Annotated in this window: 52 protein-coding genes; 27 read left to right on the top strand and 25 right to left on the bottom strand. The window is 68.9% G+C overall.

Annotation, left to right across the window (positions count from 1 at the left end; genetic code table 11):
- Positions 1–128 precede the first annotated feature (128 nt).
- Positions 129–2,423, bottom strand: a complete 2,295-nt coding sequence (locus tag ACWF0M_RS34475) for a CDP-alcohol phosphatidyltransferase family protein (RefSeq protein ID WP_452239938.1) — start codon at positions 2,421–2,423, stop codon at positions 129–131.
- 134 nt (positions 2,424–2,557) lie between these two features.
- Between ACWF0M_RS34475 and ACWF0M_RS34470 the strand changes: the two genes are divergently transcribed.
- Complete coding sequence (locus ACWF0M_RS34470) at positions 2,558–3,592, top strand: glycosyltransferase family 4 protein (protein WP_452239937.1); 1,035 nt, start codon at positions 2,558–2,560, stop codon at positions 3,590–3,592.
- Positions 3,593–3,596: 4 nt separating this feature from the next.
- Positions 3,597–4,559, top strand: coding sequence for a lysylphosphatidylglycerol synthase transmembrane domain-containing protein (locus ACWF0M_RS34465; RefSeq protein ID WP_452239936.1), 963 nt, complete (start codon positions 3,597–3,599; stop codon positions 4,557–4,559).
- 23 nt (positions 4,560–4,582) lie between these two features.
- On the opposite strand, the gene msrA is transcribed toward ACWF0M_RS34465, so the two are convergent.
- Positions 4,583–5,227, bottom strand: coding sequence for a peptide-methionine (S)-S-oxide reductase MsrA (gene msrA, locus ACWF0M_RS34460; RefSeq protein ID WP_452239935.1), 645 nt, complete (start codon positions 5,225–5,227; stop codon positions 4,583–4,585).
- Positions 5,228–5,537: 310 nt separating this feature from the next.
- Positions 5,538–6,980: a MocR-like transcription factor YczR gene (gene yczR, locus ACWF0M_RS34455; protein ID WP_452239934.1), complete on the bottom strand. Its 1,443-nt coding sequence runs from the start codon at positions 6,978–6,980 to the stop codon at positions 5,538–5,540.
- 63 nt (positions 6,981–7,043) lie between these two features.
- On the opposite strand from yczR, the gene yczE reads away from it, so the two are divergent.
- From yczE to ACWF0M_RS34440, 3 genes are all read left to right on the top strand, one after another.
- Positions 7,044–7,703 (top strand): membrane protein YczE, encoded by a 660-nt coding sequence (yczE, locus tag ACWF0M_RS34450; protein WP_452239933.1) that lies wholly within the window; start codon positions 7,044–7,046, stop codon positions 7,701–7,703.
- A 167-nt stretch (positions 7,704–7,870) separates the two neighbouring features.
- Positions 7,871–8,452, top strand: a complete 582-nt coding sequence (locus tag ACWF0M_RS34445) for a TetR/AcrR family transcriptional regulator (protein ID WP_452239932.1) — start codon at positions 7,871–7,873, stop codon at positions 8,450–8,452.
- A complete protein-coding gene (locus tag ACWF0M_RS34440; RefSeq protein ID WP_452239931.1) occupies positions 8,449–8,745 on the top strand; it encodes a DUF1905 domain-containing protein in 297 nt (98 codons plus the stop codon). The genes ACWF0M_RS34445 and ACWF0M_RS34440 overlap by 4 nt, the downstream gene beginning before the upstream one ends.
- A 54-nt stretch (positions 8,746–8,799) precedes the next feature.
- Here ACWF0M_RS34440 and ACWF0M_RS34435 read toward each other — a convergent pair whose 3' ends face one another.
- A complete protein-coding gene (locus ACWF0M_RS34435; RefSeq protein ID WP_452239930.1) occupies positions 8,800–11,334 on the bottom strand; it encodes a DUF4097 family beta strand repeat-containing protein in 2,535 nt (844 codons plus the stop codon).
- Between the two features lie 62 nt (positions 11,335–11,396).
- On the bottom strand, positions 11,397–11,999 hold the full coding sequence (locus ACWF0M_RS34430; protein ID WP_452239929.1) for a hypothetical protein: 603 nt from the start codon (positions 11,997–11,999) through the stop codon (positions 11,397–11,399).
- A 183-nt stretch (positions 12,000–12,182) separates the two neighbouring features.
- Here ACWF0M_RS34430 and ACWF0M_RS34425 point away from each other — a divergent pair, with 183 nt between their 5' ends.
- From ACWF0M_RS34425 to ACWF0M_RS34415, 3 genes are all read left to right on the top strand, one after another.
- Complete coding sequence (locus ACWF0M_RS34425) at positions 12,183–13,337, top strand: cystathionine gamma-synthase (protein WP_452239928.1); 1,155 nt, start codon at positions 12,183–12,185, stop codon at positions 13,335–13,337.
- A 103-nt stretch (positions 13,338–13,440) separates the two neighbouring features.
- Positions 13,441–14,817 (top strand): glutamate mutase L, encoded by a 1,377-nt coding sequence (locus ACWF0M_RS34420; RefSeq protein ID WP_452239927.1) that lies wholly within the window; start codon positions 13,441–13,443, stop codon positions 14,815–14,817.
- 31 nt (positions 14,818–14,848) lie between these two features.
- Entirely contained in the window at positions 14,849–16,126 is a 1,278-nt protein-coding gene (locus tag ACWF0M_RS34415) for an AI-2E family transporter (RefSeq protein ID WP_452239926.1), read from the top strand.
- Positions 16,127–16,185: 59 nt separating this feature from the next.
- On the opposite strand, the gene ACWF0M_RS34410 is transcribed toward ACWF0M_RS34415, so the two are convergent.
- The 10 genes from ACWF0M_RS34410 to ACWF0M_RS34365 form a co-directional block, all read right to left on the bottom strand.
- Positions 16,186–16,557 carry a hypothetical protein gene (locus tag ACWF0M_RS34410; protein ID WP_452239925.1) on the bottom strand — a complete coding sequence of 124 codons (372 nt, stop codon included), beginning with the start codon at positions 16,555–16,557 and terminating at the stop codon, positions 16,186–16,188.
- A gap of 30 nt (positions 16,558–16,587) precedes the next feature.
- Positions 16,588–16,971, bottom strand: a complete 384-nt coding sequence (locus tag ACWF0M_RS34405; protein WP_452239924.1) for a nucleotidyl transferase AbiEii/AbiGii toxin family protein — start codon at positions 16,969–16,971, stop codon at positions 16,588–16,590.
- On the bottom strand, positions 16,968–17,318 hold the full coding sequence (locus ACWF0M_RS34400) for a hypothetical protein (protein ID WP_452239923.1): 351 nt from the start codon (positions 17,316–17,318) through the stop codon (positions 16,968–16,970). Before ACWF0M_RS34400 ends, ACWF0M_RS34405 begins: the two co-directional genes overlap by 4 nt.
- Entirely contained in the window at positions 17,315–17,980 is a 666-nt protein-coding gene (locus ACWF0M_RS34395) for a nucleotidyl transferase AbiEii/AbiGii toxin family protein (RefSeq protein WP_452239922.1), read from the bottom strand. Before ACWF0M_RS34395 ends, ACWF0M_RS34400 begins: the two co-directional genes overlap by 4 nt.
- Before the next feature lie 84 nt (positions 17,981–18,064).
- A complete protein-coding gene (locus ACWF0M_RS34390) occupies positions 18,065–19,114 on the bottom strand; it encodes a hypothetical protein (protein WP_452239921.1) in 1,050 nt (349 codons plus the stop codon).
- A gap of 8 nt (positions 19,115–19,122) precedes the next feature.
- A complete protein-coding gene (locus ACWF0M_RS34385; protein ID WP_452239920.1) occupies positions 19,123–19,704 on the bottom strand; it encodes a hypothetical protein in 582 nt (193 codons plus the stop codon).
- Between the two features lie 97 nt (positions 19,705–19,801).
- Complete coding sequence (locus ACWF0M_RS34380; RefSeq protein WP_452239919.1) at positions 19,802–20,125, bottom strand: hypothetical protein; 324 nt, start codon at positions 20,123–20,125, stop codon at positions 19,802–19,804.
- Entirely contained in the window at positions 20,122–20,715 is a 594-nt protein-coding gene (locus ACWF0M_RS34375) for a hypothetical protein (RefSeq protein WP_452239918.1), read from the bottom strand. Before ACWF0M_RS34375 ends, ACWF0M_RS34380 begins: the two co-directional genes overlap by 4 nt.
- A 179-nt stretch (positions 20,716–20,894) precedes the next feature.
- Positions 20,895–22,505 carry an MDR family MFS transporter gene (locus ACWF0M_RS34370; RefSeq protein ID WP_452239917.1) on the bottom strand — a complete coding sequence of 537 codons (1,611 nt, stop codon included), beginning with the start codon at positions 22,503–22,505 and terminating at the stop codon, positions 20,895–20,897.
- A complete protein-coding gene (locus ACWF0M_RS34365; RefSeq protein ID WP_452239916.1) occupies positions 22,502–23,104 on the bottom strand; it encodes a MarR family winged helix-turn-helix transcriptional regulator in 603 nt (200 codons plus the stop codon). The genes ACWF0M_RS34370 and ACWF0M_RS34365 overlap by 4 nt, the downstream gene beginning before the upstream one ends.
- A 215-nt stretch (positions 23,105–23,319) precedes the next feature.
- Between ACWF0M_RS34365 and ACWF0M_RS34360 the strand changes: the two genes are divergently transcribed.
- From ACWF0M_RS34360 to ACWF0M_RS34335, 6 genes are all read left to right on the top strand, one after another.
- Positions 23,320–24,075, top strand: coding sequence for an SDR family oxidoreductase (locus ACWF0M_RS34360; protein WP_452239915.1), 756 nt, complete (start codon positions 23,320–23,322; stop codon positions 24,073–24,075).
- Positions 24,076–24,116: 41 nt separating this feature from the next.
- The gene (locus tag ACWF0M_RS34355) at positions 24,117–25,064 is read left to right on the top strand and encodes an ABC transporter ATP-binding protein (RefSeq protein WP_452239914.1); all 948 of its coding nucleotides are present in this window, start codon (positions 24,117–24,119) and stop codon (positions 25,062–25,064) included.
- Entirely contained in the window at positions 25,064–25,846 is a 783-nt protein-coding gene (locus ACWF0M_RS34350) for an ABC transporter permease (protein ID WP_452239913.1), read from the top strand. Before ACWF0M_RS34355 ends, ACWF0M_RS34350 begins: the two co-directional genes overlap by 1 nt.
- Positions 25,846–26,649, top strand: coding sequence for an ABC transporter permease (locus ACWF0M_RS34345; RefSeq protein WP_452239912.1), 804 nt, complete (start codon positions 25,846–25,848; stop codon positions 26,647–26,649). The genes ACWF0M_RS34350 and ACWF0M_RS34345 overlap by 1 nt, the downstream gene beginning before the upstream one ends.
- 173 nt (positions 26,650–26,822) lie before the next feature.
- Positions 26,823–27,866, top strand: coding sequence for a hypothetical protein (locus ACWF0M_RS34340; protein ID WP_452239911.1), 1,044 nt, complete (start codon positions 26,823–26,825; stop codon positions 27,864–27,866).
- A gap of 69 nt (positions 27,867–27,935) precedes the next feature.
- Positions 27,936–28,682: a hypothetical protein gene (locus tag ACWF0M_RS34335; protein WP_452239910.1), complete on the top strand. Its 747-nt coding sequence runs from the start codon at positions 27,936–27,938 to the stop codon at positions 28,680–28,682.
- A 64-nt stretch (positions 28,683–28,746) separates the two neighbouring features.
- On the opposite strand, the gene ACWF0M_RS34330 is transcribed toward ACWF0M_RS34335, so the two are convergent.
- Positions 28,747–29,961, bottom strand: coding sequence for an aminoglycoside phosphotransferase family protein (locus tag ACWF0M_RS34330; protein WP_452239909.1), 1,215 nt, complete (start codon positions 29,959–29,961; stop codon positions 28,747–28,749).
- A gap of 53 nt (positions 29,962–30,014) precedes the next feature.
- Here ACWF0M_RS34330 and ilvA point away from each other — a divergent pair, with 53 nt between their 5' ends.
- Complete coding sequence (gene ilvA, locus ACWF0M_RS34325) at positions 30,015–31,217, top strand: threonine ammonia-lyase (RefSeq protein WP_452239908.1); 1,203 nt, start codon at positions 30,015–30,017, stop codon at positions 31,215–31,217.
- Positions 31,218–31,233: 16 nt separating this feature from the next.
- Here the strand turns inward: ilvA and ACWF0M_RS34320 are convergent, their stop codons facing one another.
- Positions 31,234–31,689 carry a MarR family winged helix-turn-helix transcriptional regulator gene (locus tag ACWF0M_RS34320; RefSeq protein WP_452239907.1) on the bottom strand — a complete coding sequence of 152 codons (456 nt, stop codon included), beginning with the start codon at positions 31,687–31,689 and terminating at the stop codon, positions 31,234–31,236.
- 118 nt (positions 31,690–31,807) lie between these two features.
- Here ACWF0M_RS34320 and ACWF0M_RS34315 point away from each other — a divergent pair, with 118 nt between their 5' ends.
- Together ACWF0M_RS34315 and ACWF0M_RS34310 are read left to right on the top strand one after the other, a co-directional pair.
- Positions 31,808–33,271 (top strand): MFS transporter, encoded by a 1,464-nt coding sequence (locus tag ACWF0M_RS34315; protein ID WP_452239906.1) that lies wholly within the window; start codon positions 31,808–31,810, stop codon positions 33,269–33,271.
- Between the two features lie 133 nt (positions 33,272–33,404).
- Entirely contained in the window at positions 33,405–34,370 is a 966-nt protein-coding gene (locus ACWF0M_RS34310; protein WP_452239905.1) for a hypothetical protein, read from the top strand.
- 194 nt (positions 34,371–34,564) lie between these two features.
- Here ACWF0M_RS34310 and ACWF0M_RS34305 read toward each other — a convergent pair whose 3' ends face one another.
- Positions 34,565–35,521: a TrmB family transcriptional regulator gene (locus tag ACWF0M_RS34305; protein WP_452239904.1), complete on the bottom strand. Its 957-nt coding sequence runs from the start codon at positions 35,519–35,521 to the stop codon at positions 34,565–34,567.
- A 90-nt stretch (positions 35,522–35,611) separates the two neighbouring features.
- Between ACWF0M_RS34305 and ACWF0M_RS34300 the strand changes: the two genes are divergently transcribed.
- Positions 35,612–39,706, top strand: coding sequence for a S8 family serine peptidase (locus tag ACWF0M_RS34300; protein ID WP_452239903.1), 4,095 nt, complete (start codon positions 35,612–35,614; stop codon positions 39,704–39,706).
- Between the two features lie 113 nt (positions 39,707–39,819).
- Here the strand turns inward: ACWF0M_RS34300 and greA are convergent, their stop codons facing one another.
- Entirely contained in the window at positions 39,820–40,332 is a 513-nt protein-coding gene (gene greA / locus ACWF0M_RS34295; protein WP_452239939.1) for a transcription elongation factor GreA, read from the bottom strand.
- Between the two features lie 416 nt (positions 40,333–40,748).
- Positions 40,749–41,177 (bottom strand): DUF4307 domain-containing protein, encoded by a 429-nt coding sequence (locus ACWF0M_RS34290; RefSeq protein ID WP_452239902.1) that lies wholly within the window; start codon positions 41,175–41,177, stop codon positions 40,749–40,751.
- A gap of 58 nt (positions 41,178–41,235) precedes the next feature.
- Between ACWF0M_RS34290 and mca the strand changes: the two genes are divergently transcribed.
- The 3 genes from mca (at position 41,236) to ACWF0M_RS34275 (ending at position 43,606) form a co-directional block, all read left to right on the top strand.
- On the top strand, positions 41,236–42,099 hold the full coding sequence (mca, locus tag ACWF0M_RS34285; RefSeq protein ID WP_452239901.1) for a mycothiol conjugate amidase Mca: 864 nt from the start codon (positions 41,236–41,238) through the stop codon (positions 42,097–42,099).
- Positions 42,100–42,142: 43 nt separating this feature from the next.
- Positions 42,143–42,442, top strand: coding sequence for a hypothetical protein (locus tag ACWF0M_RS34280; RefSeq protein ID WP_452239900.1), 300 nt, complete (start codon positions 42,143–42,145; stop codon positions 42,440–42,442).
- Positions 42,443–42,580: 138 nt separating this feature from the next.
- A complete protein-coding gene (locus tag ACWF0M_RS34275; protein WP_452239899.1) occupies positions 42,581–43,606 on the top strand; it encodes a copper resistance D family protein in 1,026 nt (341 codons plus the stop codon).
- 174 nt (positions 43,607–43,780) lie between these two features.
- Here the strand turns inward: ACWF0M_RS34275 and ACWF0M_RS34270 are convergent, their stop codons facing one another.
- The gene (locus ACWF0M_RS34270; RefSeq protein ID WP_452239898.1) at positions 43,781–44,308 is read right to left on the bottom strand and encodes a nitroreductase family protein; all 528 of its coding nucleotides are present in this window, start codon (positions 44,306–44,308) and stop codon (positions 43,781–43,783) included.
- Positions 44,309–44,352: 44 nt separating this feature from the next.
- On the opposite strand from ACWF0M_RS34270, the gene ACWF0M_RS34265 reads away from it, so the two are divergent.
- The 3 genes from ACWF0M_RS34265 to ACWF0M_RS34255 all read left to right on the top strand — a co-directional run bounded on the left by ACWF0M_RS34265 (position 44,353) and on the right by ACWF0M_RS34255 (position 50,123).
- Positions 44,353–46,317, top strand: coding sequence for a thioredoxin domain-containing protein (locus ACWF0M_RS34265; RefSeq protein ID WP_452239897.1), 1,965 nt, complete (start codon positions 44,353–44,355; stop codon positions 46,315–46,317).
- Between the two features lie 252 nt (positions 46,318–46,569).
- Positions 46,570–48,624: a M4 family metallopeptidase gene (locus ACWF0M_RS34260; RefSeq protein ID WP_452239896.1), complete on the top strand. Its 2,055-nt coding sequence runs from the start codon at positions 46,570–46,572 to the stop codon at positions 48,622–48,624.
- Positions 48,625–48,710: 86 nt separating this feature from the next.
- On the top strand, positions 48,711–50,123 hold the full coding sequence (locus ACWF0M_RS34255) for a M28 family metallopeptidase (RefSeq protein WP_452239895.1): 1,413 nt from the start codon (positions 48,711–48,713) through the stop codon (positions 50,121–50,123).
- Here the strand turns inward: ACWF0M_RS34255 and ACWF0M_RS34250 are convergent.
- The gene (locus ACWF0M_RS34250) at positions 50,120–50,635 is read right to left on the bottom strand and encodes a hypothetical protein (RefSeq protein ID WP_452239894.1); all 516 of its coding nucleotides are present in this window, start codon (positions 50,633–50,635) and stop codon (positions 50,120–50,122) included. The genes ACWF0M_RS34255 and ACWF0M_RS34250 overlap by 4 nt on opposite strands.
- Before the next feature lie 57 nt (positions 50,636–50,692).
- Positions 50,693–51,847 (bottom strand): phosphotransferase, encoded by a 1,155-nt coding sequence (locus ACWF0M_RS34245; RefSeq protein ID WP_452239893.1) that lies wholly within the window; start codon positions 51,845–51,847, stop codon positions 50,693–50,695.
- A gap of 53 nt (positions 51,848–51,900) precedes the next feature.
- Between ACWF0M_RS34245 and ACWF0M_RS34240 the strand changes: the two genes are divergently transcribed.
- Positions 51,901–52,338 carry a MarR family winged helix-turn-helix transcriptional regulator gene (locus tag ACWF0M_RS34240; RefSeq protein WP_452239892.1) on the top strand — a complete coding sequence of 146 codons (438 nt, stop codon included), beginning with the start codon at positions 51,901–51,903 and terminating at the stop codon, positions 52,336–52,338.
- A gap of 531 nt (positions 52,339–52,869) precedes the next feature.
- Here ACWF0M_RS34240 and trhA read toward each other — a convergent pair.
- Complete coding sequence (gene trhA, locus ACWF0M_RS34235) at positions 52,870–53,565, bottom strand: PAQR family membrane homeostasis protein TrhA (protein ID WP_452239891.1); 696 nt, start codon at positions 53,563–53,565, stop codon at positions 52,870–52,872.
- 259 nt (positions 53,566–53,824) lie between these two features.
- On the opposite strand from trhA, the gene ACWF0M_RS34230 reads away from it, so the two are divergent.
- Entirely contained in the window at positions 53,825–54,604 is a 780-nt protein-coding gene (locus ACWF0M_RS34230; RefSeq protein ID WP_452239890.1) for an isoprenyl transferase, read from the top strand.
- A gap of 18 nt (positions 54,605–54,622) precedes the next feature.
- Here ACWF0M_RS34230 and ACWF0M_RS34225 read toward each other — a convergent pair whose 3' ends face one another.
- Positions 54,623–55,702: an NYN domain-containing protein gene (locus ACWF0M_RS34225; protein ID WP_452239889.1), complete on the bottom strand. Its 1,080-nt coding sequence runs from the start codon at positions 55,700–55,702 to the stop codon at positions 54,623–54,625.
- 403 nt (positions 55,703–56,105) lie between these two features.
- Between ACWF0M_RS34225 and ACWF0M_RS34220 the strand changes: the two genes are divergently transcribed.
- Positions 56,106–57,437, top strand: a complete 1,332-nt coding sequence (locus tag ACWF0M_RS34220; protein ID WP_452239888.1) for a PhoH family protein — start codon at positions 56,106–56,108, stop codon at positions 57,435–57,437.
- Positions 57,438–57,626 lie beyond the last annotated feature (189 nt).

Genomic DNA, 57,626 nt, shown 5'->3' with positions numbered 1-57,626 from the left:
CCACACCGGTTTGGGGAGGCCCGAGCGCCGCGAATTCCTGGGCGTGCGTCGAACCCCGCCGAACTTATGGCACGAACTTCCGACTCGGGACACTACAGCTTGCCCACCTAGACGTCAGCTGGACTGGGCTAGTGGGCGTAGGTGGTGAGGAAGCGGTCGCGGAAGGTGTCCATCGGCCAGACCGGGGCGCCGGCGGCCGGTCGCAGCCCGGTTCGCCAGCCCCAGGCCGCTAGCCGATCCGTCACAGCTGGGTCGGCGGCGATGATGCTGATCGGTACGTCGTGGCTCGCGCCGTTGCCCGACACGATGCTGGCCGGCTGATGGTCGCCGAGGACGACGAGCACCAGGTTGCGGTCGTGGAGCTGCTGTACGAACGAGGTCAGGGCGTCAAGCGAGTACGCGATGGACTGCGCGTACGCCGCCTTCACCCGGTCCGGCTGCCGCCATACGTCTTCCGGTGAGTCGCCCTCGGCCGGCATCGGGTCGAAGACGGAGCCGTCACCCACCTGGCTCCAGTCGACCAGCCGGGGGAGCGGTGCCCAGGGCGTGTGGCTGGAAACCAGGTCGACCTCGGCCATGACGGGAGCGCGGTTCGGCTTGTCCAACTCCAGCCGCTGGAGCGCGGCCAGGGTGTACTGGTCTGGCATCGAGGCATAGCTGAACGACGGCCCGACGTACCCCACGTTCCGGCGGTCGTAGACCTTGTCGTAGTGGTAGTACGTCTTCGCCACTGACCAGTCCTCGTCGTTGGACGGTACGTCGGCGATTGTCCGCCAGCCCGCGCGCCCGAACGCGTCGGTGAGAGTGAGCCGGTCGAGGGTGATGAGGTGGTCGTACCGCTGCTGGTTGTTCACCCAGAGCCCGGACTGCAGGGTGGAGTGCGCCAGCCAGCTGATACCGCCGAACGTCGGCGAGGTGAGGAAGCCGCTGCGCGAGGAGAAGCCTGCCTGCTGCAGCCGCCGGTCCCCGGCCCCGAGCGCCGACCCGACGACAGGCGAGTCGAGCGCCGTTCGTCCGTAGCTCTCGACGAAGACCAGGAGCACGTCCTTGCCTCTCAGCCCGGTCAGCAAGTCGTTGCCCGGGGTGTTGCGGAACGGGTCCTGCTTGAGCGCGCTTTCGAACTCCCGCTGGTCGCGGACGTCCTCACCGACCTGCGTGGCGAGCCGGACTGCGGAGGCCGAGGCGAGCTGTCGAACGGGCCAGGCGCCGGCCAACGTGGGCACGATAGAGATCACGGCCAGGACGGCAACGATCCGCATTGTCGGCCGCCGATGTCTCGCCACGAGCCGGGTCACCCGCACTGCCGAAAACGGCAGCAGAGCAAGCAGGGCCAGACAGAGGACTCCGGCTCCGATGAAGACTGCGAGGGCGCCGACGCGGCCGATCGAGTCGCCGAGCAGGCTCAGCGCGGAGCCGACGTACGCCGCGTCGTACACGGGATGGAAGGCGCGGTCGAAGGCGAAGTAGAAGCCCCTGTCGAGCAGCCGCAGAATCAGCAGCACCCCGACGAGGAGACCGCCGATCAGTGCGAGGATCCGCGCAATTCTCGACGGCAGTACGCAGGCGAGTATGACGAACACCAGGCCTTCGAGCGGGATCCGGAGGAAGGCGGCCGGCGACAGGTTGCCGGTGTGGTCCGGTACGACGAGCGCAGCCCAGAGCACGAGCACCGCGAGCGCCGACGTCACGGCGGCGCGGGTGCCGGGCGGACTTCCGGCCTGGCGCCACAGCCCCCAGCTGTGACGGCCGAACGACTCGGCCAGCAGTCCCATGGCGATCAGCACCAGCACCGTGGTCACCGCATCGGGCAGGATGCCGGTCGCAGCGACAGTCAGGGTGATGCCCTGGATCGCGGCGACCACCTTGGCCCAGTAGCGAGGCGGGAGTGAACCGCGCAACCACGGCAACGCCCAACTGGCGGCCACGAACAGATAGCGGGCCGCACCGATCGCAAGCACCCACCAGCCCACAGAAGGTGCGACGTACACGCACAGGACCATGATCAGGAACGCGTCGACCTCCATGTCGAAGCGCGCTCCGAACGCCGAAACGGTGCCGGTACGCCGGGCAACCTTCCCGTCCACCCCGTCGAGGACCAGCCCGATCGTCGCGAGGGCCACGACGATCGCCACCGGCGCCCGGCCGCCGAACGAGTCGGCCGTGAGCGCCGCGACCCCGCAGGCGAGGACCGCGCGGGTCAGTGTCACTCTGTCCGCGGGCCCCAGCCCGTCACGACCGTGATGCACCATCGCACGGGCGAGCAGCGCGGCGAGGCCGGCTCCGGAGGCAACGCCGATCGCCCAGCCGGCCACGTCGAGGCCGGTGACCGCTGCAAGTACGCCGAGGAGCACGAGCAGACCAGCGAAGCCGGCGAGCGGGCCGGTCAGGACGCGGCGGCGTACTCGACCCTGAACCAGACGCACAATGCCTCCGTAGCTACGGGTACGAGAGTGATACGAGAACAGCGTCGCACCGGTTCATCCGGCCGGGAGAAGGAGACTGAGGTGCCGATAGAACCACGCGCGTTCTGGATCTGCGAACCCGGCGAGCGGTCGTTGTGAGGCAGGTGCACTTCCTGCTCCCGGATGGGATCGACGATCCGCGGCGGCCGAGCGGTGGCAACGTCTACGACCGCCGGATCTGTGACGGACTCACGGCACTCGGCTGGTCGGTCCACGAGTACGCCGTGGCCGGCCAGTGGCCCCTTCCCGACGCGGCGGCCCGCTCGGCCGCGGGCGCGGCGCTGGCCCGGGTCCCGAACGGCGAACTGGTGTTGGTCGATGGCCTGCTGGCGTCCGTGCTCCCCGAGGTGCTGGAGCCTGAGGCCGACCGCCTACGGCTCGTCGTACTCCTGCACATGCCGCGGGACGAGGCGCGCGAGGTCGCCGCGCTGTCGGCGGCATCCGCGATCGTGGCCACGAGCGACTGGACCCGGCAGTGGCTGCTCGACCACTACTCGCTGCCCGAGAATCGCATGTACGTCGTGCGCCCGGGCGTCGACGTTGCCGACCTGGCATCGGGTTCGGTGTCCGGCGGGCGGTTGCTCTGTGTCGGAGCGCTCACCCCGACCAAGGGTCCCGACCTCCTGCTCGAGGCGCTGGCCATGGTGGACGATCCGGCCTGGCGGTGCGTTTTCGTCGGCTCAATGGACCTCGATGTGGAGTTCGTCGATGGACTGCAGCGGCAGGCCAAGGACCTGGGCCTGGCCGACCGGGTGTGCTTCACCGGCCCGCTCGCGGGCGCCGAACTCGAGCGCGCCTACGCACAGGCGGACGCCTTGGTACTGGCGTCCCGGGCCGAGACCTACGGCATGGTCGTCACCGAGGCGCTCGCCCGCGGGCTGCCGGTCGTGGCCAGGAACGTCGGCGGCGTACCGGAGGCTCTTGGCCAAGCCTGCGACGGGAGCCGACCGGGCCTGCTGGTCGCGCCGGGCGACCCACAGGCTCTCGCACAGGCGCTGCGCCGATGGCTGGGTGACCCCTTCGAGCGCGTGCGGTTGCGCGTGGCGGCCGAATCCCGGCGCCTGACGCTGTCCGACTGGTTACAGACCGCACGCGAGCTGTCGGACGTGCTGTCGGACGTCGCCGGATGAACCAGTGGCAGCCGGCAGCCGTGTTGTTGGTACGAACTACGAGATCGGAACCGTCATCAGCCGAAGCATCTGGACCTGGGCGCGCGTCGTGGGCGGCGCCGCGATCCTCGCCGTTCTCGTGTGGCGAGTAGGCACGGGCCCGTTGGTGGACGGGCTCCGGCTGACGACCGGTTGGCCGCTTGCCGCCGCGGTCGCGATCACCTCGCTGACCACGTTGTGCTGTGCCTGGCGGTGGAGGCTCATCGCCGGCGGGCTCGGCGTCGAGATGCCGCTGAGGACCGCGGTGGCCGCGTACTACCGGTCCCAGTTCCTCAACGCCACACTGCCCGGTGGGGTGGTCGGCGACGTACACCGCGCCGTACGTCACGGGCGCGAGGCCGGCGACCTGGGCCGTAGCCTGCGAGCCGTCGCGTGGGAGCGGACGTCGGGATTTGCAGTACAGATCGTGCTGACGGTGGGCGTACTGCTCCTGCTGTCCTGGCCCGCCTTTGCTCCTGCGGCCGCTGTCGGGGTCGCGGTCGTCGCTGGCGTGGTCGCCGTACTCCTTCATCTGAAAGGACGTCGCCTCTCCTCGCGGATCGGACGCGCCTTCACCAGCGACCTCCGCGATGCGGTCCTCGCGCCGCGGGCCTGGCCGGGCATCCTGCTCGCCTCCACCGTCGCCGTACTCGGCCACGCTGCCGTCTTCCTGATCGCAGTACGAGTAACCGGCGCGGACGTGTCGCCGGCCCGGCTGCTGCCGCTGGCACTCGTCGTCCTGACGGCCTCGGCGGTGCCGACGAACATCGCAGGCTGGGGCCCACGCGAGGGCGCGGCCGCCTGGGCGTTCAGCTCGCTCGGCCTGGGCGCAGCGCTCGGCGTCACCGTCGCGGTCGTCTACGGCCTGCTCGCCCTGGTCGCAACGCTGCCCGGAGCCGTCGTCCTGCTGGTTGCGCGCCAAAACGCCAAGATGCCCCTGAACTCTTAAGAGTCCAGGGGCATCGCGGTGGATCAGGCGTCAGCCGGGAACGGCACGCCGGTGTTGCTGTGGCACCGGTAGCCGTTGGGGTTCTTGAACAGGTACTGCTGGTGGTAGCCCTCGGCGTAGTAGAACGTGGTGGCGGGGGCTATTTCGGTGGTGATGTCGTCGTAGCCGAGGGGCTTGATGACGGGGGCGTAGAGGTCGCGGGTGCGTTCGGCCTCGGCGCGCTGAGCGTCGGTGGTGTAGTAGACGGCCGAGCGGTACTGGGAGCCGAGGTCGTTGCCCTGGCGCATGCCCTGGGTCGGGTCGTGGGTCTCCCAGAAGACCTTCAGCAGGTCGGTGAAGGTGGTCTTGGTCGGGTCGTACACGACCCGGACGGCCTCCGCGTGACCGGTACGCCCGGTGCAGACTTCCTCGTACGACGGGTTCGGGCTGTAACCGCCCGCGTACCCGACGGCCGTGGTGTACACGCCCGGCTGCTGCCAGAAGATCTCCTCGGTGCCCCAGAAGCATCCGGTGCCGAACCAGACCTCCTCGAAGCCCTCGGGCGCGGCAGCGGTCTGCGGCGTGTGCAGGACGATGTTCTCGTCCGGTACGGCGAAGCCGGGGGTGGGCCGGCCGGGCAGTGCGGCCTGCGGCTCGACCATGGCGGTGTTGCGGCTGAAGAACGACATTCTCACGCCTCTCGCAGTGTGACTCTCATAGTCCCTCAACGCCCCCGGTCAGGCGAACCTTCCCCACACCCCTTACGGCACGATGACGTGCGAACCGCCACGCCATCACAATTGCGCGCTCCGGGCGGCTCCCAGCGGGCGCGCGGCAGACGGAGCCAATTGTGATGGCCTGGGCGTTCGCATTAGCGGGCGATGCGGTGGAGGTGCGGACTTGAGCCACTCACTAACAGCCGCATCGGGCCGCTCGAACGCGGCGCCTGAGCGCGAGCCGGTCCGGCCTCGGGAGGTTGGTGAGTGGCGGACGTCCGCCCTACGCGATCATCACCCCAGTCCGCCGAGTGAGAGCGCCGGCTGTGGTCAGGGACGCGTACGACGCGGCGAGGCGGGTGACCCCCTCGCGTAGCGAGTCGACGTCCAGCGTGAACGGGAGGCGGATGAACGACTCGAGGCCGCCGTCGGGGGAGAACCGGGACCCGGCGACGAGGAGCGCGCCGTTGCGTTGGGCGACGCCGACGAGGCTGGAGCCGACCGGTTCGGGCAGCTCGCACCACAGCGACAGCCCGCCCGACGGCAGCCGGAACTTCCACGAGGGAAGCTCCTCGGACACAGCGGCCGCCAGCGCATCTCGCCGCTCCGCCAGTGACGCCCGGCGCTCCGGCAGCAAAGTGGAGCGGCGCCGCAGAAGGTCCGCGACGACCAGCTGCTCCAGCACCGGTGCACCTAGGTCCATCGACGCCCGCGCGTCCAGTACGCGCGCGACCAGCGCCTCCGGCAACCGCATCCACCCGATCCGCAACCCGCCCCAGAACGACTTGCTCACCGACCCGACCGTGATCACCCCGTCCGGGTCGTACGACGCGAACGGCGGCGGCATCTCCTGCCCGTCCAGCGACAGCTCGAACAGCGTCTCGTCCACGATCGCCGTCGTCCGTGACCGCGCGAACGCCCGCGCTAGCCGCTGCCGATCCGCCGCGGACATCAGGAAACCGGTCGGATTCTGGAAGTCCACCACCATCCACGCCGCCCGCGGCGCCGTCTGCCGAATCGTTGCCTCCAGCAAGGGCAGGTCCCAGCCGCCGGGCGACATCGGTACGGCGACCACGCGGCAACCGCTGCGCCGGATCGCGTCCACCGAGTTCGGGTGCGTCGGACTCTCGGTGAGGACGCGGTCGCCGATCTGCGTGATCGCCCGTACCGCGATCGACGTCGCGGCGAGCGCTCCGGCGGTGACGATGATCTGATCCGCCGTCGTCGGCAACCCGCGTTCGCAGTACGCCGCCGCGATCTCGGAACGCAGTACCGGCAGGCCCTGCGGGTGGTACCCGGGCGTGGCGAGGTGCATCGGCAGCTCACCGGCCGCCGACGCCACCGCCGTACTGATCCCGGGCACCGCGGCCGGCGCCGCGCAGGTGAAATCGAACAGCCCGTCCGTGTCGATGCCCGGCGCGTGGTGCCGCCCGAGCTCCGGCTCGACCTTCGACGGCAGCGCGGTGACGCTCCCCGAACCACGCCGGCTCGTCAGGTAGCCACTGTCACGCAACGCGCGATAGGCGGACGCCACCGTCGTACGGCTGACCCCCAGCGCCTCGGTCAGTTCGCGCTCGCTCGGCAGCCGCGACCCGGGCATGATCCGCCCGTCCGCGATCAGCAGCCGGAGCCGCTCGGCCAGGACCCGGTACGCCGGACCGGTCCCGTCGGCCCACTCGCCGAGCAGGCCGCTTAACGTGCTGGCGGGAAGATAACGGGCTCGCATGCAGTCCACTATCCCGCAACTGGCTATCGAATGCCAGGCCACTTACCCCGGATACTCGATCTCGTGACCGCCACCTCCGATGCCCCGCCGCGTCAGCTCGCGCCCCTCAACCCGATCCAGCAACTGAAGGCAGGCCACCTCCCGCGCCGCCTGGTGCAGCTGTACGTCGGCCTGACCCTGTACGGCGCCTCGATGGGCCTAATGATCCAGGGCAACCTCGGCCTCGACCCGTGGGACGTGTTCCACTCCGGCATCACCAAGCACCTCCCGCTCAGCTTCGGGGTCGTGGTGATCGCGGTCAGCTTCGTCGTACTGCTCGCCTGGATCCCGCTGCGCCAGTGGCCCGGCCTCGGCACGATCAGCAACGCGATCGTCATCGGCCTGGTCGCCGACCTGACGCTGGCGACGGTCGACCGCCCGGACGCGCTCTGGCTGCGGATCGTGTTCATGCTGTCCGGTGTCGTCCTCAACGCAGTGGCCGGTGCCCTCTACATCGGCGCGCAGTTCGGGCCCGGTGCCCGCGACGGCCTGATGACCGGCCTGGTACGCCGTACCGGTCTGAGCGTCCGCCTCGTCCGGACCTCCCTCGAGCTGACCGTCCTCGCGACGGGCTTCCTGCTCGGCGGCTCGATCGGCGTCGGGACCGTCGTCTACGCGCTCTCGATCGGCCCGCTCGTCCACGTCCTGCTGCCGATCTTCACCGTCCGCCTGAAGCGCGAGTAGCCACGATGTGGCGAGCCGGAGAGTAGGAGCAATGCATCGTGGCGGTCGTTCCCGATCAGGAACTGATCAAGCAACTGCTGGACAAGATGGAGCTCAAGTCAGCAGACCGGCTCCACTTCACGCTCCTCCGTGGCTGATCGGGCGGGTGAGGGTGAGAAAGTGGTGACGTGCAGCGCTCGACCAGTTCCCGGGACACCGAGGCGGAGATCCATCGCGCCGCGGTCGACCTGTTCTCGACCCAGGGGTACGACAAGACCAGCCTGCGCGAGATCGCCGAGCAGGTCGGGATCACCAAGGCGTCGGTGTACTACCACTACTCGTCGAAGCAACAGCTCCTGCGCGCGATCGTCGGCACGTTCCTCGACGACCTGTTCGAGGTACTGCGGCTCACCGAGACGCTGGAGTGGTCGTCGGAGAACGAGCAGCAGGCGCTCGGGGCGTACGTCGACGTGATCATCGCGCACCGGGCGACCGGTCCGACACTGCTCCGCGACATCGCCGCCGTACTCGCCGCCTTCGGAGACGACCTCGACGAGCTGATCGCCCGGAGCCGGCGGTTCCAGCTGTGGCAGGCCGGGCCGAATCCGACGGCTGCCGATCGGGTGCGTGCCGCTGCCGCGGTGGAGACGGTCGGGGCGGCGATGTCCGCCGAGCTCGATCTCTCGGTCAGCGACGCGGAGATCCGAGCGGTGCTGCTGGACGCTGCGACCGCGGTTCTTGCTCGCCGCGGGACCCCGGTGGGCGAGTGAGCGGGTACCGGTTCACGGCGCCGCTGTGGCAGTACCCGGGCGAAGGCAGCTGGTACTTCGTCACGGTGCCGGAGGATGTCAGCGACGAGATCACGGACCTGACCGAGGGGCGCCGGAAGGGCTTCGGGTCGGTGCGGGTCACGGTGACGGTCGGCGCCAGTACCTGGCAGACGTCCGTGTTCCCGACGAAAACCGGCACGTACGTCCTCCCCGTCAAGAAGCCGGTCCGAACCGCGGAGAACCTCACCGAAGGCACTCCAGTAGAAACACAGCTGACGCTGACCGACTTCTGACAACCCTTGTGGTGAAGTGCCTCCGGTGGACCTACGACGCGGCGGTGTCCCGTGTCACCTTTCCGAGGCAGGCCCGCGGACCGTGGGCGACTGCCGGCCCGGCATCTGGTGGTCCGGCCTGGCGCCCTGGTCCGACGTGGCGCCCTGGCCCGACTGGTGCAGTGGCGCGGCGGACGCACGCGGCGGCGCGCTGGCGCGACCGGTCATCGACGTCGCGTCGGCGTTCAGGTTCTGCGCGACCCCTTCGCTCGAGGTGCTGACGGTTGCGTTGCCGGACATCGAATCGGCGCGGACGATCCTGGGCCCGTTCGCGGCCGGATCGACAACGTGGATCCGGGCGTTGCCGGACATGGAGCCCACGCGCGCTGTCCCGCCGGCGAACTGGTCGACCGAAACGCTCCCGCTCTGTGTCTTCGCCCGCACCTCGCCCTCGGCGCGGCCGACCGACACGTCCCCGCTCTGTGCCCTCGCGTCGAGGTCCTGGACCCGGCCGACGGACACGTCTCCGGACTGGGTCTCAGCAGTGACGGTCCTCGCGGCGTCCACGTTCACGTCTCCGGACTGGGTCTTTGCGTCGACAGTGTCGAGGCCGCTCGCCTCGATGTCGGCGCTCTGGGTCCGTGCGCTGAGCGCGCTGCCCGGTGGCACGACGGCGGTGATCTCGATCGGCGACGGCGGCGTCACGCCGGCACCGTTGCCGTTGATCTGTACGCCGTTGACGCTGATCGGACCGTTGTAACCGGAGATCTGGATGCCATTGCCGGTGGTGATCACTCCGCCGCTGATTTGGCCGATCGACATCCGGCCATTGGCACCGGTGATGGTCATCCCGCCGTTCGACGGGCCGGCGACGTTCGCCGACAGCACGCCTTCGCGGTTCTGCGTCAGCGTCGCGCGGTTCACGGCCTCGGCCGAGGGGCCGTCGGTGTCGGTGGTCGAGATCACCATCGTGGCCTGTGTGCAGTTGGGGTCGACCCGAACCGAGACCTTGCCGGCCGATCGCAGTAGTGCGGCATCGATGGTGACGGGCCCGGCTGCGTCTGCCACGAGTTCCCGACGGGTCGAGGGCGTGCTCCTCGGGTTCTCCCCGGACGCGGACTCTTGCGGTTGCTGCGCGTCGGCCGCAGCCTCCCGGGGATCGGCACCACGCGGCGGCTGTCCGTTGACACCAGGCCCCTGCGGGTTGACGCCAGGCTGTTGGGGGCCGGGCAGTTGCTGGTTGGTGTTTGTTTGCTGGGGGTCGACGGTTGGTTCTGGGGTGGTTGCCGGGTCCTGCGTGTTGGCTGCGGGGGCGTCCAGTTCGTTGGCGGACTGACGCTCCTGTTGCGCCTCGGCGTCAAGGACGGACGCGCCCTGGGTTGCGGACGACTTCGTCCAGCGCTCGGCGGCAGGTACCGCCTGCGGCTCTGCACCCTCGACCACCGGGCCGCCCTGCGTCGCCTGTGGCTCTCCGCCCTCACCGAGCTCAGGTCCGTTTTTGTTCTCCCCGACCTCGGCCGCGCCCACCGCCGGCCGCTCACCGCTCTCAGCCTGCTGACCCTCAGCCCGAGCCTCGCCAACCTCAGCCTCACCACCGACCTCGGCCTCGCCCGCGGCCCGAGGCTCGTTGCCTTCGCCGAGCTCGGCTTCACCAGCGGCCCGGGGCTCGGCGGCCTGGGCCTCGCCCTCTGTGCGGGCTTCGCCGAGCTCGGCCTCGCCTTCGGCGCGGCGTTCGTCTGGTTGCTGGTCGCCTGTCTCCAGCTGGTTGGCGCCTTCACGTTGCTGAGTGGGCTCCAAGGCCGGGTTCGCGGCGTTTTCCTGCTGGAGTTGCTGGACGCGCGCCTCGAGCAGTTGGCGCATCTCCGCCTGGAGGCGGTTGTTCTCCTCCATCAGCGTGAGTGTCTGCTGCTGGGCCTGCAGGATCGCCTGCTGCAGCGTCGCGATCCGCTGGGTCATCTGTTCGGACTGCTGCGGCGACGGCGCCTGCCGGACCGCGTCCCGGGACTGGATGCCCGGCGCCTGCCGCCCGGCTCCGTTCTCGTTCTGCCGCCCTGCTGCGTTCTGGTTCTGCTGCCCGGGCACGTTCTGGAACCGGCCTTCGGGCCGGAACACCTGATCCATCCGGCTCGACGCCAGCGCCGCGAGGTCCGCGCGGTTGATCTCCGACCGGCCGATCTCCCATCGGACCTGCGGATCCGTGCGTTTGACGTCCCGCGCCGCCTGCGTGAACGCGGCTTTGAGCGCCTTCGTCCCCCGTCGCCTGTCCTGCCAGCGCGAGTACCCGTTGGCGATCCGGCGCAGCGGGTTCCGCGTCTGGCCGGGAGCGGGGTTGGTACGGGCGGCCGCTTCCGCACCGAGTCGCTGCGAGATGTCGCCGTACCGGTCCGGGCGGAACTGGGCGTCGACGTGCAGACTCGCCAGTTGCTGCAGATCGGCGCGGGTCATGTTCGAGCGGCCGATCGCCTCGCGGACGGCCGGGTCCATCCGCTTCACGTCGCGGGCTGCCTGCGCGTACGCCGCCTTCAGCGTCTTCGTGCCCCGCCGGGTCGTGCTCCAGCGCGAGACCCGCTCACGGACACCGCGCGGGTTCTCCGGGTAGGACTCGCTCACGCCCGCACCTCGCTCCGCGCGGCTCCGGCAGCTCGCATTGTTCGCTCGCTCACGGGGGTCTCCTAGTCGATGTACACGGCGTAGTTGACCCCGACAGACGTCGTCAGCGGGTCCTTGCTGGGCTTTGTGCTGTAGAGGTGGATCTGGGCGCCCGGACGCAGCCAGACGGCCAGATGCCGGCGGCCGGTCCCGGCACCGGGCTCCCACTCGTCGGCGAACGTCGGACTGCCCTCGTCACCGACGTAGTCGGGCTGTCCCCAGTGCCTGGTCGCGAGCGCGAGGTGGTCCGGCCAGTGCGCGTCCAGCCCGGACTCGGCTGCGGCGATGTCGTCCGGACCGATCTCGTACGCCGACCAGCCGCTGTCCGGGCAGTCCGGGAACGCCAGACCGTCGAACACGATCATCGTGGTGCCGCGACGCGTGGTGAAGCCCCACGAGACCATGTCGGCGCCGATCGCCTCGCCGGCCTGCAGCGGCCACGGCTGCCAGGACGTCTGGCCCATCACCCGGTGCACCAGGGCGCGCACGACCTCCGGCCCGGCCTCGTCGCCGTCCGGACCCGCGATGACGGCCCAGTCCGGAATCTCGGCGAGATCCGCCATCGCCAGGTCGTCCTGGTCGAGCGGCCTGTCCTGCGTCTTCATCCGGCCCCGTCGTCCTTTCATACCCGATTCCCTGACCGCGACTCTTGATGACCCGATAGATAACTCCCTGTGCGCAACCGTAGGCGGCGCAATGGGTCATTCGCCAGCCGGTACGACGCGCCTGTGGACAACTCGGATCCATAGGATCGTCTCAGCACCGGAGGTCGTGCGAGGCCCGAGTAGACCAGGCCGTACGCTGGTCCGGTGAACAAGGAACACCACTACGGCTTCGAAACGCTCGCCATCCACGCCGGGAACGAGCCTGACCCGACGACCGGCGCGGTCGTGCCGCCGATCTACGCGACCAGCACCTACAAGCAGGACGGCGTCGGCGGGCTGCGCAACGGATACGAGTACTCCCGCTCGGCGAATCCGACCCGGACGGCGCTGGAGGAGTGTCTGGCCGCGATCGAGGCCGGCACCCGCGGTTTCGCCTTCGCCAGCGGTCTGGCCGCGGAGGACACCCTGATCCGCTCGCTGTGCGTGCCGGGTGACCACGTGGTGTTCCCTGACGACGCGTACGGCGGCACGTTCCGCCTGTTCGCCCGCGTTCTCGGCACCTGGGGTGTCGAGATGACGCCCGCGGCGGTCACCCACCCGGAGGCGATCCGGGCCGCGATCCAGCCGGGGAAGACGAAGGTCGTCTGGCTGGAGACCCCGACCAACCCGCTGCTGAACGTCGCGGACATCGCCATCGTGGCCCAGATCGCACACGACGCCGGCGCCCTGCTCGTCGTCGACAACACGTTCGCCTCGCCGTACCTGCAGCAGCCGCTGGAGCTCGGCGCGGACGTAGTCGTGCACTCGACAACGAAGTACATGGGTGGGCACTCCGACGTGGTCGGTGGCGCGCTGATCGTGCGGGACGCCGAGCTGGCGGAGACGATCGCCTTCCACCAGAACGCCATCGGCGCGGTCGCCGGGCCGTTCGACTCGTGGCTGGTACTGCGCGGCATCAAGACGCTCGGCGTCCGGATGGACCGGCACAGCGACAACGCGGAGAAGGTCGTCGAGTTCCTGCAGCGGCACCAGTCGGTCAGCCAGGTGCTGTACCCGGGCGTCGACGGGCACCCGGGCCACGAGACCGCCGCCAAGCAGATGAAGCGGTTCGGTGGGATCGTCAGCTTCCGGGTCTCCGGCGGCGAGGCGCAGGCGCTGGACATCTGCAACAAGGCCGAGGTCTTCATCCTCGGCGAGTCCCTCGGTGGCGTCGAGTCCCTGATCGAGCACCCCGGCAAGATGACGCACGCCTCGGTCGCCGGTACGCCGCTGGAGGTCCCCGCGGACCTGATCCGCCTGAGCGTCGGCATCGAGACGATCGACGACCTCCTGCAGGACCTCGACCACGCCCTCTCCTAACAACCGCCCACGCCACCCCCGCCAATTGGCTGGTTGACCCAGCAAATGTGTGCGGCGGGGTGGCTGGGAGTTGAGGGTGGGTGGCTGCGGATGGAGAGGTTGGGTGGGTGTGAGCCTGGTGGTGGCGGTCGACTTCGGGTCGACGTTCACTAAGGCGGTTGCGGTGGATTCCGGCTCGGGCGAGCTTGTGGCCCGGGCCGAGCACCGTACGACGATCGACACCGACGTCATGCACGGGTGGCAGGCCTGTCGCGTCGTACTCGAAGCGGCCGACCGTGGCGTGCGGAACGCCGAGGTACTGGCCTGTTCGAGTGCGGGCGGTGGTCTGCGGATCGGTGTCGTGGGCAACGAAGAGCTCGTGACCGCTGAGGCGGGCAAGCGGGTGGCGTTGTCCAGCGGCGGTCGCGTCGTGGCGGTCGTCAGCGGTGGGCTGAACGCGACGAGTCAGAAGGAGCTGCGCAAGGACCGCCCGGACGTCGTCCTGTTGCTCGGCGGCACCGACGGCGGCAACTCGGCCGTACTGCTGAAGGCCGCCGCGACACTCGCGAAGTACAAGTGGTGGAAACCGGTCGTTGTCGCAGGCAACATCGAAGCGCAGACGGAAATCGCGGAAACACTGACCGCGGCGGACGTGCCGCATGTACTGGCGGAAAACGTCGTACCCGAGATCGGTGTGTTCGCGCCGGACAGTGCCCGCGCCGCGATCCGCGAGATGTTCCTCGAGCACGTGATCGGCGGGAAGAACCTGTCGCGTGACCCGTCCTTCGCGCGCATGATCCGCGCCGCGACGCCGGACGTCGTACTGCGGGGTGTCGAGGTGCTCGCCGCGTTGCACGGTGACGTGGCGGTCGTGGACATCGGCGGCGCCACCACCGACGTACATTCGGTGATCGAGCTCGACCCCGAGGACGCGAACCTCGGACGCGAGGTGGTGGCGCCGCATCCCGTGACCCGGACTGTCGAAGGCGATCTCGGGATGCGCTGGAGCGCCGTACCGGTCGTTGCCGCCGGCACCGAGGCCGGTCTGATCGCGGACGTGGACGAGTTGCACGCGGCGGCCGAACGCCGGCGGGCGGACCCGTCGTACCTTCCGGACAGTGGGCATGAGGCGTCGTACGACGAGACGCTGGCGAGCGTTGCCGCGACGGTCGCGCTGCGCCGGCACGCGGGGCGGCAGCGGATCGTGTTCGGGCCGGGTGGACGGGTGATCGAGCGCTCCGGGAAGGATCTGCGCGAGGTCGATCTGCTGGTCGGGTCCGGGGGAGTGCTGCGGCACAATCCGCCGGAGGTCGCGGCGCGGATCCTCGGTTCGATCGGGACGAACGCGCAGGAGGAGGGGTGGCTCGTCCCGCAGCACGCTGAGGTGTGCGTCGACGCGGACTACGTTCTCGCTGCGGTCGGCCTGCTCGCGGACGATGCCCCCAAGGCTGCGGAGGGCCTGGCTGCCCACATTCATGGAACAGGCCTGGCCGGGCACTAGTCTCGTCAACACATCAGCTTGCGGAGGTGGGATGAGCGAGTCGGGGCGGGACGGGACCGGGGAGCACGACCAGCCGAGTCCGGTGGCGGACAACAACGTGCCTGAGCAATCCAGCAAGCCAGCAGCCGACCCACCAGTCGACGCGGTAGCCGCGCCGGCAGTTGACGTGGTCGAGGCGCCGGCGGCTGCCCGGTCGACGAAGGTGGATCACGGTGTGACGCCGGCGATGGAGATCGCCAGTGCGTGGGCGTGGCGGTTCCTGGTGATCGTCGCGGCCGTCGGGGTGATCGGCTACGGGATGCGGTACCTGTCCGAGGTCGTCGTACCGGTGACTGTCGGCGTACTCCTCACCGCGCTCCTGATCCCCGTCACCAACGGCCTGCAGAAGCTCCGCCTGCCGCGGGGGCCCGCGGCAGGCATCACCGTGATCGCGACGCTCGGGGTGATCGCCGGCCTGCTGACGCTGGTCGGCACGCAGATCGCCGGGCAGTTCGAGGACTTGTCCAACCAGGTCGGCGAAGGCGTGCAGAAGCTGCGCGACCTGGCCCGGATCAACTTCGGCCTCACCGACGCGGACATCACCAGCCTCTTCAAGCAGTTGCAGAAGCAGGTCACGTCCGGCGGCGCGCTCGGTCAGCAGGCGGCAGCGGTCGGTACGACGGCGACGCACCTGGTGGCCGGGTTGTTCATCTCGCTGTTCTGCCTGTTCTTCTTCCTGTACCAGGGCGAGCAGATCTGGTCGTGGGTGGTCCGGCTGTTCCCGCGCCGGGCCCGCGTCAAGGCCGACTCGTCGGGCCGGAAGGCGTGGATCTCGCTGACGGCGTTCGTCCGCGCCACGGTGGTCGTCGCCGCGGTCGACGCGATCGGGATTTCGCTGGGCGCCGCGATCCTCGGCCTGCCGCTGGTGAGCGCGATCGGGATCCTGGTGTTCGTCGGCTCGTTCATCCCGGTCGTCGGCGCCCTGATCAGCGGCGCGGTCGCGGTTCTCGTCGCGCTGGTTGCCAAGGGCCCCATCATCGCGATCGTGATGCTCGCGGTCGTGATCGGCGTACAGCAGCTGGAGGCGCACGTCCTGCAGCCGTTCCTGCTCGGCCGCGCTGTCAGCGTGCACCCGCTGGCGATCATCCTCTCGATCGCCACCGGCGTGGTCGTCGCCGGCATCGTCGGCGCGCTGGTCGCGGTCCCGACCGCGGCCGTCCTGAACGCCATCGTGAACCACCTGGCCGGCCACGACGTGGATCCAGAACCCCCAAGACCCCTCCCCAGACCTCTCCCCAGACGCCGCCCCCACCCAACCCCCACCGACTAGCCGCTCCAACGGTGCAGGGTTAGCGTCAGACACCCTCCATCCATCGCAGACGAGCAGACTCAGCTACCCCGCTCGCCCTTGGCCCGCTCCTGATTCAACGCCTGTCCCCTGCGCCCGGAGGCGCCGGCCGAGCCTGCAGCCTGAACCTCCGCGGGCATCGCCTGTCCGGAGTTCATCAAGCCCACCGACTTGTCGATGTCCGGATTGGCTTCGCGGGTCCGGATCTGGTTCGCCCAGGCGCCCATCCGCTCCTTCAGCCCGGCCGTCTGCACCGGGTCGAGGCCGTACTCCGCGTACTGCGCGTCCGGGATCCGCCGGGCGTCGTCGAGCAGGCTGGCGAACATGGGCCGGTCCAGCGGCGAGGCCTCCCGGGCGTCGGCCAGCTGGAGCAGGTGGTCGGTGGAGTACCCGGCCTGCATGGCGGCGTCCACGTCCACGAAGTCCTTGGCCTCACCGCGGGTCTAGATCGAGCCGACCTTGGAGCCGACCGCGTCCTCGACGGAGATCACCGGACCGACCTCGGACTCGACCGGAGGCTTGCTACGGAAGTCCTTGCCGAAGTCGATCTGGGCCTTCTCGTCGCCCATCGCGACCTCGATGCGGGCGTGGTGCGGGCCCTGGCGAACGATCTCCGTGCTGTAGCCCTGCTCCTCGAACGCCTGCCGGGCATCGCCGGCCGTCTCGCCTACATCCTGGTTCATCTGGTTGGTGAACAGGTCGACGTCGTCGGACTCGCGGCGTCCGATGCCGTGGCGGGAGAGGGCGTTGCCGCCGGCGAGCGCGAAACCCTTGTCGCGGACTGCGTCCAGGGCGATGCGGGTGGCGCGTTCGTGCTCTGGCTTCATCCTCGGGTTCCGTCACCGGCGGCCAGCTGCGGGAACGCCTGGTTCCAGAGCTGTGCGCACCGGCGGGGGAGCCGGAGCCGCGACCAGAGGGCCACCAGTACGTCACGGTTGAGGTACTGGGTCAGGTCGTCCTGGGTCGACGCCTCGCTGATCACCTTGTTGTACAGGGCGGTCGCTTCGTCGATGTTCGCCAGGTCGTACGAACTGTTCGGTCCCCAGTCGAGCCGCGTGGGCAGGTCGATGACGCCTGCGGTCGGCCCCCGGAGCAGGTCCAGTGACTCGGGCACGATGTACGGGATCATCGACGCGTAGGTGTCGCCGGGCTGCGCCTCGTGCTTGTTACTCATGAGCCTATCGTTCCAGACGGCCCGTCCATCCGGCCGTCGGTGAGCGTCGCGGCCCATTCGCTCGCCGTACGCCGGATGCGCGAGATCTGCTCGGGATGTGCGCCGTACCGGGCGAAGCCGGAGTCCGGGAGCCGGGCTCCGGCTCGTAACTGGCCGGCGAACATCTGGCGGTCCAGCGGGTTCGCCTCGCGATGGTCGGCGAGCTCGAGCAGGGTGTCCCGGTCGTACCTGCCACTGTCCAGGACGAACTGGACGTCGATGAAGTCGCGAGGCTCCAGCCGGGAGTACACGGCGCCGACCTTGCTGCCGATCGCGTCGGCCTCGGACAGCACCGCGCCGATCTCCATGGTGACTGGTGGTTGCTGCCGATGATCCACCCCCAGATCGGCCTTGACGGTCGACTCGACCACGAGCCGGGCGAACAGCGGCGCCCGCCGTACGACCTCGGTGTGGAGCCCGGCGGAGCGGTAGGCGGCGACCAGGAGGTCGACGGCCTCGGCGAAATGGCCGGGGTCGAGGTCGTTCGTGAAGAGGTCGATGTCGTCGGACTCGCGGTCCCCGAAGCCGTGGGCCTGGAGCGCGTAGCCGCCGGCCAGGACGAAGCCGTACGGGGCCAGGGCTCGCAGGCCGAGGGTGGCCATCCGGGTCTGCAGCGGGTTCATGGGGTCAGTCTGCCGGGTGCGAAACGGAAGACACCGCCGAGCGGGGCTCGACGGCGTCTTCTGTGGTGCTTCGGGGGCGCTGTGTCAGCGACTGCCGATGCCCTTGTTGTCGGTGTTCTTCTGCAGGTTGCTGTTGGCGGTCTGCTCCGTCGTCTGCTGCGTCTGCGTGGGCTGACTCTGGTTGACGGCCTTTCCGGCCGGGGCCATACCGCCGAGCGCGGCGTGCGTGGCCTGAGCCTCGACCTGCTTCTGGAGCTGCTGGGCGACGTTCTGCGCCGCTTCCAGACGGGACTCCAGCGTCGGACCGGACATGATGCGGCTGTGCTGCTGGCTCAGCTGCGTCAGGTCCTTCGGGGTCGCGCCCGGCATGTTCTTGTCGAACCTCGCGGCGGCGATGGTCGCGCGAGCGCCTTCGGCCGCGACCGACACCCGGGTCTTCTGGGTCTCGATCCAGCGCGACGCGCGGTCGACCGCACCCTTCCCGGCCGCCATCGCCTTGCCGCCGAGCTCGGCGGCCCGGTCGACCTGCCGGCCACCGAACTCGGCGGCCTGGGTGACCTGCTGGCCGCTCCACTCGCGCCCGGCCTTGATGCCCTTGCCGGCCGCTTCGACACCGGCCTGGTACGTGCCGGCGGCTTGCTGACCGAATTCGAGGGCCCGGTCGACCTGCCGGTCCGTGAACGCGGCGGCGCGGTCGATCTGCCGGTCCCCGAACTCGATGGCGCGGTCGATCTGCCGGTCGGCCCGGTCGATCTGCCGGTCCGTGAACTCGACGGCGCGGGTGACCTGCCGGCCACCGAACTCGGTGGCCCGGGTGACCTGCTGGTCGCCCCATTCGCGGCCGGCCTGCACGTACTGGCCAGCCTGCGTCGCCAGTTCCTGCGCCCTGGTGCTCAACCGGTGCGACGTCTGGCTGTAGACCGCGTGCACGCGGGCGGTGGCGGCGTGGACCTTGTCGTTCAACCGGTCCTTCAGCGGCACCTTCTGGGCGTTCCGGATCAGCCGATCGAAGTCGGTCTGCTGCAACTGCGCGATCGTCGCAAGGTTCTCCCATCCCTGGGGCGACAGCTCTCCCAGGCGGTCCAGGCTTTCGGCCCAGTTACCTCTCGCGGGGCTTTCGGTGGGCTGTGACATGGATGCTCCTAGTCGATGTAGACCGCATACGTGACGCCCACCGCTTCGGTCAGCGGATCCTGCGTCGGCTTGCTGCTGAACAGGTGGAACTGCGCGCCCGGGCGGACCCAGGCGGCCAGGTGGCGCTTGTCGGCCCCCGCGCCCGGTCGCCACTCGTCGACGAACGTGGGACTGCTGTCGTCACCGACGTAGTCCGGCTCGCCGAAGTGCTGGCGGGCCAGGTCGAGCATCGCCGGCCAGTGCTCGTCGAGCCCGGCCTCGGCGGCGGGGACGTCGTTGGGCTGGATCTCGTACGCCGACCAGCCGCTGTTCCGGGCGTCGGCGAACGCGAGTCCGGGGAACACGATCACTGTGCTGCCGCGCTTGGTGGTGAAGCCCCACGACGCGAGCACGTCGTCGATCTGCTCGCCGGCCTCGAGCGGCCAGGGCGTCCAGTTGGTGGCCGCGGTGACCCGCTGCACGATCGCCCTGACCACCTCGAGACCGGTGTCGTCGTTGTCCGGTCCGGCGATCGGCCGCCAGTCGGCGATCTCGGCGAAGTCGGCCATCGCTGCTGCGTCTTCGTCGAGTGGCCTGTCCTGGGTTTTCATTCCGGGCTTGTTCCTTCCGTCAGTGCTCAAGCCGTCGTCTGCCACCGTAGGGCGCGACGAGGTCAGTGGGCCGACCTGCTGATTCTGGTGTTCTGGTCTAGCGTTCGGGTGTGCTCTTGCCGGTGCCGTTGTTCTTGCCGGGCTCGAACCGGCTGGACTCGTTGCGTACGCCGGAGGTCTCGCCGGTGCGCTCCTGACCCGGGGCGACCGGAGGACGCGTCGCGGCCTGGACGCTCTTCAACAGCTCGGGGGACAGACCCGCCGGCCCGGCGCCGACCATCGTCGCGACGCGTCGAGACGTCTCGGCCAAGGACTCCGGCGACACGCTGCTCTGCTCTCCGGTGGGCGGCCTGGTGTCGCCGTTCGCCATCTGGTCGCGCAGAGCGGTCCGGGCAGCCCGGCGCTCGTCGACTTCTGTCATGAGCCCTCCTCGTTGAGGTACACCACGTAGTTGATGCCGACCGACACCGACAGCGGTCTCGCCGTCGGCTTGTTGCTGTACAGGTGGATCTGGGCGCCCGGCGGCGTCCAGACCGCCAGGTGACGTCGGCCGGTCCCGGCGCCGGGGGCCCAGTCGTCCTCGAAACCGGTCTTGCTCTCCACTCCGACGTACGACGGCTGTCCCCAGTGCCGGCAGGCGAGGTCGAATTTCGCCGGCCAGTGCTCGTCGAGTCCGGCGGCCGCAGCCTCCACGTCGTACGGCTCGATCGCGAACGCGACCCAGCCGCTGAACGGGCTGTGCGGCAGCACCTGGTCGTCGTACACCGCGAGCTCGGTGTTGCGGCGGGTCAGGAAGCCCCAGCCGTCGAGCTGGTCGTCGATCACCGTACGGCGGCTGATCGGCCACGGCTTCCAGTTCGTCCCGGACTTCACGCGACGGATCAGGCGGCGGACCGGAACTGGTCCGGTCTCACCCGCCTGCGGGCCGGCGAGGCGTCGCCAGTCTCGGACCTCGGCGATGTCTGCCATCGCGCGGTCGTCGTCGTCCAGCGGCCGGTCAAGTGTCTTCATCCTGGCGGCAGTCCTGTCGTCGCGGTACGTGTCGAAACTAAGTCTTCCGAGGGGTCAGGCGGACGTCCTGCTCGTGGACAACAGAAAAACAGCCGCCCTGGGAAGCTTCCCAGGGCGGCTGTCGGGTAGGTCAACCGAAGTTCGGTCTCAGTTCGATGACGCGGCTCAGTGCATGACCCTTAGTGCATGGCTGCGGCGGCCGAGGACTCCAGCGACTCCTCGCCCTCGGCCTTCGGGGCGTCGTTGCGGCCGGCCAGCCGCTGCTCCGGCGTGATGATCGCGATGACGAGTGCGATCGCCAGGAACGGCAGGGAGACCAGGAACACGTCGCCCATCGCGTCGACCAGACCGTGCAGGGCCCAGCCCTTCATCGGCTCCTTCAGCCCGTGCAGGGCCTGGACGCTGTTGGCCGCCTTGGCCAGCCCGTCGACGATGCCCTGGGTGGCGTTCGGGACGATGTCGGTCAGGTGGTCCTTCAGCCGGGTGGTCAGTACGGCGCCGTAGACCGCCGTACCGATCGCGCCACCCATCGAGCGGAAGAAGGTCATCGACGAGGTCGCGGTGCCCATGTGCTGCCGGGGCACGCTGTTCTGCGCCGCGGTGACGGTGATCTGCATCGACAGGCCCAGGCCGGCGCCCATCACGAACATGTAGATCGCCAGCTGCCAGTACGGCGTGGTCAGGCTCAGCGTGGACAGCAGCACCATCGCGGCGCCGACCATGACCGCGGAGATGATCGGGTAGATCTTGTACCGGCCGGTCTTGCTCATCAGCTGGCCGCTCGGGATCGACGCGGAGAAGATACCGACGATCATCGGCAGCAGCGCCAGGCCGGAGCGGGTCGGGGACATGTCCTTGACCGCCTGCAGGTACAGCGGCAGGAAGATCAGCGCACCGAACATCGCGAAGCCGAGCAGGAACGCGAACCCGGCGTACCCGGAGAAGATCCGGCCCTTGAACAGGTCCATCGGGATGATCGGCTCGGCCACCCGCAGCTCGATCAGCACGAACGCGACGGCCAATGCGACGGACGCGACCAGCAGAGCGATCGTGGTAGCGGTGCCCCAGCCGTTGGTCGGGCCGCTCCAGGAGACGGCCAGCAGCAGCGAGGTGACCGCGGCGGCCACGGTGGAGGCGCCGAGGTAGTCGATCTTGTGCGAGCGCTTCACGTGCGGCAGCTTCAGGACCGCGCTGACGATGCCCAGGGCAACCAGGCCGATCGGCAGGTTGATCCAGAAGATCCAGCGCCAGCCGGGACCGTCGGTGAGCAGGCCGCCGAGCAGCGGGCCGGCCACCGAGGACAGGCCGAAGACGGCACCGAAGTACCCCATGTACTTACCGCGCTCGCGCGGCGGGATCACGTCGCCGATGGTGGCGAACGCGAGTGACATCAGGCCGCCGGCGCCCAGACCCTGGACGGCCCGGAAACCGATCAGCATCTCGATGTTCTGCGACAGTGCGGACAGCACGGAGCCGGCCAGGAAGGTGACGATCGCCGCGATGAACAGCGGACGCCGGCCGTAGAGGTCGGAGACCTTGCCCCACAGCGGCGTGGAGGCGGTCGAGGTCAGCAGGTACGCCGTGACCACCCAGGACAGTTTGTCCAGGCTGTTGAACTCGCTGACGATGCGCGGCAGCGCCGTACCCACGATGCTCTGGTCCAGGGCGGCGAGGAACATGCCGGCCATCAGTCCACCGAGGACGACCAGGATCTGCTTGTGGGACAGGTAGTTGGGACCACCGTCGGTTGGTGCAGCCCCGCCGGCGGTGGCGGGTTCTGTGGTGCTCATCTGGTGCTCTCCAGGTTGTTGTCGGTGTTCTCGCGGGCGGCAGGGTCGCTGCCGGCCGCGGAGTCTTTGTCGGTACGGCGCTGTGCCGCGGCGGACTGCAGTCGCGGGGCGACCGCGGCCCAGCCCTTGTCGGCCCAGGCGGCGCTGCTGGGGGCTTCGGTGTGGGCGGCGACGCCGTCCGCGAAGCGGGTCATCAGCCGCTCGAAGGTCTGCACGTCCTGTTCGGACCAGCCCTCCATGGCGGCGCTGAGCAGCTCCATCCGGTGCCGGGCACTGGCCTCCCACTGCTCGATGCCCTGCTCGGTGAGCTCGACGCGGAACGCGCGCCCGTCGTCCGGGTCGGGGGAGCGGCGGATCAGGCCGAGCTGCTCCAGGGACCGGACGTGGCGGCTCGCGGTGGAGGCGTCGAGCTCCAGCTTCCCGGCGAGGTCGGACAGCCGCAGGGCGCCGTTGCACCGCAGCGCGAACAGCACGATGTGCGCGCTGTGGTCGAGTGTGTCGCCGGGCTGCTTGGCCTTCAGGCGGCGCCCGATCCGAGTGAACGCGTGCATGACGCCCTCGATGGGGGTCTGCGGGGTGTACGCGTCGTTTACTTGCATGCTGCAAGCATATACATGCTTGCGTGATACACGCAAATGAGTTTCCACAATCTTTGACTGAGTCGCCACTCATTTGCTCTCGGTCGCCGGACGATCACTGTCCGCAGCGAGACCCGCTGAGCTGTCCTGACGACGTCTGGCTCGGGCCGGAGCGGTTCGTAGGGCGAAGGGCTGCCATTCTGGACGGCAGTCCGGCGAGGTAGAAGGGTGACGGCATGACGCGGGTTGCAGTAGTTACAGGTGGTGGGTCTGGGCTGGGGCGGGAGATGGCGCTCGCGTTGGCCGGTGCGGGGTTCGACGTGTGGGTGACGGGCCGGACTGAGGAGAAGCTGCAGGAGACCGCCGCCGCAGCCGCTGACGCGGCGGCGGGGAGCGGGGAGGCGGGCGTCGTGCGGACCGCGGTGCTCGACGTCGCTGACGGGGAGGCGGTACGGCGGTTCTTCGGGGGACTCGAGCGGGTCGACGTACTCGTGAACAACGCGGGCACCGGGTCCCCGGCCGCGGCGGTGCAGGACGTACGGGAGGAGGACTGGCGGCAGGTGGTGGACACCAACCTGACCGGGTCGTTCCTCTGCGCGCAGGCGGCGTACGGCGTCATGCTCCGGCAGGACCCGAAGGGCGGGCGGATCATCAACAACGGATCGATCTCGGCGCACGTACCGCGGCCGCAGGGGATCGCCTACACGGCGAGCAAGCACGCCATCACCGGTCTGACCAAGGGCCTCGAACTGGAGGGGCGTGCGCACGGCATCACTGCCTGCCAGATCGACATCGGGAACGCCGCGACCGCGATGACCGCCCGGATGGAGCAGGGCGTGCTCCAGCCGGACGGGTCGATCGCCGTCGAGCCGACGTTCGACCCGAAGATCGTGGCCGCCTTCGTGGTGCAGATCGCGCAGCTGCCGACGTCCGTCGCGGTACCGACGCTGACGGTCATGGCAGCCGGCATGCCTTATGCAGGAAGAGGCTGACGCAGAGGAAACTGTCTGACGGTCCGTCTAGTGTCAGTCAGGTGAGTGAGCAGCGGGAGTCCTTGGTTCATGTTCGCGGGCTGCGCAAGTCGTACGGCGACTTCGAGGCGGTTCGGGGCATCGACCTGGACGTGTGGCGTGGTGAGGCGTTCGGGTTCCTGGGGCCGAACGGCGCGGGCAAGTCGTCGACGATGCGGATGATCGGCGCGGTCTCGCCGACCAGCGGCGGCACGCTCCGGATCCTCGGCCTGGACCCGGCCACCGACGGGCCGTCGATCCGTGCGCGGCTCGGGGTCTGCCCGCAGGACGACACCCTCGACACCGAGCTGTCCGTCCGGGAGAACCTGACCATCTACGGGCGGTACTTCGGTCTCAGCCGGGCCGAGTGCCGCGAGCGCGCGGACGAGTTGCTCGAGTTCGTCGCGCTGACCGAGAAGGCGAAGGTCAAGGTCGACGAGCTGTCCGGCGGGATGAAGCGCCGGCTGACGATCGCGCGCTCACTGGTCAGCAAGCCCGACCTGCTGCTGCTGGACGAGCCGACCACCGGACTCGACCCGCAGGCGCGGCATCTGTTGTGGGACAAGCTGTTCCGGCTCAAACAGGCCGGCGTCACGCTGATCATCACCACGCACTACATGGACGAGGCCGAGCAGTTGTGCGACCGGCTCGTGGTGATGGACGGCGGCCTGATCGCGGCCGAGGGATCCCCGGCCGACCTGATCCGCGACTACTCGACGCGTGAGGTGACCGAGCTGCGGTTCGGGCCGGACGTGATGCTCGCCGACCACGACGCCCTGGCCGGCAAGGTCGAGGACCTCGCGCAGCGCATCGAGGTACTGCCGGACCGGCTGCTGCTCTACACCGACGACGGTGAGCGCGCGGTCGCCGCCGTGCACGAGCGAGGCCTGGAGCCGGCCGCCGTCCTGGTACGCCGCTCCACTCTCGAAGACGTGTTCTTGAGGCTGACCGGCCGGACGTTGGTGGACTGATGGCGCTCGCGATCGAGAACGGTCGCCGGATGTTCGACTACTGGCTGACCGTCTACAAGCGGACCTGGAAGGGCACGATGATCAGCAGCTTCCTGCTGCCGATGCTCTACCTGGCCGCGATGGGCATCGGCCTCGGGTCGTTCGTGGACAGCAACGGGACCGGTGCGCTCGGTGGCGTCAGCTACCTGCAGTTCATCGCGCCGGGGCTGCTCGCCTCCACCGCGATGCAGATCGCCGTCGGCGAGGCGACGTACCCGGTGATGAGTGGGCTGAAGTGGCAGAAGTTCTACCACTCGATGATCGCGACACCGCTGCGGCCGGCCGACGTGGTGTACGGGCAGCTCGGGTTCATCGCGTTCCGGGTGTTCACGTCGTGTGCGGTGTTCCTGGTGATCATCACGTTGTTCGGCGGGCTGAGGTCACCGCTCGGCGTGCTCGGGTTGCCGGTCGCGCTGCTGCTCGGGATGGCGGTCGCCGGTCCGATCGCGGCGTACGCGACGATCCTGGACAACGACTCCGGTTTCGCGATGGTGTTCCGGTTCGGCGTGGTGCCCGCGTTCCTGTTCTCCGGAGCGTTCTTCCCGGTGTCGCAGCTGCCGGACTGGATCGAGTGGCTGGCGTACGTGAGTCCGCTGTGGCACGCGGTCGACCTGTCCCGCAACCTCAGCCTCGGCACAGTCACGCCGTGGCTCGCTCTCGTCAACATCGTCTACCTGCTGGCCTGGTTCCTCGTCGGCACCCGCCTCGCCGTCCGCGGCTTCACCAAGAAACTGGTCGGCTGATGGCGACTATTGCAGCCCGGGTCGTCCCGGTTCCGGTGCGGCTCGGTGGCGGGCGGCACATCGTCGAGCGGAACTTCCTGCTCTACCGGCGGTCGTGGGTGGTGTTCCTGTCCGGCTTCTTCGAGCCGGTGTTCTACCTGCTCTCGATCGGCATCGGCGTCGCCCACCTGGTCGGCGACTTCACCCTGTCCGACGGCACGAAGATCGCGTACGCCGCGTTCGTCGCGCCGGCGATGCTCGCCAGCTCCGCGATGAACGGTGCGATCTTCGACTCGACGTACAACATCTTCTTCCGGATGAAGTACGCCAAGCTCTACGACTCGATGCTCGCGACGCCGCTGCGGCCGTGGGACGTCGCCACCGGTGAGATCACCTGGGCGCTGCTGCGCGGGGCGATCTACTCGGCGATGTTCATCGTGGTGATGCTGATCATGGGGCTGATCTCGTCCTGGTGGGCACTGCTCGCGCTGCCGGCCGCGGTGCTGATCGGGTTCGCGTTCGCGGGCGCGGGGATGGCGCTGACCACGTTTATGCGCAGCTGGCAGGACTTCGAGTTCGTGCAGCTCGCGATCATGCCGATGTTCCTGTTCTCGGCCACGTTCTACCCGGTCGAGACCTATCCCGGCGCGATCCGCTGGCTGGTCGAGATCACTCCGCTCTACCAAGGCGTCGTGCTCGAACGCGCTTTCAGCACCGGCAACGTCAGCTGGTTCCTCCTGGTCCACACCCTCTACCTCGCCGCCATGGGCACCCTCGGCATGTACGTCGCCTCCCGCCGCCTCGGCAGGCTCCTGCTGAAATGACTGGAACGCCACGGACTCCGGCGCCGTCCGAGCCCGCATGACGCATACCGACGGGCCCGTTCCGTGGCCCGTCTCGACGACCTGACCGGTGGGCCGCCGACCGTGCTGGGTTGGTGATCCAGCTGCAACATTGCTGATGGAACGGCTCGCTGTGTGACCGCGTCAGTTCGGGTATGAATCTGATCGGTGCTTGGCGGCGCCGGCAACGACACCGAGAGCTGCTGTACGGACCGAAGGTCCTGCTGCCCGGTGGGCCGGAGCAGTGGATCGAGGACTCGCTGGACTGGCTGATCGGCCGGTTCGGGGTCGAGCCGCTTCGCCGGCGGCCGGTGCTGCCCAGTGCGTTCGTGCCTGCCGGGTACGACGGCTCGGAGCGCGCGGCGCGCGAACTCTGTCTGCAGGTGTGCGCGTGGATGGAGGTGCCCGACGACCGGATCCGGTTCAGCTTCCGGATGGAACAGGTCCGCGCCGCCGCCCGCAGCGCGGCCGTGCACCGGCTGAACGCCGAGCAGGGCGGCGACCTGATCGCGATTTCGGGGCTGCGGGCAACGATGACGTCGGCCGAGGTGGACGCGCTGGCGGTGGCCGGGTTCGCGCCCGAGATCAACGTGCTCGCCGAGCGCGAGCTGCAGGCCGAGGTGAAACGCAGTACGGCGATCCTCCGGGAGACCGACCTGGACCGCCGGGCCGAGCTCTGTCGGCGCGCCGACGCGATCTGGTCGTCACCGGCCGGCAGCGGATCGCGCGCGGCCTGGCTGGATCTGCGGACCGGCGGACTCGAGGGGACCGCGGTGATGCTGTCGGCAACCACTCTGGCCGACCCTGCCGCGGTCGTTGCCGCCACTGCACATGAACTCGGTCACGAGGTGCTCTGGGGCTATCACCTGATCGACCGGAGCCGTCCGGACGCGGAGGCGCTGACGGACCTGTTCGCGGTGTTCCACGGGTTCGGAATCTTCCTCGCCAACCAGGCGGTCGAGCGGGTCCCCGGACGACGTTCGGCCCTGCAGACGCTCGGGTACCTCGGCGAGCGCGGTGCCTCCGACGCGCTGGCGGCGTACTGCTTCCGCCGGCACCTGCTGTGGCCGGAATCGATCCTCCCGGTGATGCCGACCGAGGTCGATCGCGCGGTCCGGATCCGCACCTTCGCGCGGCTCGCGTCGCTGGTGAAGGACGCCGAGATCGCGTCGATCCAGGAAGGCGCACCGCTGACCTGATGTCAATAACCGGTGACGCTGCGGAACCGGAAGGTTTTGCCGCGTCACCGGACTGGCATGATCCGGCGGGTGAGGAATCCGATTGGAATGATCCGCCGAAGTCAGCAGCTGCGGTCCCAGTTGAAGTCGCCCCGCGAACGGTTGCCGGGCGGCAGCCGGCGCTGGATCCGGACGTCGATGGACTGGCTGGTGGCCGAGTTCGGCCGGGACGTGCTGCTCCGCCCGATCGCGGTGCCGGGGGACCTGATCCCGGTCGGGTACGACGGAAGCGTGGCCGCCGCGACCGAACTGTGCGGCCGGGTCGACAACCGGATGGATCTCCGCCCCGGTCAGTGCGGGCTGAGCTTCGAGCTGAACGGCGTACGACGGTCCGTGAACAGCCTGGTGGTGAAGGAACAGTCCGGGCGCTGGATCCGCGGGAACGGCCGGAACCAGATCCAGCTCGCGCCGACGCTGACCTCCGATCCGGTCGCGCTGATCGCGGTCTACGCCCATGAGGCCGGCCACGAACTGCTGCTCGGCAGCGGCCGGATCTCGCTCGCGCGCCGCCCCGACCACGAGCCGCTCACCGACCTGATCACGGTCTTCTACGGACTCGGGATCTTCACCGCGAACGCGGCGTACGAACGCCGGCCCCGACCGAACGGGCGCGGCAAGCAACCGCTCGCCCGCGGGTACCTCCGCGAGGCCGCACTGGCCGAAGCCCTCGCCCACTACGCAAAACTCCGCGGCGAACGCCACCCAGAATGGGACCGCTACCTCGACCCACCCGTCCGCCGCGGCCTACACAACCAACTAGCAATCCTGCACCGCTAGCAGCTCTGATCATCTTTGTGCGCGCACCAACCATCTTCGAGCCGCCGAGATGGTTGGTGGGTGCTCAAAGATGGTGGGGCGTGAGCAGCTTCTGGAGCCAGTTGGTGCCGCCGCGGAGCATGGATTCTTTGCTTGGGCCGGTTAGGTGGTCTACCAGGTGTAGGTAGGTGATTGTTTGGTAGAGGGCGCCGAGCGTCTCGGCGAGGGTCAGCGCGCGGCGGAGCTCGGGTGGGGTGGCGTACTCCTCCCACTCGGCGAGGTACGCGTCCCGCACGCGGGGGTCGCTCGACAGCGGCGATGCCTTCTCGACGAAGGTCACCAGATCCAGGAACGGGTGCGCGAGCGCCGCGTCGGTCCAGTCGAAGGCGAGTACCTGACCGTCGCGGACCGCGAGGTTCCGCGGGTGCAGATCGCCGTGCAGCAACGTTTCCGGTACGCCGATCTCCGCCAGCTCGCCGATTGCCTCGCGCAACTGTTTCGCGCGGTCCAGCAACGCGGCCTGCTCGGACTGGTCGAGCCGTGCGGTCAGCGTGTTCGGTTCGAGCAGCCGGTCCAGCTCGGCATCGAGTACGGCGAGCCGCCGGTCGGCGCAGCTGTACTCCAGCAGCCGTTGGGGTTCCGTGACATAGCTGCGCTGTAACCGGGCATGGTTGCGCACGGCATCGATCCACACCGCGATGTCAGTCTCGCGTGCGAGCGGCGTACCGAGGTCAGGCAGGAGCATCCAGGCGCGCTGCTCGTCGATCGCCAACGGCGCCGGGACCGCGCCGGGACGGTCGGTCGAGGCGCGTTGCAGGAACAGCGGCTCGTTCGCGAACAGGAAGGGCAACGTGTCCGTCTCGGTCGACGCCTGCGAGAGCGCCTTGAAGTAGACGTCGCCGTCGGCGGTCGGGATGCGCAGGACGTTCGACAGGCCCCACGTCTTCACCTGCGACCACGGGCCCGTCGCCTTCAGACGCTCAGCGATCCACTGCGGCGCTTCGCCGTACCACTCCGGACGTGTCCAGCTGGGCAGATCGGGTGAGCTGACGGGATGGTCGTGGACCCAACGCGCACCGGCGGGCGGCTCGCCACTCGGGAGCATCAGGTAGGTCAGCGGGTCCTCGGACAGACACGTAAGTACGACGGCCTCGATGCTGTGCTCGTCCCGCAGCGTCCGCAGTACCGACTCGACGTCCGGGAACCAGAAGTCGTCCGCTTGCTCGACCTGCGGAAGGCCCGACGGCAGCACCAGGACCGCCTGGTCCGACGGACGCACTACAACAGCCGTAACCTTCACGGGCTGAAGCGTATGTACCCGATGCAACTGCTTTTCCTGACTATGGTGATGCCGTGATCGATGCCAGGGATGTTGCGCGGGCGGCCGATCTGCTGCACGACGTGGTCGCGCCGACGCCGCTGGAGTACTCGCGGTGGTTGAGCGATCTGGTCGGCGGCGACGTGTTCCTCAAGTGCGAGAACCTGCAGCGGACCGGGTCGTTCAAGCTGCGCGGGGCGTACGTCCGGATGGCGCGCCTGTCGAAGGCCGAGCGTCGTCGCGGCGTCGTCGCGGCGAGTGCCGGCAACCACGCGCAGGGCGTCGCGCTGGCGGCGCAGCTGCTCGGCATGAAGGCCACGGTGTTCATGCCGCACGGTGCCCCGATCCCGAAGGAGAAGGCGACCCGGGCGTATGGCGCGGAGATCCATTTCGCCGGTACGTCGATCGAGGACTGCCTGATCGCGGCGCGCGCCTTCGCGGCCGAGACCGGCGCGGTGCTGATCCATCCGTTCGACCATCCCGACATCGTGGCCGGGCAGGCGACGACGGGACTCGAGATCGTCGAGCAGTGCCCGCAGGTACGAACGGTCGTTGTACCGACCGGTGGTGGTGGGTTGCTGGCCGGAATCGCGGCGGCGATGCAGCGCGACGGGATGCCGGTCGAGGTCGTCGGCGTACAGGCTGCCGGCGCGGCGGCGTACCCGGCGTCACTGGCCGCGGGGGAGCCGGTGCAGCTGAAGCAGATGACGACGATGGCGGACGGCATCGCGGTCGGTCTGCCGGGGCAGGTTCCGTTCGAGACGGTGCAGCGGTACGTCGGTGAGGTGCGGACCGTCGGCGAGGACTCGTTGTCCAAGGCGCTGTTGCTGGTGCTCGAACGCGCGAAGCTGGTGGTCGAACCGGCAGGTGCCGCCGGGGTTGCCGCCGTACTGGACGAGCCGCGGCGGTTCAAGCCGCCGGTCGTGGTGGTGCTGTCCGGCGGCAATATCGACCCGGTGCTGCTGATGCGGGTGATCCAGCACGGCATGGCTGCGGCCGGGCGGTATCTCTCGCTGCGCGTGCGGATCCCGGACACACCCGGCGGATTGGCCACGCTGCTGACCCGGATCGCCGCCCTGGACGCGAACCTACTCGAGGTCGTGCACGAGCGCATCTCGGAAACCCTCAGCCTGGAAGAGGTCGAGGTCGCCCTGCAACTGGAGCTTCGCGGCGAGGACCATCGCGACCGCCTGCTCTCCGGCCTGGTCGCGAACGGCTACACCTACACGCTCAACTGACCAGCGGACGTACGCCTCAGGCATCCAAAGAGGGCACGGGCTCGCAGGTCTTCACCAGGGGTGCGTGCAGGCGCTGCGACAGCACCTGGCGCTGGGTCGGCTTGGCCTCTGTCTGGCGCTGGAGGCCTTCGTCGGTCAGCCGGACGTTCACGGCGCGACGGTCCTCGGGGCACATGTGCCGCTCGACCAGGCCAGCGACCTCGAGACGGCCGATCACGCGCGACAGCGCGCTCTGGCTGAGGTGCACAGACTTGGCGATCGTCGCCACCTTCGCAGAGTGCTCCGGCAGCTCCGCGAGCCGCTCGAGCACCTCGTACTCACTCATCCCGAGTGCATGACCGGCCTGCAGCGCCCGGTCGAGGGCGCAGGTCAGGTCCGCGTGGCGGGCCAGCAGCTCGCGCCACTCCCTGACATCAGCACTCGCATCGGCGCTGGTCTCACCAGGTCCAGCGCTGACCTTCGTAACGGTCATGTCGCTGACCATAGCATGCACGCGCATTCAATGCAAACGCATTTAATGCCTAGACATTAGATGCACATGCATGCAATAGTCTCTCCTCGTGACTACGCAAACCACATCACCAGCCCGCATGACTTGGGACGCGCGCCTCTGGGGAGCGCTCCTGGTGGTCTGCGGCGTGATTTTCCTCGACGGCCTGGACGTCTCCATGGTCGGCATGTCCCTGCCGTCCATCGGCGCCGACCTCGGCGTCTCCCTTGCCTCTCTCCAGTGGGTCGTGACCGGCTACGTGCTCGGGTACGGCGGCCTGCTGCTTCTCGGCGGACGCACTGCCGACCTGCTCGGCCGGCGCCGGGTCTTCCTGATCGCACTGGCAGTCTTCGCCGCCGTCTCGATGCTGAGCTCACTGGCGAGCAACCCCGAACTGCTCATCGCTGCGCGGTTCGTGAAGGGCATGGCCGCGGCGTTCACCGCACCGGCCGCGCTCTCGATCATCACCACCACCTTCCACGAGGGCCCGGATCGCAACCGTGCCCTCAGCATCTTCACCACCTGCGCCGCCAGCGGCTTCTCGATGGGCCTGATCCTCGGCGGCGCGCTGACCGAGGTCGGCTGGCGCTGGACCTTCCTGATGCCCGGCCCGGTCGCCCTGATCGTGCTGCTGTTCGCCATCAAGCTGATCCCGAACAGCCCGCGGGACAACGCCGCCGGCGGGTACGACGTACCGGGTGCGGTCACCGTCACCGCGGGCATGCTGTCCCTGGTCTACGCGGTCGTCGGCGCCGAGCACGCCGGTTGGGCCTCGGTGCAGACCATCGGCCTGTTCGTGCTCGCCGCCGTACTGCTGGCCGGTTTCGTCGCGATCGAGCTGCGCACCAAGCACCCGCTGGTCCGGCTCGGCATCCTGCGCAACGCGTCGCTGCGGCGGGCGAACCTGGCCATCCTGACCGTCTTCGGTTCGTACGTCGCCTTCCAGCTGATCGGCACCATGTACCTGCAGAACCTGCTGGGCTGGTCGTCGTTCGAGACCGCGCTGGCGTTCCTCCCGGCCGGACTGCTGGTCGCCACCCTGTCCCCGAACGTCGGCAAGATCGTCGACCGGGTGGGCACCGAGAAGATGATCATCGTCGCGATGGCGCTGTTCGTCGCCGGGTACGCGCTGAGCCTGCGGATCGGCCCGGAGTCGGCGTACTTCTCGACCGTGTTCCCGACCATCATGCTGCTCGGTCTCGGGTTCGCGATCGGGTTCCCGTCGCTGAACATCCAGGCCGTGTCCGGGGTCCCGGACCACGAGCAGGGGCTGGCCTCCGGGCTGTTCAACACCTCCAACCAGGTGGGCGGCGCGGTGGTCCTCGCGATCGTGACCGCGGTGATCAGCGGCCAGACCGTCGGCGTCACCGCATCCAGCGGCGTGCTGTCGGCGTACAAGTCGGGCCTCGGTGTCGTGACCGGGATCGCGGCGCTCGGCCTGGTTATTGCATTGACCGGTCTGTACGGCCTCCGGGCTCGTCGGGCCGCTGAAGAAGCGGAGGCTGCCGAGCTGGCCGCCGTACAGGACGAGCTGGCGTCGGAGGAGATGACGCCGGCAGCGTGACAACAACCAGCCCCGCGTGGGCTGTGCGGTGATAGAGATAACGCAGAGGTGCGGACTCCCTGGGGGTCCGCACCACTGCATTTCGGGGCGATCCCCGATTGGTTTCGACCCGGCGGGGTGCTGGACTGGGGGTATGAGCAACCAGAGCTACGACGAGAAGGTCAAGGACATCCTGGACCGCGTCGCCAAGGGGCACCTCTCGACCGAAGAGGCCACCACCCTGATCGCCGCCCTCAAGACCGACCCCTCCGAGACGGCAGAGCCGGTCGACGAAGCTCGAGTTGCCGACGGCGGAGAGGGCAAGCCGCCGTGGCCCTGGCCGACGGGCGACGACGTACCGTCCACCAGCGTGTGGGCCGACGCCGTCGATTCGTCGACACCGGCTGATCCTGTCGAGACTGTGCAGGATGTTGTCGAGGCTGAGGTGGAGGGGGAGCCGGTCGAGGAGGAGCACAGCAATGTGCCGATTCCGTCCGGGGTGCAGCGGGTGACCGTGCGGGCGATCGGGCGGCGGGTGCGGCTGATCGGTGAGCCGGCCGTGAACGGTGTCGCGGTCGACGGTCCGCACGTGATCAAGCGCGACGGCGACACGCTGGCGATCAGCAGCGAAGGCGACATGGGCGTCTCGATCGACGGCTTCAGCATGCTGCGCAATCCCACCGACCTGAAGGCCCACGTCAACGGCCTCGCCAAGGAGCTGTCGATCCGCGTCAACCCGAACCTCCAGGTCGAGGTCGAGGTCACCGGCGGCAGCGTGAACGCCGAGCGGCTACCCGGCCTGACCCGGGTCCGCGTCACCGCCGGTACGGCGAAGGTCGCCGACGTCGACGGCCCGATCGACGTCCTCGTCCAGGCCGGTTCGGCCAGCCTCGACGCCCAGATCACGAAGGGCCGCTCCCGCGTCCGCGTCGAGTCCGGTACGGCGCAGGTCACGCTCCGCCGCGGCTCCGACGTCCACGTCCACACGGAGTCCCAGCTCGGCCGCGTCACCTGGAGCGGCGCCGTCTCCGGCCAGTCCAAGGACGTGGAGATCGGCCGCGGCCGCGCCGCCCTCGACGTAGAGGTCCTCGTAGGCACCGCCCAAATCACCTCCGACTGACCCACTGGGGAGTCCGCCCTGCCGATCCAGATGGGTAGAACTCCCCAGTGGGGGGCGTTCGCAGCAAGCGGAGCGGCGTTGAACAGTCTGTGGTGGGTGTGGACAGTCAATTCCTTGTTCACACCCACCGCCACGCAGGTCAAACCCCGACGGTGGGCGTGTTGTCTCGCGGCAGGTGGTGTGGGTGGGGTAGTTCAGAGCCAGCCGCGGCGCATGGCGACGGCGCCGGCTTGGAAGCGGTTGGAGGTGCCGGTGAGTTCGTGGAGCCGGCGGACGCGGCGGCGCATGGTGCGTAGGGACCAGCCGAGTTGGCGGGCGATCGCGTCGTCCTTCAGGCCGGCGACGAGGAGTGTGAGCAGTGCGCGGTCGTCGTCGGTGACTTCGCCGGATGCCTCCGCGCCGAACGGGATCGCCTGCTGCCAGCACAGCTCCCAGTAGTCGACCAGCGCGTCCAGCAGCGTGCTCTGGTGGACGATCGCGGCGCGGAGGCCGTCGCCGACGTCGAGTGACAGGGGGAGCAGTGCGGTGGATCGGTCGGCGATGGCCAGCTTGACCCGTACGCCGGTCAGCATCCGAGCGTCCTCCCCGGCCCGGACAAGGCGCTCGATGTCCTTGCCGACGATCGGGTGCGCGAGCGCCTCGGGGGAGTACACGACCCGGTAGCGCACGCCGCGGTCGAGCGCGCGCTCCTCGACGGGGTTCTCGGTGGCCAGCACGTACGGCGGGCGGTCGAGGGCCATGAACTCGTCGGTGGTCTCCTGCTGCAGCTGGACGAACCGCCGTCCGAGCGCCTCGGGGCCGTGCACGATCTCGATCTCGTCGCCTTGCCGTCCACCGGCGCCGTGCCGGTAGAGCTCACCGAGCTCGCGGGCCGCGACGCGGACCAGGTCGAGGGCTCGCTCTTGGTCGCGGACGAGTGCCTCGACGCCGCTGGCCGGGTCGATCGCCGCGAAGCGTTTGCCTTCGCCCGCGAGTTGCCCGACGAGGCCGAGGTCGTGCAGGCGGCCGAGTGCCTTGGTCACCCGGGCCTGGGAGTCGCCGAGATCGGGCATCAGCTCGGCGGCGGTGGCCGACGTACGGGTCAGAAGAACGCGGTACACGCGCTCGTCGAACGCACCGATTCCGGCCGCCCTCAGCTTCTCGTCACCCACCGGACGATGATGGCGCATATGAGCCACTGGCCGCTACGCGCCAGCCCAAACCGATGCGCTGCCACGGGAAACCCGGCTTCAATACCCGCTATGCATTTCACAGCGCGTACCTCGAACCTGGCAGGTGCCGTCACCGCCGGTTGTCTCGCGGTCACTCTCCTGGCCGCCGCCGGCGTTCCGGCAATGGCCGCGCCTGCCGCTGGCGAGGCCGGCACTCGGAACGTCATCATCGTCTTCGACGCGGCCCCCGCCGCGACCGGAATCGACCTCGCGAAGACGGCAGGAGCACAAGCCGCCTCCGGCAAGCACCAGGCGGTCCGCCGCGGCCAGGACGGCGTACTCGCCGATGCTCGTGCGGCTGGCGTGCAGGTCGCCGTACATCAACGCTTCGGCACCGTCCTGAACGCCGTCGCCGCCACCGTCCCCGTCGCCGAAGTCGGCACGCTCGAGAAGCTCCCCGGCGTGGCCCGCGTCGTCCCGGATCTCCCCGTCCACGCCATGGCGACAGATGCGGTCCGGACGGCGAACGCCACCACGACGTCGTCAGCCGCGGCCTCCGATGGCGCGGGAGCCGGGGTGACCGTCGCGGTTGTCGACACCGGGGTGGACTACAGCCATCCGGATCTCGGTGGTGGATTCGGGGCGGGGCACAAGGTTGTCGGGGGCTACGACTTCGTCAACGGTGACTCCGACCCGATGGATGACAACGGGCACGGGACGCACGTCGCCGGAATCATCGCCGCGAAGGCCGCCAGGCCCGATGGGGTGACGGGTGCTGCACCGGGGGCGGACATCACCGCCTACAAGGCGCTTGACGCGAGTGGTTCCGGTTCGAGTTCGGACATCGTTGCTGCGATCGACGCCGCGGTGGATCCGGCCGGCGCGCACCCGGCGGACGTCATCAACCTGAGTATCGGTGTGGACGGCGGATCCGGTGACGACCCAGTGACCGCGGCGGCGCAGGCGGCCGCGGACGCCGGCGTCATCGTGGTCGCCTCCGCCGGTAACGCGGGCCCGGTGGCATCGTCGGTCGCCAGCCCCGCGGTCGCGCCCGGCGTCATCGCCGTCGGCGCGACCGAAGGCAACCGTCGCGTCGGTTCGGCGACGATGGGCGACGAACCGCTGCAGACGTTCGAGACCCCGCTGAGCGCCGGCGCCCCGGCCAAGCCCGCGACCGGCCGCCTGGTCGACGTCGGCTACGCCTCGGCCGAAGAACTGACCGCGGCCGGCGACCTGCACGGCAAGGTCGCGCTCATGAACGGCTTCTCCGGCCCGACGGCCGAGTACGCCGCCTACATGGATCGGGAAGCGATCCAGCGCATCCAGGACGCCGGTGCCGTCGCGGTCCTGATCGGTCAACCGAGCTCCGGCGGCATCAGCATCAGCGCGGTCCCCGAGCCCGGCCACATCTCGGCCGACGACGCCCTACGGATGAAGTCGCTGGTCGTCCTTGGCATGGACGACACCCAGTACGCCGAACTCGCTGCCGCCGCCGGCCGCGACATCACCATCGTCGGCAAGGACGTCAGCGGCCAGATCGCGCCCTTCTCCGCGCGCGGCCCGGTGAACGACGGCACCTTCCGGCTCAAGCCCGACGTCTCGGCACCCGGCGTCGACGTCGTCTCGACGGTCCCCACCACGCTCGACCCGTCTGGGTACGCCGCCATGTCCGGGACGTCGATGGCCAGCCCCGCGGTCGCCGGTGCAGCGGCCGTGATGCGCGAGCACTACCCGACCAAGCCGGCCGCCGAGATCCGGTCCGCGCTGATCGGAGCCTCCGACCCGCTGCCCGACGTACCGCCGACGACCGACGGCGCCGGCCGGATGAATCTCGCGACGGCGCTGAGGTCCCCGCTCGAGACGAGCCCGACCAGCCTTTCCTTCGGACTCGCCGACCTCGACGGGAAGGCGATCTCGGCGTCGAAGCCGATCCGGCTGCACAACACCGGCAAGGGACGGCTCGTCGTCCACCTCGACGCCAAGGGCGTGAAGGTGCGGCCGTCCACCGTGTCGCTCGCGGCCGGTGAGTCCCGCAACGTCAACGTCACCATCACCGCGGACGTGCCGACGAAGAGCATCGACATCCAAGGCGACCTGGTTGCCTCGTTCAACGGTGGCGCGGTGACCGTTCCGTACTTCCTGGCCGCCCGCCCGATGGGCGTCTACGTCACCCTCGGATCCGTACCGAGCCTCGACGTCGTCGCGCCGCAACCGTTCCAGGGCACGCCGCAGGCGAACCTGACCGGACCTGACGGCAAGACGAAGGCCGTGGTGCTCCAGAGCCGCGGTACGGGCTGGGCCGGCGCCTCGCTGGCAGGCCTCGTCACAGCACCCGGCCGCTACCACGTGACCTCGACCGGTACGACAGCTTCGGGCGTGAACCTGATCGGCAGCACGTCGTTCGAAGTACAGGGCGGTCCGTCGGCAAGCTCCTGGTCGGCAACCGGCCCCAACAGCCAGGGCGGTGAGGTAACGCCGTCACCACAGGGCGATGTCGCGGTCACGACGGTGCCCGGCTCGACGCTGCCCTGGGTCAGCACGGACGCCGGCAAGACCTGGACCCCGCGCCCCGGGGCACCCCTGTCCGGAAGCCTCGGCGACGGTTACGTGACGTTCGATCGCAAGGATGCGAAGCGTTTCTGGTTCGCCGTCAACGAATGCACCGGCGGCTGCGGCACGATCGTCCGGACCGACGACCAGGGTGTGACCTGGAAACCGCAACACCTCGACAACGCCCAGATCCTCGGTCTGTTCACGATGCCCGACGGAGCCGTCGTCGCGGTCACCCCGGCCTCGCTGCTGTCGAGCACCGACAACGGGACGACCTGGTCGACGCATCCTACGGGCATCAGCGGTGACGTGCAGTACGCCGCTGTACTCGGCGACAAGCTGTACGTCGCCGATGGCCGGAAGATCTGGTCGATGCCGATGTCCGGCGGGGCACCCGGCGCCGCCACGCTGTCGTACTCGTCCACCACGACGGTCTTCGTCACCTCGCTGTCCTCGGGCGACGGAGTGATCGCCGCCAACGTCTGGTTGCAGGGCGCCGTGGCGAGCACCGACGGTACGACGTGGAAGACAGTGCACGCGGGCACCTTCCATGAGAGCGTGCATGCCTCCGGTACGTCGATCTATGCGACCGACAACGGCACCGGCTACCTGTCGCAGGACCGTGGGGCGACCTGGCGAGAGGTGCAGACGCCGAACCGGAACGGGGTCGTCACCGACTTCGACGTCTGGGCCGCGGGCGACACCATCGCCAACTCGGCCGGTGTCTACCGCCTCGGCGACGACGGATTCCACCGGATCGGCTTGTCGGCCGCCACGGTGAACGACCTGCTCGCGGTCGGCGATCGGATGCTGGCAGCAACCGAGTCCGGCGTCTACGGCAGTCCTGTCGGCTCCACCGACCAGGAGTGGGGCGCCGGCGAGGGCGAGGGGATGGTCGGCGCCGGTACGCGGTACCTGGCGTCGAGTCACGACGTACTGTGGCGGCTCGGTGCCAATGCCTTCGGCGGCAGCCTGCTCGATCGCAGCGATGACGGTGGGACGACCTGGACCGCGAAGAGCACCACGGACAACGTCCCGACGGCGCTGTGGGCCGACCCGGACGACCCCGCTCACGTGGTTGCCGGATTCAAGCGCCCGAACGACGGCGCGACGGGCATCCGGGTCACCAAGGACGGAGGCCAGACCTGGAAGAACGTCTACACGGCCTTCTACGTCGAGGCGATCGGCATCGACGACGCGGGCCGGCTGCTGCTGGGCGGGCCCAGCGGTCTGTTCCGCTCGACCGACGGCGGCGCGACGTCCACGAAGATCCTGGACGGCCGGGTCAGCACGATCCGGCGTACCGGGCGCTACCTGATCGCCGCGGGTGACGCGATCAGCGTCAGCACCAAGGCCGGCAGGTGGACCACGGCCGACCTCGGCGGGGTACCGACCTCGATCGATGACGTCGTTGTCACCGGCAAGGCCTGGTACGCCGCCGGCGCGGACACCTTCTGGGGCGTGCCGGTCGCGGGTCGCGGCGTACTCGAATCGACCGACCACGGCCGCAGCTGGCACAGCATCGGCGCCGGCCTGCCGACCACGGATGCGCGCGCACTAGCGGTCAGCAACGACGGCCGCTGGCTGTACGCCGGACTCGGGTCGGCCGGCACGTACCGGATCCCGATCGGCTGAACTACCGGCTCGCCCGTCCCTCCCGGCTCGTCCGTCCCTCCGGGCGAGCCGGTGCTTCCGAATGCGAAGCGCCCCGGTGGCTGTCCACCGGGGCGCTTCGGAAGCTTGGTGGCTCAGCCGGTGAAGGGTTCCGCGCCGACGATCTCGACGGTCACGTCCTTGCCGTTGGGGGCCTCGTACTTGGCCTTGTCGCCCTTCTTCTTGCCGAGGATCGCGGCGCCCAGCGGAGACTGCGGCGAGTAGACGTCGATGTCGACCGACGCGTCCAGGGCGAGCAGCTCGCGGGAGCCGAGCAGGAACGTCTCGACGTCGTCGTCACCGGCGAACTTGATCGACACCTTCATCCCCGGCTCGATCTTGCCGCCGGCCTTCGGGGTCTCGCCGACCCGGGCCCGGCGGAGCATGTCCTCCAGTTGCCGGATCCGCAACTCGATCTTGCCCTGTTCGTCCTTGGCGGCGTGGTAGCCGCCGTTTTCCTTGAGGTCGCCCTCGTCCCTGGCCTCGCTGATCCGCTGCGTGATCTCGGCACGGGCAGGGCCCTTGAGGTGCTCGAGCTCGGCCTTCAGCTGGTCATAACCGTCCTGCGTCAGCCAGACAACGCTGTCCTCGTCGATCCTTTGCGTCACGGGCTGCTCCTTGGTGTCGGTGGGATGGGCAGGAAAATACTGCTGGCCGCCGTCGTCGACGGCGACCAATCAAACGAGCGTAGCAAGAGACCGCCGAATACGCAGGGGCTCTCGCTGGCCCCAAACGCTTGGAAAACGTTTGCTCGACGGCTTTCCGCCGTTCCCGGACCGGTTTCTGGCAACCGATTGCCGCCGAGCCTCGTCCTGGCCGATGGGGACTGTGAACAAGCAATAGCTTGTCGCCACACCCCATCCCCTGTCCCCGGTCCGATCCACTCTGGCTTTGCGGAACATTTCTGCCACCAGCCGCAACAAATGTTCCGAAAACAGCCCGCCCGGCCCGGCGCCGAGCGCACATCCGTCCCGCCAACCACCCGCGCCCACCTGAAGTTGAGTGAGGCGGCGCTCGAGAAGTACTAGCGCGGGCGGTGTTGGTCTGCCGTCGTACAGCCGACGAGGACGACCGAGGTTGCTGAGCGTTGCGTTGTCAGGGTTACCGGGAGGGTCTGGTGGCGGGGTGCGTCCGCGGGGACCGTCACCGTGACCTCGCCGACGATCGAGAAGTCGGCGGCCTTCGCCTGCAGCCGGCAGTTCGCCTCCACGGACTTGCTGCGATCGACCTTGAGCGTCGCCTTCGCGCTGGTTGCCGAGGTGATCTCGAAGCCTTGGAGTTGCGACGTCACCGGCGGATTCGACTGCACCCAGGCGACCCAGATCAGCCAGGTCAGTCCGGCCAGGGCGACGACTCCCACGATGCCGATCAGCAGCGGCCGCCGGGATCGTCCGCCGCGGCCGTAGCGGGCGTTCAGGTCGGGGGTCGGGGACGCGGCAGGAGACTCGGTCACAGGGTGTCCAGGGGGTCGGTCGTGGGTTTTCGCAGGCATTGGAGGACCATTGTGTCTTGTGAGTGGAGATCTTCGGTTGTTGCATGTGCACGCCCACCCGGACGACGAGTCGAGCAAGGGCGCCGCGTCGACCGCCCGGTACGTCGCTGACGGCGTGGAAGTGCTGGTCGCCACGTGTACCGGCGGGGAACGCGGATCGATCCTGAATCCGAAGATGGACCGCCCGGAGGTGCTCGCGAACATCACCGAGGTCCGCCGCAAGGAGATGGACGCGGCGCGCGAGATCCTCGGCATCCGGCAGGAATGGCTGGGCTGGGTGGACTCCGGTTTCCCGGAGGGCGATCCGCTGCCGCCGCTCCCGGAAGGCTGTTTCGCGGCGCAGAAGGTCGAGGACGCCGCCGCCCCGCTGGTGAAGCTGATCCGCGAGTTCCGCCCGCAGGTGGTCACGACGTACGACGAGAACGGCGGCTACCCGCACCCGGACCACGTCATGTGCCACACGATCACCGTCGCCGCGTTCGAGGCGGCGGGGGACAAGGACGCCTACCCGGAGCTGGGCGAGCCGTGGCAGCCGCTCAAGCTGTACTACCACCACACGTTCCACTACGAGCGGATGAAGGCGCTGCACGACGCGATGCTCGCGCGCGGCCTGGAGTCGCCGTACGCCGAGCGCCTGAAGGACTGGAAGCCGGACCCGGAGAACGAGCGCCGCATCACCACCCGGGTGGAGTGCGCGCAGTACTTCGAGGTGCGGGACAAGGCGCTGCTCGCGCACGCCACCCAGATCGATCCGGACGGTGCGTGGTTCGCCGTACCGCTGGAGGTGCACCAGGCGGCCTGGCCGACCGAGGACTACGAGTTGGCGCGGAGTCTGGTCGAGTCGGAGCTGCCCGAGAACGACCTGTTCGCGGGGCTGCGCTGACGAGGGCTGCGGACAATGAGAGAATGGTGGCGTGGTAACAGCGATGATCTCCCTTCAGACGGCCGAGATCGACCCCAACGTGGTGAAGCCGGGGTGGGTCGCGCTGCTGATCGTGCTGGCGCTCGGTGCCGCCACGGTGCTGCTGTGGCGCAACATGGGCAAGCAGCTGAAGCGGATCGACTTCGACCGCGATGGTGCGGACGACCCAGCACCGTCCGGCGACCCAGCGAGTCAGGACCCCTCGCCGTCCCCGGCTACCGATGCAGCGCCGACGACTTCGGTGCCGACGACTTCGGCCCCGGCCCAGACGCCGAGTGACTCCAAGGAACACTCAGAGCACTGATCAGGTGTCATTGCTGTCACCGATTCCTGGGAACTCGGAAACACCCTGGTCACGAGATGGTGTCGGACTGGGCTGCCCACCTTCGGCTGACCCTATAGTGAGCCGCGTGCTGACTGGTGCCCACGACCTGACCCTGCGGTGACTGCGACCCGCGCCGCCCGGCACCGTATGCCCGGACGTCTGGTCGTCGGCGGGGTCGCCGCTGTCCTGATCGCCTCGGGCGCCCTGGTGGTGGCGTTGTACGCCGCCAACAGCGAGCCGCATGATGCGGGCGGGATCGGCGGCCCCGGTGCATTCGTGTCCTGGCTGCTGCCGCTGTTCCGGTTGATCTCCACGCTGGCCACGGTCGGCTGTGCGGGCGCGCTGCTCGCGGCGGTCGTGCTGCTGCGGATCGAGGGCGGACCGCTCGGTGTGCAGGGCCGGCGTGCGGTCCGGGACGCGAGCAACTCGGCGATCGTCTGGGCGGTGTGCGCGTTCGCGGGCGCGATCGTGACCGCGGCGCTCCTGCTCAACACCCCGGTGCGGCTGCTGCGGCTACGGTTCGACGACGCGCTCGGCGTACCCGAGGTGAAGGCGCTGCTCATCACCGGCATCCTGGTCCTCGCGCTGGCGATCGGCATCCGCCGGGTGCAGACGTCCTCGGCGGCAGCGCTCGGCGTACTGGTCGCCATCGCCGCACTGGTCCCGACCGCGGTCACGGCATACCCGAGGAACGAGTCGTACGTCGTCCTCGCCGGGGCGGCCCTGGTGATCCACGTGATCGCTGCGACGACCTGGGTCGGCGGGCTCGCGGGCCTGGTCCGCTACGGGCGGGCGAGCCGGACCGGGCTGCCGATCGTGCTGGAACGGTACGGCCAGGTCGCGTTCATCTCGTCGATCGCCGTCCTGATCAGCGGCCTGATCAGCGCCGCCGGCCGACTGGCCGCGAAGGGCGGCGGCTGGGGCTCGATCGTCGACGCAGCCACCTCGGACGCGTACGGCGTCCTGCTGCTGGTGAAGGTGGCCGCTTTCCTGCTCCTGATCATCCTCGCCGCCGTCCACCGCAGCCGCTCCGACACGGATCTCCTGGACGCGGGCGGCTCCTTCTGGCGCGTAGTCGGCGTAGAACTCCTCATCATGGCCCTAACCCTCGGCCTCTCAGTCGCCCTGTCCCAGACCGTTTGACCTCCGGATCGCGCGGCATCCACCGTCCGGCAGACGCGCTGCCCGCCGACACCACGGCAGGGGTTCTCCCTTGCTGTGTTGGGTTCTCCCTTCTAGTACCAGGAGAGAACCCAACACACGAGGGGAGAACCCCTGGCGTGATGGCCTCGCAGCGTGCCGGCTGAGCTTTGAACCTCACTCCCAGGGGGCGGTTCGTAGGTCGGTGGTGGTTCGGCGGTTGCGGTCGGGTGGGCGGGGGTCGGCGGGGCGGCCGATGGCGATCATCGAGATGATGTGCCAGCCGGGGCTGGGGTTCAGGTCGGTGGTGAGGGTTTCGAGGTCGAAGGCGCGGAACTGGCGGCAGGCCAGGTCCATCGCGTGGGCCTGCAGGGTGAGGTGTGCGACCGATTGCCCGAGGTCGTAGTCCGCGAAGTCGGAGTATGCCCAGTCGGTGTCCTCGACGTACCGGTGGGCCATCGTCACGATCAGCAGTGAGGCGCTCGGTGCCCAGCGGGCCGAGCTGCGGGCGAGGTGCCGGACGATGCGTTTGTGGTCGGGCTCGTCGCGGCGTGCGACGAAGTACGCCCAGGGCTGTGAGTTGCCCGCGGACGGTGCCCAGCGAGCCGCGTCGAGGAGCATCTCGACGTCCTCCTCCGTGACGGCCCAGCTGGGGTCGAACATCAGCGGGCTGAAGCGGCTGGCGAGCAGTGGGTGGACGGGCATGCTCCCATTCAACTTCCCTCCGAACGGACGCATACGGTGGGGGCATGGCGAACGAGCTCGGGCAGTCCACCAGTCCGTACCTGCGGCAGCACGCGGGGAATCCGGTGGAGTGGCGGGAGTGGTCGGAGCGGGCGTTCGCCGAGGCCCGCGAGCGGGACGTGCCGATCTTCCTGTCGGTGGGGTACTCCGCTTGTCACTGGTGTCATGTGATGGCGCACGAGTCGTTCGAGGACCCTGACACGGCGGCGTACCTGAGTGCGAATTTCGTCAGCGTGAAGGTGGACCGCGAGGAGCGGCCGGACGTCGACGCGATCTACATGGCGGCGACGGTGGCGATGACCGGGCAGGGCGGCTGGCCGATGTCGGTGTTCCTGACTCCGGCGGGGGAGCCATTCTTCTGCGGGACGTACTTCCCGAAGGACGCCCGCGGCGGGATGGCGTCGTTCCGGCAGGTGCTGGAGGCAATCACCGACGCGTGGCAGAACCGGCGCGAGCAGCTCGACGGGATCGGGAAGCGCGTCGTCGAGCAGCTCGGCGCGCAGCAACCCGCGGGCCAGGAGGCGTTCGACCTGGCGCAGGCAGTGCAGTTGCTGAAGCTCGATTTCGACCCGGTCGACGCCGGCTTCGGGCGGGCGCCGAAGTTCCCGCCGTCGATGGTGCTCGACTTCCTGCTCCGCCACCACCGCCGTACCGGCGACGAGGACGCGCTCGCGATGGTCGCGCACACCTGCGACCGGATGGCCCGCGGCGGGATGTACGACCAGCTCGCCGGCGGCTTCGCGCGGTACTCCGTCGACGGCCAGTGGATCGTCCCGCACTTCGAGAAGATGCTGTACGACAACGCGCTGCTCCTCGACGTCTATACGCACTGGTGGACGATCAGCGGCGACCCGCTCGCGAAACGCATCGCCGAGGAGACAGCCGGCTTCCTGCTGGCCGAGCTCCGCACGCCGGAAGGCGGGTTCACATCCGCCCTCGACGCCGACACGGAGGGGGAGGAGGGCAAGTACTACGCCTGGACGCCGGAGCAACTCCGCGAAGCCGTCGGGGACGACGCCGAATGGGTCATCGACCTGTGCGACGTGACCGGAACGTTCGAGCACGGTACGTCGGTCCTCCAGCTGCGGCAGGACCCGGATGACGCGGACCGGTGGAGCCGTGTGCGTGAAGCGCTCAAGCAGGCGCGGAGCAGTCGTACCTACCCGGGGCGCGACGACAAGGTGGTTGCCGCGTGGAACGGTCTGGCGATCACGGCCCTCACTCGCGCCGGCGTCGTGCTCGACAAGCCGCAGTACGTCGAGGCCGCGGTGGCAGCGGCCCGCTTGATCCGGGACGTGCATCTCGACGGCGCGCGGTTGTATCGGACGTCGCGGGACGGTGTGCGGGGGAGTGCGGACGGCGTACTCGAGGACTATGCGGCGGTTGCGCAAGGTTGCCTGACCTTGCTCGGAGCAACCGGTGATGCCGAGTGGTATCGGGTCGCGGAGGCCTTGCTGGACAGGGTTCTGGAGCAGTTCGTTGCTGATGGCTCCTATTTCGACACGGCCGCGGACGCCGAGCAGTTGGTGTGGCGGCCGCAGGATGCGACGGACAACGCGACCCCGTCGGGAGTCAGCCTCGCCGCGGAGGCCTTCGCCACGCTCGCGAGCCTGACCGGATCGGACCGGTACGAGACCGCGGCTCAGCAGGCGCTGCGGGCCTCGTCTGCCATCGCGCAACGTGCGCCGCGGTTCGCCGGCCGGGCGCTCGCGGTCGCCGAGATGATCGCCGCCGGTCCGCTCGAGATCGCGATCGCCGGTGATGCGCCGGAGCTCCTGCGGGTGGCGTTCGCCGACGCGCCTTGGGGTACGCCGATCGCGTCCGGTGCGCCCGGTTCCGCCGTACCGCTGATGGCTGGACGGGATCTGGTCGGCGGGCTGCCCGCGGCCTATGTGTGTCAGAAATTCACCTGCCGGCTGCCCGTGACGTTGCCGGAACACCTTCGCCGGGAGTTGCGCCCCACGGACTGAGGCCGTGCCGGGTGCGGGTTTTCCCTGCAGTTTCGGGCAAATCCCTTGACTCGCGGCGACCGGGCGGACACAGTCTGTCCTCAGTCGGATGTAACAGAACTCGCATGCATCGACACGAAGTGTCACAAATGAGGCAGTGGCACTGTTGCGTCAGCATCCGGCGCGTCCCCAACTGAATTCGGTCGCTGCGCCCAAACAGCGACCACACCGTGAGGAGATGTTGTCTTGAAACGACTGACATCAGCAGGGGCGGTGGCCATCGTCGCGGCAGCGGGTCTTGCCACGACGTTCACCGCTTCGAACGCGGGTGCCGCCGACCGGACGGCTCCGCTCCCGGCATCCGGCTTCAACCAGCCGGCCGCCGTTCAGGCCGAACAGGCGCTGACCGCGCAGACGGCCGCCGCTCTCGGTCTCGGCACCGGCGAGCAGCTCAAGGTCCGCGACGTGGTCAAGGACGCGGACGGCACCGAGTACGTCCGCTACGACCGCACCTTCAACGGCCTCAAGGTCGTCGGAGGTGACCTGATCGTCAAGCGCAAGGGCGAAGCGATCGGGCAGGTCACGTACAACCGCGGCGCCAAGGCGGTCGCCGTCGCCACCAAGCCGACTCTGTCCCAGTCGGCTGCGCTCGCCAAGGGTGCACAGGCGGCCAAGTTCAAGGCGACCGGTAACAAAGGCGCGCTCGTCGTCTTCGTGACGCCGACCAAGCCTGTCCTCGCGTACGAAGTCGTGACGACCGGTGTGAAGCCCGACCAGACCCCGTCGGTGCTGCACTCGTTCGTCGACGCCAAGTCTGGCGCGGTGCTCGCGCAGGACGACGAGATCAAGACCGGTACCGGCAACTCGATGTACTCCGGCACCGTCTCCATCGGTACGTCGGGATCGTCGGGCAGCTTCTCGCTGACCGACCCGACCCGCGGTGGTAACTACACCACGGACCTGAACGGCGCGACCTCCGGTAACGGCACGACGTTCACCGACGCCGACGACACCTGGGGGACCGGCGCCGCGTCGAACCGCCAGACCGCCGGTGTGGACGCGCACTACGGTTCGCAGCTGACCTGGGACTACTACAAGAACGCCCACGGCCGCAACGGCATCTTCAACAACGGCCAGGGCGCCCGCTCCCGGGTGCACTACGGCAACGCGTACGTGAACGCGTTCTGGGACGGCACCCAGATGACGTACGGCGACGGGTCGGGCAACACCCACCCGCTGACCGCGATCGACGTGGCCGGTCACGAGATGAGCCACGGTGTCACCGAGGCGACCGCCAACCTGGACTACTCCGGCGACGCGGGCGGCCTGAACGAGGCCACCTCCGACATCTTCGGCACGATGGTCGAGTTCTCCGCGAACAACTCGAGCGACCCGGGTGACTACCTGATCGGCGAGAAGATCGACATCCGGGGCGACGGTTCGCCGCTGCGCTGGATGGACAAGCCGTCGAAAGACGGTTCGAGCGTGGACTGCTGGTCGTCGAGCACCGGCGGCCTGGACCCGCACTACTCGTCCGGCCCGCTGAACCACTGGTTCTACCTGGCGTCGGAAGGCACCGGGAGCAAGGTCATCGGCGGCGTGACGCACAGCAGCACCGCCTGCAACGGCGCGACCATCACCGGCGTCGGCCACGACGTGGCCGCCAAGGTCTGGTACCGCACGCTGAGCACCAAACTGAGCTCGGGGAGCACCTACAAGGACGCCCGCGAGGGTGCGATCACCTCCGCGGTCGAGCTGTACGGCGCGGACTCGGCGCAGTGCAAGGGCATCGAGGCCGCGTTCAGTGGCATCTCGGTCCCGGCCGGCGCTGCTGCTTGCAGTGGCGGCACCACGCCGCCGCCGACCGGTGACAACCTGCTGCAGAACCCGGGCTTCGAGTCCGGAGCGGTGAACTGGACCGGCACGTCCGGCCCGATCACCAACAGCGCCGACCGTCCGGCGCACGCCGGCACCTGGAAGCTGTGGCTGCAGGGCAACGGTCGCGCCACCACCGAGAACGTCGGCCAGTCGGTCGCGATCCCGGCGTCGGCGACGTCTGCCAGCCTGTCGTTCTGGATCCGGATCGACACCGCCGAGACGACGTCCTCGACGGTGTACGACACGGCGAAGGTACAGGTCGTCGACGGGTCGACCACGACCACGCTGGCGACGTACTCGAACCTGAACAAGAACACGTCGTACGTGCAGAAAACGCTGGATGTCACGCAGTACAAGGGAAAGACCGTCACCGTGAAGTTCGTCGGCCAGGAGGACTCCTCCCTGCAGACCAGCTTCGTCATCGACGACACCTCCCTGACCGCGAGCTGAGCTCACGGTGAATCGTCCGGGGCGTGCGCGGCCTCCCGCCCTGGCCCGCACGCCCCGGATTACCTCTTGCCCGAAGGAGGTCCACCATGCGCAAGTCCCTTGTCCCAGGACTCGGCGTAGTGCTCGTCGCCACCACATTGCTTGCTACCGGCAACAGTGCGGTCGCGGCCGACTCGCCCGACATCTCCGTCACCAACACCAAGGCCCACCTGGACCAGTTGCAGTCCATTGCCACCAGCAACGGTGGTAACCGCTACACCGGCCGGGCCGGGTACAAGGCTTCGGCCGACTACGTGAAGGCCAAGCTGGACGCGGCCGGGTACACCACGACCCTGCAGTCGTTCAGCACCTCGGCCGGTACGTCGTACAACGTGATCGCGGAATGGCCGCACGGCGACGCGAACCACGTGGTGATGGCCGGCTCGCACCTGGACAGCGTCAGTGCTGGTCCGGGGATCAACGACAACGGCTCTGGCAGCGCCGGCGTACTAGAAACCGCCCTCGCTTACGCTGCCAGTGGTCAGACACCCAAGAATCGCTTGCGATTCGGGTTCTGGGGTGCCGAGGAGCTCGGGCTGCTCGGGTCGAAGTACTACGTCAACAACCTGCCCGCGGCCGAGCGGGACAAGGTCGAGCTGTACCTGAACTTCGACATGATCGCGTCGCCGAACCCGGGGTACTTCGTGTACGACGACAACCCGGCCGGCGACGGTGCCCGTGACGACCTGGTGACGTACTTCACCGGCAGGAACGTGCAGACCGAGTTCATCGACGTCCAGGGCCGCTCGGACCACGCGGCGTTCCGTTCGTTGGGGATCCCAACGGCCGGGACCTTCTCCGGCGCCGAGGAGACCAAGACGTCCGCCCAGGCGACGAAGTGGGGAGGTACTGCGGGCCAGGCGTTCGACCCGTGCTACCACAGCTCCTGCGACACCATCAGCAACCTGGACCTGACCTCGCTGGACCGCCAGATCGATGCCATCGGCCACATGATCTGGACATACGCGCAGAAGGACTACACCAGCGGGCCGCCACCGACCGGTGACAACCTCCTGCAAAATCCGGGCTTCGAGTCCGGTGCGGTGAACTGGACCGGGACCACCGGCGTGATCACGAACAGCACCTCACGCCCAGCGCACACCGGTTCGTACAAGGCGTGGCTGCAGGGGAACGGCCGGAGCAGCACCGAGAACCTCGGGCAGTCGGTCGCGATCCCCGCCACGGCGACAGCGGCCTCGTTGTCGTTGTGGATCCGGATCGACACCGCGGAGACCACGGGGTCCACGGTGTACGACACGGTGAAGGTGCAACTCGTCGACGGGTCCACCACGACCACGCTGGCGACGTACTCGAACCTAAACAAGAGCACGTCGTACCTGCAGAAAACGCTGGATGTCACGCAGTACAAGGGAAAGACGGTCACGGTGAAGTTCGTCGGCCAGGAGGATTCCTCCCTGCAGACCAGCTTCGTGATCGATGATGTGGCCGTGACCGCTTAGAGCTTCTTGCAGAGCTTGCCCGGTGGGATGGCGGCTTCGGTGAGCAGTTGGGTCACCGGGGCCGCCAGCGGCTTCACCTTCGGGTCCTCGATACGCGCTGTCTTACCGTTCGCCGAGACCGCGATGATCATGTCGTCGGGGTGCTTCGTAGCCGGCTTGGCCGCGACCAGGCTCGCCCAGTCGACCTGCTGAGCGGCCGCGGTGATGGTCGCCAGCAGACTCGCGTCGAGCTTGCACCGGATCGTCTCCTTGCCGCTCTTGCTCACGGTCGCGACGCCGTCGGTGCCGATCCGCACCTGGTCGTCGAAACCCGCGAACCCGCCGGTCCTGGACACGGTGAGCGGCAGGCCTGCGCCTACCGGCGTCGACTGCGTCACCGACGCGGTCGGCAGGGTCGGGGCGGTCGGGGACGGCGTACTTCCCGTGCCGGCTTCGTTGCCGCATCCGGTCAGCACGAGTCCTGCGACTGCTGTGCACACGACCACTGCTGCGTAGCTCCTCAGGTTCGTCACGCACCATGGATACACGGAAGGGCGCCGTTCGTTGCAGCTGTGACACGACTGAAATGTTCAGATGACCGGTGACACCAGGTCGACCAGCGTGCGGGTCAGCTGCACCCGCTGCTCGAACAGCTCCAGTGGGGCGCCGGGCGTGCCGAACACCTCCAGCGGCAGCGCGGTGAACGCAGCACGGATCAGCAGCGAGCCCAGGTACCCGTAGAGGACCTCCTCCTCGGCCACTTGCATGCCGTCCGCCGCGAGACCCTCCCGGAACCCCTTCAGGATCACCTTGTGTACTGCGGGCAACGCCTCCGGCGCCAGCTCGCCCGCGTGTGCCAGTCCGATCAGCAGCTGCCCCAGATCGAACCCGACCGCCTGCGGGCAGTCGAAACCCCAGTCGATCGCCACGAACTCGTCCGGACTGTCATGGGGCACCAGCAGGTTCTGCGGGCTCGCATCCCCGTGCTGGTAGCACTGCGGCAACGCCTCGAGCGCATCGAGTACTGCGGGGACTTGCTCGCCTAGTGTGAGCAGGTCGTCCCGTAGACCGTGGTCGCCCAGGTGGCAGATGGCTGCGCTGAGCAGTGGGTGCCGCCAGGTCTGCGGATCGGTGAGCGCCGGTAGCGCGGCCTTCATGACGCGGCCTTCCGCGTAGTACCGCAGCGCCGTACCGGGTGTGCTGGAGACGGCCCGATCGAGCAGTGGCGCGACGAGGTGCGGCTGCCGGCGAGCGGACAGCCGGCCGAGCAGGTACGCCGCCCGCTCGAAGCGGTCCATCGGCCATGGGCCCCATTCCTGGACGACGTTCTCCATCCACAGGGTTGCCCGGTCGTCGTCGTACATGTCGATGCGGTAAGCGTGCGCCAGTCGCAGGCCCGGTGGCATCAGGTCGCCGACCCCGCTCTGGTGGACGGCGATCTCCAACTGCCACGGCATGTAGTCGATGAAGCTCTGCCGGTACTCCACGGGCACGAACTCGATGATCGGAGAGTGCCGGACGGACTGCAGTTTCTTCACGAAGCACGACCAGTCGGCGCCGTCGAGCGACGTACCGAAAACGCGGTGCAGCGACTCGGTGCTCGGCGTACCGATCGGATAATCAACAGGCTCGACTCGGACCGCGCCCGCGACGGCCGCCGGATCTCCGGTGATCGTCCGCACGAGCGCGGTCAGGTCCTCCTCCCCCAACGCGTCCCGGCCCAATGGTTCCAGTCCGGTGATCATGTTCCCCCCACGGAAGTAAAGTCACCTTACTGAGGTGATAGTAAAGTTGCTTTATGACTTCCGTCAACGACGATCCCCGGGTCGGGACCGATCACATCGCCGCGCTGCTCGGGCTGGCGCTGCAGCGGATCCGGTCGGAGATCCTGGCCACATCCGAGGAACGCTTCCCCGGACTCCGGGTCTCGCACTACCGCCTGCTCGACCTGATCCCGCCCGACGGCGCCCGGATCACCGACCTGGCGGAGGTCGCCACGATGACGAAACAAGGCCTCGGACAGCACGTCGACTACCTCCAGAAACTCGGCTACACCGAGTCAGCCCGCCTCCCCACCGACCGCCGAGTCCGCCTGGTCCGCCGTACGCCGCTCGGCGACGAAGCAGTCGCCTCCAGCCGAGCCGCCATCGCCCGCGTAGAACACGCCTGGTCCACCCAACTAGGCCCCACCCGCTACACCACCCTCCGCCAAACCCTCCAAGAACTAGGCACGTAGAAGCACCTCCGCCGCCTGGGCGAACTGTTTCCGGAACATTTGTTGCACCTGGTGGCAGAAATGTTCCGCAAAGCCGGACTGGATCGGAGTGGGCACAGGGGATGGGGTGTGGCGACAAGCCATTGCTTGTTCCCAGTCCCCGCCGCCTAGGACGAGTTGGCCGGTGCGCGAGCAGTCGTGTTGAGCCGACGTACTCCGCCTCGGACGAGTTGGCCGACGCGGGCGGTGGTGTGGGACTGGCGCGCTCGGTGCGCGAGCCTGATGGCGGGGGATGCAGACGGGTCACGCCTTCGGCGCGGCTGCTTGTTGGCCGGCTCTGCCGGCGCGCGGGTTCTGGTGAGGGGCGCGAGTACTTGGCGGGTGGGCATGGCGCTCGCCCGCGGGGCCGGCCGGGTGTTTGCGGAACATTTGTTGCGGCTGGGGGCAGAAATGTTCCGGAAAGCCGGTGTGGATCGCACCGATGACGGGGGATTGGGTGCGGCGACAGGTTATTGCTTGTTCACAGGCCCCGGCGGTGGTGGCTCGGGTGGGTTAGCCGACGCGGTAGGTCGCGATGCTTACGGCGATGTAGTGGCAGATGAAGGCGGCGACGGTGAAGGCGTGGAAGATTTCGTGGAAGCCGAACCAGCGGGGGGACGGGTTCGGGCGCTTGGTGCCGTAGATGACGGCGCCGATCGAGTACAGGCCGCCGCCGACGGCGATCAGGGTCACTACGGCGGCGCCGCCGGCGTGGTAGATGTCGCCCATCCAGAAGATCGCGACCCAGCCGAGGGCCAGGTAGATCGGGGTGTAGATCCAGCGTGGTGCGCTGAGCCAGAAGATCCGGAACAGGATGCCGAGTACGGCGCCGCCCCAGACCAGGCTGAGCATCAGCAGGCGGTCCTTGCCGTGCAGCAGCACCATGCCCAGTGGCGTGTAGGTGCCGGCGATCAGCAGGAAGATGTTGCTGTGGTCGAGCCGACGCAGGATCGCTTCGCCGGTCGGGCCCCAGTAGAACCGGTGGTACAGCGCGGAGATACCGAACAGCAGCATCGATGCCGCGGTATAGACCGCGGCCGCCCAGCGCGCGTTCGCGTGCGGGGCCAGGCAGATCAGGACGATGCCGGCGGCGGTGGCGAACGGGAACGTTCCGGCGTGCAACCACCCGCGGAGCTTGGGCTTCAGTGGGCCGAGGCGCCCGGAGAGCCGGTGACCGAGTTCCTGGGGTTGTGCACTGGAAACGGTCATCGCCGTCCTTTCGAGGGGTGTCCGGGCGGTTCGTACCTACGCAACCGTAACCTACGGAACCGTAGGTTCAATGGGTCAGAAGGATGAAATGTAGGCGAAGTCACCCGGGTGATGCAGCACGCCCGCGTTTACGATGCACGAACTGTGCAGAAAGTTCGACCTTTCTGGCAGCTTTCTGTGAGTCACACCTGGGCCTCTCGTGCGGGGTGTTTCTGGGCTAGCCTCGTGACCGAGAGTCTTCGAGGAGAGCACCCTGCCCATGCGGACACCTGGCAAGCAGAAGCTGCGCGACGCGGTCTACGGCCTGTACGAGCGGCGGCTGGCCCGATCGCTGTCGCCGGACCGGATCCCGCGGCACATCGGGGTCATCATCGACGGCAACCGCCGCTGGGCCCGGCAGGTCGGCGACCCGGTGTCGCGCGGCCACGAGGCCGGGGCGAACAAGATCTCCGAGTTCCTGAACTGGTGCGACGGCGTCGGCGTCAAGGTGGTCACGGTGTGGATGCTGTCCACCGACAACCTGACCCGGCCGGCCGACGAGCTGGAGCCGCTGTTGCGGATCATCGAGCAGACGGTCGAGGAGCTGACCTCGATCGGCCGCTACCGGATCCATCCGGTCGGTGCGCTCGACCTGCTGCCCGGCACCACCGCCGAGGCGCTGAAGGCGGCGGAGACGGCCACCCACGACGTTCAGGGGATGCTGGTCAACGTCGCGGTCGGGTACGGCGGACGTCGCGAACTCGCCGACGCGGTGCGCTCGCTGCTCCTGGAGGAGGCCGCGAAGGGCATCTCGATCGAGGAGCTGGCCGACCGTGTCGACGTGGAGCACATCGCGCGGCACCTGTACACGAAGGGCCAGCCCGACCCCGATCTGGTGATCCGGACGTCGGGTGAGCAGCGCCTGGGCGGCTTCCTGCTCTGGCAGAGCGCGCTGAGCGAGTTCTACTTCTGCGAGGCGCTCTGGCCGGACTTCCGGCACGTCGACTTCCTGCGCGCGATCCGGAGCTACGCCCAGCGAGAGCGCCGTTTCGGCACCTGAAACCGGCGGTCGACCACATCAGGCTGGACGACCAGCCGGTTGGCTGAGCGCGACAGTGACCGGCGGTGTGGTTCCGCGGCCGCAGCGCCGGCACGTCGTACGGCGCCTGAGGTAGTACGCGTACGTCGCTGCGCCCAGCGCCGTACCCCAGAGGATCCAGAGGATGCCCGGGGCGTTGGTCGCCCACATGTCGCCGCCGAGCGGGGCCTGGGTGTTCATCAGGCCGGCTGGGATCAGTACGACGGCGACGATCGAGGCCGGGATGATGGCGAGCAGCGGTGGGACACGCCGGCCGGCCTTGAACCAGATCCAGCGCGGGTAGATCTCGCCCCACCGGTGCACTAGGCCGTGGGTGAGGACGCCGCCGCCCAGGCCCAGCACGGCCAGGCCGAGGCCCATCTCGAGCATTCCGGGCGTGTCGGCCATCATCTGGTGGAACTCGTCGGTGATGCCCACGGGCCAGCCGAGGTACCAGGCGATCCGGGTGAACTCGTACGGAAGGTTCGCCACCACGGCGACCGCGACCGCCCACTTGCCCCAGCGGAGCGCAGCCTCCGGGCGCATCCAGGCCGGATCGTGGGAGCCCCGGCCGCACGACACGCAGGCGTTGCGGCTGCGCCGGTGGTACGCGAGCGCCGTGGCCGCCCAGAGCAGCCCGCCGACGAACAGGATGATCAGGTTCACCCGGTGCCAGTACAGGATGTCGCCGACGCCGTCCTGCGGCCCCGGTACGCCGGTGAACGCGAACACGATCAGCGCCGGCGCCATGGCAACTACCGCGACCAGCGTGTAGTCGGGGATGACGAGCGCAAGGGCGACCGCGAGTACGGCGGCGATCGCCTGCAGGATCGATCCGCGCGGCCGCGTCCGGGTCATCACTAACGCGAGGACGGCGCCGCCGAGCCCGATCGCCGCCATCACAGGAGCGACCACGTGCACCGGCGTACCCTCGAGGATCGATGACGATGACTGAGCGTCATCGACCTGAGCGAACGGGTAGCCGGCGCCGCCGAAGGTCCAGTAGAGCGCGAGTACGCCGTACACGAGGGACCAGAGCGCGGTGGCGTATCCGATCCACCTCGGCCAGTACTTCGTCATGCACCGAGCCTCGCCCGGCGGCCCGTCGTACCGGATCACCCGGCCGGGTGACCCGGCTCCCTCCGGTGGGGGGAAGGCGTAACACCGTGTTAACCCCGTGGCCGGGCGTGTCGGGCTGCGCCGTTTGCAGGAGCCTCCTACCCTGACAATGACGGTCGGAGGGGAAGCCGGCTGTCACGGGAGGCCCGATCAGTTTGAGAATCTCGTTCCAGCCGGTTGCCCCATGAGGGGCCGAACGGAGTACCCGAGACCTCAGGTCTCGAACTCACTGATCGCCGTTGCCGCTCGCGCGGCGGCGCGGACGGGGTCAACACCGGACCCCGAGGGCGAACCCCGACCCATCACCTAACCACTGGCGGGCCGGGGCGAGGGTGTACGTCACGGCCAGAAGAGGACGTGCGACATGGCCATCCACGCCAAGGCGTCAAGTACCTCATCCACACCGGACCAGCGCACTTTCGTGCTGGACACCTCGGTGCTCCTCTCCGACCCGCACGCGTTGCTGCGGTTCGACGAGCACGAGGTGGTCGTCCCGGTGGTCGTCGTCACCGAATTGGAGGCCAAACGGCATCACCCGGAACTCGGCTATTTCGCACGTACGGCGCTACGCCTGCTCGACGAGCTCCGGATCCTGCACGGACGACTGGACGCGCCCCTGCCAGTGGGGGAGAAGGGTGGAACTCTCCGGGTCGAGCTGAACCACACCGACCCGGAGACCTTGCCGGCCGGTTTCCGGCTCGGTGACAACGACAGCCGGATCCTGGCCGTGGCCTGCAACTTCATGGCCGAGGGCAAGGACGTCACGCTGGTCTCGAAGGACCTGCCGATGCGGGTCAAGGCGTCGGCGTGCGGCCTGATCGCCGAGGAGTACCGCGCCGAGCTCACGCTGGAATCCGGCTGGACCGGGATGGCGGAGCTCGAGGTCGAGACGCACGTCGTCGACGACCTGTACGAGAACGGCTCGGTCGAGCTGCCGGAGGCGGGCGAGTTCCCGACCCATACCGGTCTGGTGATGCTGTCCGACCGGGGCAGCGCGCTCGGCCGGGTGATGCCGGACAAGCGGATCCGGTTGGTCCGCGGCGATCGGGAGGCGTTCGGGATCCGCGGGCGCTCCGCGGAGCAGCGGGTCGCACTCGACCTGCTCCTGGACCCGGACGTCGGGATCATCTCGCTCGGCGGCCGGGCCGGTACGGGCAAGTCCGCGCTCGCGCTGTGCGCCGGCCTGGAGTCGGTGATGGAACGCCGCCAGCACAAGAAGGTGATCGTCTTCCGGCCGCTGTTCGCGGTCGGCGGGCAGGAGCTGGGTTATCTGCCGGGCAGCGAGGCGGAGAAGATGGGGCCGTGGGCGCAGGCCGTGTACGACACGCTCGGCGCGCTGACCAGCGGTGACGTCATCGACGAGGTGATCGACCGGGGCATGCTCGAGGTCCTGCCGCTGACCCACATCCGCGGGCGGTCGCTGCACGACGCGTTCGTGATCGTCGACGAGGCGCAGTCGCTGGAGCGGAACGTGCTGCTCACGGTGCTGTCGCGGGTCGGTGCCAACTCGCGGGTGGTGCTCACCCACGACGTGGCGCAGCGGGACAACCTGCGGGTCGGGCGGCACGACGGTGTGGTCGCGGTGGTCGAGCAGTTGAAGGGGCACCCGCTGTTCGCGCACGTCACGCTGACCCGCTCGGAGCGGTCGCCGATCGCGGCGCTGGTCACCGAGATGCTCGACGACCTGCAGTTGTAAGGAGTGTTAGTGCGCTTAGGTAATAAGCGTCTGTAAAGCAGAGGTAAGAACGGTGGGGGGGGCCCCCCGCGCCCCCCCCCCGCGGTGGTGGCCCGGGGGTTGTGAAGGAACGGGTAAGCCCCCGGAGGTTTTGGTTTGAGACCCACGGGGGGGGGGTTTTTAGGGAGGAAAGAATAAAAAGAAACGCGC

This window comes from Kribbella sp. NPDC055110 (assembly GCF_053607525.1).
The sequence above is the reverse complement of the archived record's forward strand: the minus strand, read 5'-3'. Positions and strand labels throughout refer to the sequence as shown.

Coding starts and splice junctions, on each gene's coding strand:
- ACWF0M_RS34300 (WP_452239903.1), top strand. CDS start 35,612: ATGCATTTCACAGCGCGTACCTCGAACCTGGCAGGTGCCGTCACCGCC.
- ACWF0M_RS34405 (WP_452239924.1), bottom strand. CDS start 16,971: ATGAAGCCAGAGCACGAACGCGCCACCCGCATCGCCCTGGACGCAGTC.
- ACWF0M_RS34265 (WP_452239897.1), top strand. CDS start 44,353: ATGGCGAACGAGCTCGGGCAGTCCACCAGTCCGTACCTGCGGCAGCAC.
- ACWF0M_RS34320 (WP_452239907.1), bottom strand. CDS start 31,689: ATGACCGTTACGAAGGTCAGCGCTGGACCTGGTGAGACCAGCGCCGAT.
- ACWF0M_RS34225 (WP_452239889.1), bottom strand. CDS start 55,702: ATGACGAAGTACTGGCCGAGGTGGATCGGATACGCCACCGCGCTCTGG.
- ACWF0M_RS34360 (WP_452239915.1), top strand. CDS start 23,320: ATGACGCGGGTTGCAGTAGTTACAGGTGGTGGGTCTGGGCTGGGGCGG.
- ACWF0M_RS34380 (WP_452239919.1), bottom strand. CDS start 20,125: ATGACAGAAGTCGACGAGCGCCGGGCTGCCCGGACCGCTCTGCGCGAC.
- ACWF0M_RS34365 (WP_452239916.1), bottom strand. CDS start 23,104: ATGCAAGTAAACGACGCGTACACCCCGCAGACCCCCATCGAGGGCGTC.
- yczR (WP_452239934.1), bottom strand. CDS start 6,980: ATGCGAGCCCGTTATCTTCCCGCCAGCACGTTAAGCGGCCTGCTCGGC.
- ACWF0M_RS34345 (WP_452239912.1), top strand. CDS start 25,846: ATGGCGACTATTGCAGCCCGGGTCGTCCCGGTTCCGGTGCGGCTCGGT.
- ACWF0M_RS34395 (WP_452239922.1), bottom strand. CDS start 17,980: ATGAACCCGCTGCAGACCCGGATGGCCACCCTCGGCCTGCGAGCCCTG.
- ACWF0M_RS34350 (WP_452239913.1), top strand. CDS start 25,064: ATGGCGCTCGCGATCGAGAACGGTCGCCGGATGTTCGACTACTGGCTG.
- ACWF0M_RS34280 (WP_452239900.1), top strand. CDS start 42,143: ATGATCTCCCTTCAGACGGCCGAGATCGACCCCAACGTGGTGAAGCCG.
- ACWF0M_RS34370 (WP_452239917.1), bottom strand. CDS start 22,505: ATGAGCACCACAGAACCCGCCACCGCCGGCGGGGCTGCACCAACCGAC.
- trhA (WP_452239891.1), bottom strand. CDS start 53,565: ATGACCGTTTCCAGTGCACAACCCCAGGAACTCGGTCACCGGCTCTCC.
- ACWF0M_RS34310 (WP_452239905.1), top strand. CDS start 33,405: ATGAGCAACCAGAGCTACGACGAGAAGGTCAAGGACATCCTGGACCGC.
- ACWF0M_RS34255 (WP_452239895.1), top strand. CDS start 48,711: ATGCGCAAGTCCCTTGTCCCAGGACTCGGCGTAGTGCTCGTCGCCACC.
- ACWF0M_RS34375 (WP_452239918.1), bottom strand. CDS start 20,715: ATGAAGACACTTGACCGGCCGCTGGACGACGACGACCGCGCGATGGCA.
- ACWF0M_RS34415 (WP_452239926.1), top strand. CDS start 14,849: ATGAGCGAGTCGGGGCGGGACGGGACCGGGGAGCACGACCAGCCGAGT.
- msrA (WP_452239935.1), bottom strand. CDS start 5,227: ATGTCGTTCTTCAGCCGCAACACCGCCATGGTCGAGCCGCAGGCCGCA.
- ACWF0M_RS34220 (WP_452239888.1), top strand. CDS start 56,106: ATGGCCATCCACGCCAAGGCGTCAAGTACCTCATCCACACCGGACCAG.
- ACWF0M_RS34390 (WP_452239921.1), bottom strand. CDS start 19,114: ATGTCACAGCCCACCGAAAGCCCCGCGAGAGGTAACTGGGCCGAAAGC.
- ACWF0M_RS34245 (WP_452239893.1), bottom strand. CDS start 51,847: ATGATCACCGGACTGGAACCATTGGGCCGGGACGCGTTGGGGGAGGAG.
- ACWF0M_RS34270 (WP_452239898.1), bottom strand. CDS start 44,308: ATGCCCGTCCACCCACTGCTCGCCAGCCGCTTCAGCCCGCTGATGTTC.
- ACWF0M_RS34385 (WP_452239920.1), bottom strand. CDS start 19,704: ATGAAAACCCAGGACAGGCCACTCGACGAAGACGCAGCAGCGATGGCC.
- ACWF0M_RS34240 (WP_452239892.1), top strand. CDS start 51,901: ATGACTTCCGTCAACGACGATCCCCGGGTCGGGACCGATCACATCGCC.
- ACWF0M_RS34340 (WP_452239911.1), top strand. CDS start 26,823: ATGAATCTGATCGGTGCTTGGCGGCGCCGGCAACGACACCGAGAGCTG.
- ACWF0M_RS34430 (WP_452239929.1), bottom strand. CDS start 11,999: ATGAAAGGACGACGGGGCCGGATGAAGACGCAGGACAGGCCGCTCGAC.
- ACWF0M_RS34315 (WP_452239906.1), top strand. CDS start 31,808: ATGACTTGGGACGCGCGCCTCTGGGGAGCGCTCCTGGTGGTCTGCGGC.
- ACWF0M_RS34400 (WP_452239923.1), bottom strand. CDS start 17,318: ATGAGTAACAAGCACGAGGCGCAGCCCGGCGACACCTACGCGTCGATG.
- ACWF0M_RS34230 (WP_452239890.1), top strand. CDS start 53,825: ATGCGGACACCTGGCAAGCAGAAGCTGCGCGACGCGGTCTACGGCCTG.